Source organism: Profundicola chukchiensis, assembly GCF_029664245.1.
GTDB classification, from domain to species: domain Bacteria; phylum Bacteroidota; class Bacteroidia; order Flavobacteriales; family Weeksellaceae; genus Profundicola; species Profundicola chukchiensis.
Map to the genome: position 1 here is coordinate 346,030 of NZ_JANAIE010000003.1, position 57,671 is coordinate 403,700.

The 57,671-nt window shown below is 33.7% G+C and carries 53 protein-coding genes and 1 tRNA gene (2 of these 54 only partly in view); 33 read left to right on the forward strand and 21 right to left on the reverse strand.

What is annotated here, in order from left to right; genetic code table 11:
• From NLM59_RS06015 to NLM59_RS06045, 7 genes are all read left to right on the forward strand, one after another.
• Positions 1–295: the end of a hypothetical protein gene (locus tag NLM59_RS06015; protein ID WP_304416849.1), read on the forward strand. 737 nt of this gene lie to the left of the window's left edge; only the last 295 of its 1,032 coding nucleotides appear in the window; the start codon falls outside the window, past its left edge; its stop codon occupies positions 293–295.
• Positions 295–1,299, forward strand: coding sequence for a vWA domain-containing protein (locus tag NLM59_RS06020; RefSeq protein WP_304416850.1), 1,005 nt, complete (start codon positions 295–297; stop codon positions 1,297–1,299). The genes NLM59_RS06015 and NLM59_RS06020 overlap by 1 nt, the downstream gene beginning before the upstream one ends.
• Complete coding sequence (locus tag NLM59_RS06025) at positions 1,296–2,312, forward strand: VWA domain-containing protein (RefSeq protein WP_304416851.1); 1,017 nt, start codon at positions 1,296–1,298, stop codon at positions 2,310–2,312. Before NLM59_RS06020 ends, NLM59_RS06025 begins: the two co-directional genes overlap by 4 nt.
• Before the next feature lie 45 nt (positions 2,313–2,357).
• Positions 2,358–3,005, forward strand: coding sequence for a tetratricopeptide repeat protein (locus tag NLM59_RS06030; protein ID WP_304416852.1), 648 nt, complete (start codon positions 2,358–2,360; stop codon positions 3,003–3,005).
• A complete protein-coding gene (locus NLM59_RS06035; protein WP_304416853.1) occupies positions 3,002–3,538 on the forward strand; it encodes a hypothetical protein in 537 nt (178 codons plus the stop codon). The genes NLM59_RS06030 and NLM59_RS06035 overlap by 4 nt, the downstream gene beginning before the upstream one ends.
• 3 nt (positions 3,539–3,541) lie before the next feature.
• Positions 3,542–5,308, forward strand: coding sequence for a BatD family protein (locus NLM59_RS06040; RefSeq protein ID WP_304416854.1), 1,767 nt, complete (start codon positions 3,542–3,544; stop codon positions 5,306–5,308).
• A gap of 70 nt (positions 5,309–5,378) precedes the next feature.
• The gene (locus NLM59_RS06045) at positions 5,379–6,014 is read left to right on the forward strand and encodes a MarC family protein (protein ID WP_304416855.1); all 636 of its coding nucleotides are present in this window, start codon (positions 5,379–5,381) and stop codon (positions 6,012–6,014) included.
• A gap of 1,196 nt (positions 6,015–7,210) precedes the next feature.
• On the opposite strand, the gene NLM59_RS06050 is transcribed toward NLM59_RS06045, so the two are convergent.
• A complete protein-coding gene (locus NLM59_RS06050; protein WP_304416856.1) occupies positions 7,211–7,618 on the reverse strand; it encodes a hypothetical protein in 408 nt (135 codons plus the stop codon).
• A 244-nt stretch (positions 7,619–7,862) separates the two neighbouring features.
• On the opposite strand from NLM59_RS06050, the gene NLM59_RS06055 reads away from it, so the two are divergent.
• The 4 genes from NLM59_RS06055 (at position 7,863) to NLM59_RS06070 (ending at position 12,043) form a co-directional block, all read left to right on the forward strand.
• Positions 7,863–8,267, forward strand: coding sequence for a hypothetical protein (locus NLM59_RS06055; RefSeq protein ID WP_304416857.1), 405 nt, complete (start codon positions 7,863–7,865; stop codon positions 8,265–8,267).
• Positions 8,268–8,365: 98 nt separating this feature from the next.
• Positions 8,366–8,773 carry a hypothetical protein gene (locus tag NLM59_RS06060; RefSeq protein ID WP_304416858.1) on the forward strand — a complete coding sequence of 136 codons (408 nt, stop codon included), beginning with the start codon at positions 8,366–8,368 and terminating at the stop codon, positions 8,771–8,773.
• A 1,531-nt stretch (positions 8,774–10,304) separates the two neighbouring features.
• Complete coding sequence (locus tag NLM59_RS06065; protein ID WP_304416859.1) at positions 10,305–11,198, forward strand: hypothetical protein; 894 nt, start codon at positions 10,305–10,307, stop codon at positions 11,196–11,198.
• Between the two features lie 5 nt (positions 11,199–11,203).
• On the forward strand, positions 11,204–12,043 hold the full coding sequence (locus tag NLM59_RS06070; RefSeq protein WP_304416860.1) for a hypothetical protein: 840 nt from the start codon (positions 11,204–11,206) through the stop codon (positions 12,041–12,043).
• Positions 12,044–12,934: 891 nt separating this feature from the next.
• Here NLM59_RS06070 and NLM59_RS06075 read toward each other — a convergent pair.
• On the reverse strand, positions 12,935–13,558 hold the full coding sequence (locus tag NLM59_RS06075) for a DUF4339 domain-containing protein (protein WP_304416861.1): 624 nt from the start codon (positions 13,556–13,558) through the stop codon (positions 12,935–12,937).
• Positions 13,559–14,064: 506 nt separating this feature from the next.
• Positions 14,065–14,137 (reverse strand) — tRNA-Phe (locus NLM59_RS06080).
• A 63-nt stretch (positions 14,138–14,200) separates the two neighbouring features.
• On the opposite strand from NLM59_RS06080, the gene folB reads away from it, so the two are divergent.
• Complete coding sequence (folB, locus tag NLM59_RS06085; protein ID WP_304416862.1) at positions 14,201–14,557, forward strand: dihydroneopterin aldolase; 357 nt, start codon at positions 14,201–14,203, stop codon at positions 14,555–14,557.
• A gap of 150 nt (positions 14,558–14,707) precedes the next feature.
• On the forward strand, positions 14,708–15,286 hold the full coding sequence (locus tag NLM59_RS06090) for a Maf family nucleotide pyrophosphatase (RefSeq protein ID WP_304416863.1): 579 nt from the start codon (positions 14,708–14,710) through the stop codon (positions 15,284–15,286).
• Here NLM59_RS06090 and NLM59_RS06095 read toward each other — a convergent pair.
• From NLM59_RS06095 to NLM59_RS06105, 3 genes are read right to left on the reverse strand one after another with little or no spacing between them, the layout of a single operon-like run.
• Positions 15,283–17,085 (reverse strand): lysophospholipid acyltransferase family protein, encoded by a 1,803-nt coding sequence (locus NLM59_RS06095; RefSeq protein WP_304416864.1) that lies wholly within the window; start codon positions 17,083–17,085, stop codon positions 15,283–15,285. The two genes, NLM59_RS06090 and NLM59_RS06095, sit on opposite strands and share 4 nt — an antisense overlap.
• Positions 17,082–18,332, reverse strand: coding sequence for an aspartate kinase (locus tag NLM59_RS06100; protein WP_304416865.1), 1,251 nt, complete (start codon positions 18,330–18,332; stop codon positions 17,082–17,084). Before NLM59_RS06100 ends, NLM59_RS06095 begins: the two co-directional genes overlap by 4 nt.
• A complete protein-coding gene (locus NLM59_RS06105; RefSeq protein WP_304416866.1) occupies positions 18,319–18,858 on the reverse strand; it encodes a gamma carbonic anhydrase family protein in 540 nt (179 codons plus the stop codon). Before NLM59_RS06105 ends, NLM59_RS06100 begins: the two co-directional genes overlap by 14 nt.
• Before the next feature lie 65 nt (positions 18,859–18,923).
• Between NLM59_RS06105 and NLM59_RS06110 the strand changes: the two genes are divergently transcribed.
• Entirely contained in the window at positions 18,924–19,802 is an 879-nt protein-coding gene (locus NLM59_RS06110; protein WP_304416867.1) for a NifU family protein, read from the forward strand.
• Positions 19,803–19,887: 85 nt separating this feature from the next.
• Here the strand turns inward: NLM59_RS06110 and NLM59_RS06115 are convergent, their stop codons facing one another.
• From NLM59_RS06115 to ybeY, 5 genes are all read right to left on the reverse strand, one after another.
• Positions 19,888–20,577 (reverse strand): OmpA family protein, encoded by a 690-nt coding sequence (locus NLM59_RS06115; RefSeq protein WP_304416868.1) that lies wholly within the window; start codon positions 20,575–20,577, stop codon positions 19,888–19,890.
• Positions 20,578–20,593: 16 nt separating this feature from the next.
• On the reverse strand, positions 20,594–21,067 hold the full coding sequence (locus NLM59_RS06120) for a lipocalin family protein (RefSeq protein WP_304416869.1): 474 nt from the start codon (positions 21,065–21,067) through the stop codon (positions 20,594–20,596).
• A gap of 110 nt (positions 21,068–21,177) precedes the next feature.
• The gene (locus NLM59_RS06125; protein ID WP_304416870.1) at positions 21,178–22,017 is read right to left on the reverse strand and encodes a class I SAM-dependent methyltransferase; all 840 of its coding nucleotides are present in this window, start codon (positions 22,015–22,017) and stop codon (positions 21,178–21,180) included.
• A 25-nt stretch (positions 22,018–22,042) separates the two neighbouring features.
• Entirely contained in the window at positions 22,043–23,911 is a 1,869-nt protein-coding gene (gene mnmG / locus NLM59_RS06130) for a tRNA uridine-5-carboxymethylaminomethyl(34) synthesis enzyme MnmG (RefSeq protein ID WP_304416871.1), read from the reverse strand.
• A 105-nt stretch (positions 23,912–24,016) separates the two neighbouring features.
• Complete coding sequence (gene ybeY / locus NLM59_RS06135; RefSeq protein ID WP_304416872.1) at positions 24,017–24,442, reverse strand: rRNA maturation RNase YbeY; 426 nt, start codon at positions 24,440–24,442, stop codon at positions 24,017–24,019.
• A gap of 101 nt (positions 24,443–24,543) precedes the next feature.
• Here ybeY and NLM59_RS06140 point away from each other — a divergent pair, with 101 nt between their 5' ends.
• The 3 genes from NLM59_RS06140 (at position 24,544) to NLM59_RS06150 (ending at position 27,225) form a co-directional block, all read left to right on the forward strand.
• Positions 24,544–26,055 (forward strand): FMN-binding glutamate synthase family protein, encoded by a 1,512-nt coding sequence (locus NLM59_RS06140; protein WP_304416873.1) that lies wholly within the window; start codon positions 24,544–24,546, stop codon positions 26,053–26,055.
• A gap of 138 nt (positions 26,056–26,193) precedes the next feature.
• The gene (locus tag NLM59_RS06145) at positions 26,194–26,679 is read left to right on the forward strand and encodes a hypothetical protein (protein ID WP_304416874.1); all 486 of its coding nucleotides are present in this window, start codon (positions 26,194–26,196) and stop codon (positions 26,677–26,679) included.
• A 42-nt stretch (positions 26,680–26,721) separates the two neighbouring features.
• Positions 26,722–27,225, forward strand: coding sequence for a hypothetical protein (locus NLM59_RS06150; RefSeq protein WP_304416875.1), 504 nt, complete (start codon positions 26,722–26,724; stop codon positions 27,223–27,225).
• Between the two features lie 2 nt (positions 27,226–27,227).
• On the opposite strand, the gene NLM59_RS06155 is transcribed toward NLM59_RS06150, so the two are convergent.
• Positions 27,228–27,932 carry a tRNA1(Val) (adenine(37)-N6)-methyltransferase gene (locus NLM59_RS06155; protein ID WP_304416876.1) on the reverse strand — a complete coding sequence of 235 codons (705 nt, stop codon included), beginning with the start codon at positions 27,930–27,932 and terminating at the stop codon, positions 27,228–27,230.
• Positions 27,933–28,077: 145 nt separating this feature from the next.
• Here NLM59_RS06155 and NLM59_RS06160 point away from each other — a divergent pair, with 145 nt between their 5' ends.
• Positions 28,078–29,325, forward strand: a complete 1,248-nt coding sequence (locus tag NLM59_RS06160; RefSeq protein WP_304416877.1) for a cystathionine gamma-synthase family protein — start codon at positions 28,078–28,080, stop codon at positions 29,323–29,325.
• A 58-nt stretch (positions 29,326–29,383) separates the two neighbouring features.
• Here NLM59_RS06160 and NLM59_RS06165 read toward each other — a convergent pair whose 3' ends face one another.
• The 4 genes from NLM59_RS06165 to NLM59_RS06180 form a co-directional block, all read right to left on the reverse strand.
• Positions 29,384–30,127 (reverse strand): ABC transporter substrate-binding protein, encoded by a 744-nt coding sequence (locus NLM59_RS06165; protein WP_304416878.1) that lies wholly within the window; start codon positions 30,125–30,127, stop codon positions 29,384–29,386.
• A 10-nt stretch (positions 30,128–30,137) separates the two neighbouring features.
• On the reverse strand, positions 30,138–30,491 hold the full coding sequence (locus NLM59_RS06170) for an NTF2-like N-terminal transpeptidase domain-containing protein (protein WP_304416879.1): 354 nt from the start codon (positions 30,489–30,491) through the stop codon (positions 30,138–30,140).
• A gap of 83 nt (positions 30,492–30,574) precedes the next feature.
• Positions 30,575–31,429 carry a lysylphosphatidylglycerol synthase transmembrane domain-containing protein gene (locus NLM59_RS06175; protein ID WP_304416880.1) on the reverse strand — a complete coding sequence of 285 codons (855 nt, stop codon included), beginning with the start codon at positions 31,427–31,429 and terminating at the stop codon, positions 30,575–30,577.
• Complete coding sequence (locus NLM59_RS06180; RefSeq protein ID WP_304416936.1) at positions 31,410–32,372, reverse strand: glycosyltransferase family 2 protein; 963 nt, start codon at positions 32,370–32,372, stop codon at positions 31,410–31,412. The genes NLM59_RS06175 and NLM59_RS06180 overlap by 20 nt, the downstream gene beginning before the upstream one ends.
• A gap of 51 nt (positions 32,373–32,423) precedes the next feature.
• On the opposite strand from NLM59_RS06180, the gene NLM59_RS06185 reads away from it, so the two are divergent.
• The 8 genes from NLM59_RS06185 to glmS all read left to right on the forward strand — a co-directional run bounded on the left by NLM59_RS06185 (position 32,424) and on the right by glmS (position 44,423).
• Positions 32,424–34,013 carry an ArnT family glycosyltransferase gene (locus NLM59_RS06185; protein WP_304416881.1) on the forward strand — a complete coding sequence of 530 codons (1,590 nt, stop codon included), beginning with the start codon at positions 32,424–32,426 and terminating at the stop codon, positions 34,011–34,013.
• Between the two features lie 38 nt (positions 34,014–34,051).
• The gene (locus NLM59_RS06190; protein WP_304416882.1) at positions 34,052–34,495 is read left to right on the forward strand and encodes a GNAT family N-acetyltransferase; all 444 of its coding nucleotides are present in this window, start codon (positions 34,052–34,054) and stop codon (positions 34,493–34,495) included.
• 124 nt (positions 34,496–34,619) lie between these two features.
• The gene (locus tag NLM59_RS06195; RefSeq protein WP_304416883.1) at positions 34,620–35,960 is read left to right on the forward strand and encodes a UDP-N-acetylmuramate--L-alanine ligase; all 1,341 of its coding nucleotides are present in this window, start codon (positions 34,620–34,622) and stop codon (positions 35,958–35,960) included.
• Positions 35,961–36,141: 181 nt separating this feature from the next.
• A complete protein-coding gene (locus NLM59_RS06200) occupies positions 36,142–36,621 on the forward strand; it encodes a GbsR/MarR family transcriptional regulator (protein WP_304416884.1) in 480 nt (159 codons plus the stop codon).
• 8 nt (positions 36,622–36,629) lie between these two features.
• Positions 36,630–37,808, forward strand: a complete 1,179-nt coding sequence (locus tag NLM59_RS06205) for an efflux RND transporter periplasmic adaptor subunit (RefSeq protein WP_304416885.1) — start codon at positions 36,630–36,632, stop codon at positions 37,806–37,808.
• Between the two features lie 33 nt (positions 37,809–37,841).
• Complete coding sequence (locus NLM59_RS06210; protein ID WP_304416886.1) at positions 37,842–41,009, forward strand: efflux RND transporter permease subunit; 3,168 nt, start codon at positions 37,842–37,844, stop codon at positions 41,007–41,009.
• Positions 40,999–42,405: a TolC family protein gene (locus NLM59_RS06215; protein WP_304416887.1), complete on the forward strand. Its 1,407-nt coding sequence runs from the start codon at positions 40,999–41,001 to the stop codon at positions 42,403–42,405. Before NLM59_RS06210 ends, NLM59_RS06215 begins: the two co-directional genes overlap by 11 nt.
• Positions 42,406–42,584: 179 nt before the next feature.
• Positions 42,585–44,423: a glutamine--fructose-6-phosphate transaminase (isomerizing) gene (gene glmS / locus NLM59_RS06220; RefSeq protein WP_304416888.1), complete on the forward strand. Its 1,839-nt coding sequence runs from the start codon at positions 42,585–42,587 to the stop codon at positions 44,421–44,423.
• Positions 44,424–44,497: 74 nt separating this feature from the next.
• On the opposite strand, the gene NLM59_RS06225 is transcribed toward glmS, so the two are convergent.
• Entirely contained in the window at positions 44,498–45,511 is a 1,014-nt protein-coding gene (locus tag NLM59_RS06225) for a quinone-dependent dihydroorotate dehydrogenase (RefSeq protein ID WP_304416889.1), read from the reverse strand.
• Between the two features lie 231 nt (positions 45,512–45,742).
• Here NLM59_RS06225 and NLM59_RS06230 point away from each other — a divergent pair, with 231 nt between their 5' ends.
• A complete protein-coding gene (locus NLM59_RS06230) occupies positions 45,743–47,431 on the forward strand; it encodes an AAA family ATPase (protein WP_304416890.1) in 1,689 nt (562 codons plus the stop codon).
• A 65-nt stretch (positions 47,432–47,496) separates the two neighbouring features.
• Here NLM59_RS06230 and pyrF read toward each other — a convergent pair whose 3' ends face one another.
• From pyrF to NLM59_RS06245, 3 genes are all read right to left on the reverse strand, one after another.
• A complete protein-coding gene (gene pyrF, locus NLM59_RS06235; protein ID WP_304416891.1) occupies positions 47,497–48,846 on the reverse strand; it encodes an orotidine-5'-phosphate decarboxylase in 1,350 nt (449 codons plus the stop codon).
• A gap of 254 nt (positions 48,847–49,100) precedes the next feature.
• Positions 49,101–49,658 (reverse strand): nitroreductase family protein, encoded by a 558-nt coding sequence (locus NLM59_RS06240; protein ID WP_304416892.1) that lies wholly within the window; start codon positions 49,656–49,658, stop codon positions 49,101–49,103.
• Between the two features lie 283 nt (positions 49,659–49,941).
• On the reverse strand, positions 49,942–50,922 hold the full coding sequence (locus tag NLM59_RS06245) for a long-chain-fatty-acid--protein ligase (RefSeq protein WP_304416893.1): 981 nt from the start codon (positions 50,920–50,922) through the stop codon (positions 49,942–49,944).
• Between the two features lie 175 nt (positions 50,923–51,097).
• Between NLM59_RS06245 and NLM59_RS06250 the strand changes: the two genes are divergently transcribed.
• From NLM59_RS06250 to purB, 3 genes are read left to right on the forward strand one after another with little or no spacing between them, the layout of a single operon-like run.
• Positions 51,098–52,384: an adenylosuccinate synthase gene (locus tag NLM59_RS06250; RefSeq protein ID WP_304416894.1), complete on the forward strand. Its 1,287-nt coding sequence runs from the start codon at positions 51,098–51,100 to the stop codon at positions 52,382–52,384.
• Positions 52,385–52,427: 43 nt separating this feature from the next.
• Entirely contained in the window at positions 52,428–52,811 is a 384-nt protein-coding gene (locus NLM59_RS06255) for a four helix bundle protein (RefSeq protein WP_304416895.1), read from the forward strand.
• A 54-nt stretch (positions 52,812–52,865) separates the two neighbouring features.
• Positions 52,866–54,296, forward strand: a complete 1,431-nt coding sequence (purB, locus tag NLM59_RS06260) for an adenylosuccinate lyase (protein ID WP_304416896.1) — start codon at positions 52,866–52,868, stop codon at positions 54,294–54,296.
• Between the two features lie 88 nt (positions 54,297–54,384).
• On the opposite strand, the gene NLM59_RS06265 is transcribed toward purB, so the two are convergent.
• Complete coding sequence (locus NLM59_RS06265) at positions 54,385–54,762, reverse strand: DUF3060 domain-containing protein (protein ID WP_304416897.1); 378 nt, start codon at positions 54,760–54,762, stop codon at positions 54,385–54,387.
• A 504-nt stretch (positions 54,763–55,266) separates the two neighbouring features.
• On the opposite strand from NLM59_RS06265, the gene NLM59_RS06270 reads away from it, so the two are divergent.
• From NLM59_RS06270 to NLM59_RS06280, 3 genes are all read left to right on the forward strand, one after another.
• Entirely contained in the window at positions 55,267–55,494 is a 228-nt protein-coding gene (locus tag NLM59_RS06270) for a hypothetical protein (protein ID WP_304416898.1), read from the forward strand.
• Positions 55,495–55,552: 58 nt separating this feature from the next.
• The gene (locus tag NLM59_RS06275; protein WP_304416899.1) at positions 55,553–56,311 is read left to right on the forward strand and encodes a GLPGLI family protein; all 759 of its coding nucleotides are present in this window, start codon (positions 55,553–55,555) and stop codon (positions 56,309–56,311) included.
• 167 nt (positions 56,312–56,478) lie between these two features.
• Positions 56,479–57,671: the 5' portion of a TonB-dependent receptor gene (locus NLM59_RS06280; protein WP_304416900.1), read on the forward strand. Its footprint extends 1,474 nt past the window's final position; 1,193 of the gene's 2,667 nt are visible here — the first part of the coding sequence; it begins with the start codon at positions 56,479–56,481; the stop codon falls past the right edge of the window.

A 57,671-nucleotide genomic window follows, 5' to 3' on the forward strand; every position in this document is an offset into this window, starting at 1 on the left:
TAGCAGGAGATTTGATTTCCCAGCAATGGCTTTATTAAGTGGTGATTTGCCTCCTTACATGAAAAATAAGGAATTACTTACCGAAATCGAAGCAGAACAATTATCAGCTTTTTTAAAGGATTCAGACTTAGCTAAATTTGGAAGAACGATTCCAGCTGAAGAAAAACATAAATATTATAGAAATTGGATTGAGGAAATTATTCAGAAAACTAGACCGATTTTAGAAGAAGATATTCCGCAGCATATGCAGGATGAAGTAGAACAAGAAAAACTCAGAAAATTAGATAATCGATAATGGGAAATTTTGAGTTTTCGAATCCGTGGTTTTTATTACTTCTGTTGCTCATACCGCTTTTAATTTTAGGGCGATTGGCATTCAGGAATCAGGTATCTGAACCCATGAAAATGCCTTCTATCAAAGCATTTGGTAAAACAGAAACTTGGTATAGCTATATTCCTACTTTGCTCTATATGTTACGAATTACCGCATTGGTATTCTTGATTATTGCTATGGCTAGACCTAGAAAAGTAGATGTAAGTACCAAAGTTCGTTCAGATGAAGGAATCGATATTATGATGGTAGTCGATATTTCGCTAAGTATGTTGGCAAGAGACTTAAAACCGACTAGATTGGATGCTTTACAGGATGTTGCAGAGGAATTTGTTAGCAAAAGGCCAGCAGATAGAATTGGAATGGTGGTTTATTCAGGAGAAGCAGTTTCTAAAGTGCCATTGACTTCTGATAGAGCGATTATGATCGACGAAATTAGAAATCTAAATTTAGATGAATTAGAACCCGGAACAGCCATTGGTATTGGTTTAGCAACAGCTGTAAATCATTTAGAGCATAGCAAAGCCAAGAGTAAGGTAATTATTCTCATGTCAGACGGGGGAGAAAGCCCGGTAGATTATAGCAACAACAAAGTCTATATTAGTCCAGAAGATGCGGCACAAATAGCTGCCGATAGAAACATTAAGGTGTATACCATAGGAATCGGAACCAATGGATTTATTCCTTTACCAAGAGGTTATGAACATTATCCACAACGAGCTTTTCAATTAGACGAGCCTTTGTTACAATATATTGCTAATACGGCTAATGGTCTATATTTCCGTGCTACGGATAACCAAAAATTAGATGAGATTTATGCTGAAATCAATGAGTTAGAAAAGAGTGAAGTCAACGAAATTAAATACTATAATTACACTGAATATTATAGAACATTTCTTTTCTATGCCTTATTCTTTATATTATTAGATACCGTTTTAAGAACCTTGATATTTAGACAGATAGCATGATAAGTAGTCATTGGGATAAACCAAATTATATTATTTTTATGCTGGCGGTATTTATCGTCATGTTCTTGCTATATCGTTTACATAAGTGGCGTGTTCAGGTGAGAGAGATGTATGCTGATACAAGTTTACAAGAGGCTGTATTCAGTCAAAAAAGTGTTTCTTGGTTAAATCTTAAGAATATTTTCTTACTACTTTCATTGGTATTTTTGGTGATTGCTTTAATGGGACCACTTTGGGGAGAAGAAGAACAAACCCTTAAACGAGAAGGAATTGATATAGTTTTTGCCTTGGATTTATCGAATTCTATGAATGCAGAAGATATTGCACCTAGTAGATTAGAAAAAGCCAAAAAATTCATTATTGATTATGTTGAGACATTAGGAGGAGATAGAGTAGGATTAGTCATTTTTGCAGGAGAGGCTTATGCAGTATCACCTTTAACAACCGATTATATGGCCATTAATTCCTTTGTGGCAGGTTTAGATACTAATCTCTTATGGAATCAAGGAACGAATATTTCAGCTTCAATTAGAACCAGTTTAGAGGTTCTTGGGACAGGACAAGATACAAGCAAGGCTATAATTCTTATTTCAGATGGAGAAGACCACGAAGAGGGAATTAAAGATCAGATTGCAAATGCTAAGAAAAATAGAACAGAAATTTTTGCTTTAGGGATTGGTGAATCGGTTCCAGTTCCTATTCCTATGCGAACGGCGGACGGTTTTGACGCAGGATATAAAGAAGATGATAATGGATCTACGGTTTTAACTTCATTTCATGGCGAGAATTTGAGGAATATCGCCGAACTTTCTGGTGGAAGTTACATCAAGGTAGAAAGTCTTGAATCCACGATTAAAAAGTTACAAAACGGTATTAATAGTTTAGAAAAGAAGTCTCAACAAGAAGTACTTACATTTAATAAAAAGCACCAATATCAGTGGTTTTTGGGAATTTCAATTTTATTTTTCTTTATCTATACTTTAACACCAGATAAAAGAATTCTTAACACTTAAAGCCTTATTTTTGTGGGGAATATGAAACTCTGCTTTAGTCAATCTTTGATATTGCTGTGTGTTACCCTCTTTTTTGGAGGTAGCCAGGAAAGTTATGCCCAAACATTAGAAGAGAAAGAGTGGATTGCTGAGGGTAATAAGTATTACTTGCAAAAGGAATTTGACAAGGCTAGAGTAGAGTACAGCAAGGTTTTAGCTACTTCTCCTGCATCTTATAAGGCAAATTTTAATTTAGGAAATGCTTATTTTGAATTAAAGAATTATAAGAATGCTGTAACTCATTTTGAAAAGGCAACTAAGGCAAGTCCAGATAAGCTAGAAAAAGCTAATGCATTTCATAACTTGGGAAATAGCTTATTACAGCAGCATGAATACAAAAAAGCCATTGAGTCTTATAAGGATGCTTTAAGAAATAATCCTAAGGACAACGAAACCAGGTATAACTTGGTATTGGCAAAGAAATTGCTTAATAATCAGGATAAACAACAAAATCCACCGGATTTACCCAAACCTTCTGAATACGCAAAGCAAATGAAATCTAAGGCAGATTTCGAGGCTGAACAGGGTAAATTCGAAGCAGCTAGAAATCTGATGCTAGAAGCTATGCAAAAGGATTCAACGGTAATGCATTATCAATCCTATATTGACAAATTAACCGAAATTGTTGTGCTAGATACGATTAAACTAAAATGAGAACCTTAATTATTTTGTTGATGATTTTTTCTTCTATGGCTGTTTATGGACAGAACGTAGATGATTTTTTTGTGCCTTCAGCAAATTATTATCTACAAGATAAAACCGAAGATGCTCTAGATAAGGTGAATCAAGGATTAGAAGCGCATCCTAATAACAAAAAGCTTTTAGAGCTTAAGAAAAAGATAGAGGAGCAAAAAGAACGCGACAAGGAAAGAGGCAAAAACAACGAGGGAAAGGAGCAAGATGACAATGCTAAACAAAACCCAGAAGAAAATAATAGCCAACAAGATTCTCCACAAGATGATGGTAGAAATAGGGGAGAAGATGGAACAGGAAGTAGTCAAGAAGACCCTATGAATGCAGATGGAGAAGAGCCCTCAGAGAATATAAAAGATCAAGGTGAACGCTTACAGAAAGAGCGTTATGATAATATTTTGAAAGCGCTAGAAAATCAAGAACAAGATACCCAAAGGCGTTTGATGATGGGAAACTCAAAGTCTAAATTGGGTCGTAAACAAAAGGATTGGTAATACATGCAATTAAATAAAAGTATATTTTTATTGATTTTGTTGGCGGGGACCTTTGTCTCGGCTCAGATTTCCTTTAAAGCTGTTCCTGATAAGACTTCTGCTAGGATAGGAGAGAGAATACAGCTTAGTTTTATTATTACTACAAGTCAAGATTTAGACTTCGAACAAGTCACTTTCCCAAGTTTTGCTGGTTTTCAAATGATTGGACGTAATGTTGGTCAAAACTTTAGCTATACCAATGGTAGAATGACCAAGCAATACATGGAAACTGTGATTTTAGTACCACAAAAGAAAGGTAAAATCACGATTAGTGGGGGTTACGTCATGGTAGATGGTAAAAAATATCAATCTAACTCGGTTACTTTTAATATTTCAGAAGCTGCTCCCAAAACAAAAGTACAGGATAGTCAACTCGTTTTTATGGAAGTAATTCTAGATAAAAACAAGGTTTATCCAAATGAGAATATTAATGCAGAGATTAAGTTATATGCTAAATCTTTTGATGCATTAAGACGTAGATCTGATTTGGAAGTTCCAGGAATGTCTGATTTTCAAGTAAGGGAAGTTTCCAAGAATAAGGATCGTGATTTTGAGCAGGAAATGATTAATAATCAGGTTTATATCTCGGAGAGTATTGCCGAATATCAATTAACACCTAAAAGTACAGGTGAATTAGTTATTCCCGCTTTTGCACTTCGAGTAGCTATCCCAATTGATATGTTCGATGAGCGAGTGGTACAAGTTAGGACCAATCATAGATCGATTCATGTGGTAGATTTTCCAGCCAATGCACCATCTATTTTTAAAGGAGCTGTGGGTGATTTTAGATTACTTACTCATTTAGATAAAAATGATGTGAATACCAAAGAATCAGTTAATTATGAGATTGAATTAATTGGTGAAGGTAATTTTTCAAGTATAATTCTACCAAAAATTGATGTACCTAAAGATTTAGAGGTTTATCCATCTAAAACAAGAAATTCTTTTCAAACCACCTCCTCTGGAGAAAAAGGAAAGATTGTAGATCGCTATGTAATGGTTCCTCAGTATGGAGGAAGTTTTAAAATTCCTGAAATCGAGTTTTGTTATTTTAATCCAAAAACGGAAAAATACATCACTATTACTTCAGATGCTCAAGAGTTAAATGTAAAAGGTGAAACTAAACAAGAAACTCAAACCAAAACAGAAATAGCCAAGGCAGATTCGATTAAACAAGATTCAGCAAAGTCGATGAAGAGCATATTACCAGAGATTCCTTCGGAGATTACCAATATTTTTAAAAAGCCTAAGAATGATTTAAGCGTCGATAAGCAAGAATCTTCTAGTAATAGTAGTTGGTGGTATGCAGGTCTAGGACTTCCCTTAATCGCGGGATTAGTTTGGTTCTTTGTGTTTAGAAAGCCTAAAGAGGATAACGAAGATGAATTAGACATGGCAGAATTTAATGCTTCTGCTTTAAAATCTAAGCTTAAATCGGATTTAAAAGATTTAAAATTGGCTCAACAAAGTCATGATAAGGATTCATTCTTGAGAAAAGCCAATGAAATTTTAAATGATATTGTAGTTAAAAAGGCTGGTGAACATAAATTGTATGATGTAATCGAGGCTAAGAATATACTTTCAAATCAAGTCTCGAACGACTATGCCTCTCGCTGGGAGAAATTTTATAATGATATTCAATCCATGTCCTATGGAATGGCAACAAATGGTCTTGATTTAGAAGGAAAATACGTTGTGATAGAGGATTTGGTTAAGGAATCATTAAAATAATAAAGTTTGTGTGGTTTAAGATTTAATTATTCTTAATTTTGCGCGCCTTAATTGAGAAAAAATAAACTTTATGAATCTATTTAATATGCTTCCATTGGTTTCGCCTGTCGCTGGTAGTTGGACTCCCAACTTCGATTTCGAGCAAATTTTATCTGCCTTTTTGGTATTATTTGCTGTTATTGATATTGTAGGTAGTATTCCATTGATTGTAAGTTTGCGTCATAGAGCTGGAACGATTCAATCAGAAAAAGCTTCATTGGTTGCTGGGGCCTTATTAATTGCCTTTTTATTCGTTGGAGAGCGTATGCTTAGCTTATTAGGAATAGATGTTTATTCGTTCGCTGTGGCAGGTGCTTTGGTTTTATTTTTCTTAGCAATTGAAATGATTTTAGGCATTGAGATTCATAAAATAGAAGAACCAAAAACGGTATCAATTGTTCCGATTGCTTTTCCATTAGTGGCAGGAGCAGGATCATTAACTACCGTTCTATCGATTAGAGCTGAGTTTAGGGTAGAAAATATCATTATAGCCATCATATTGAATATGATTGTGGTTTACTTGGTATTGAAGTTTGCCGACAAATTAGAGAAAATACTATCTCCGGGCGTTTTAAACGTACTTAAAAAAGTATTTGGTATCATCTTGTTAGCCATCGCTATTAAGTTATTCTCAGCCAACTTAAATCTTTTAATTAACATTTTGTAGAATAAAGTTTCAGTCAAATAATTATCTTTGAATCATGAAAGGTTTATTTTATATATTAATATTAGTATTTGTAGTCGCTAGCGCCGTTAGCGTGTATAACTTAGATTTCCAAGAGCCATTGTGGTCAGAAGTGAATAACTACCAATGGATGACAATTGCAGCATCAGTCTGTGGATTGTTATTGAGCGCAATCTTCCTTAGATATCAAGCGCTAAAAGAAAATTTAGACAACAAATAGAATTAGAATTAAAGCACCGGATTTCTTTTTAAACAAGAGATTCGGTGTTTTTATATGCTAGAGAGTTAAATAGTTACTTATAGATACTCTTGATTAAAAATGATCAGTCAAGGTTACATCGATTATTACCTCTTAATTTCGAATTGATTTGTATCTTTATAATATAAATTAATTCAAAGAAAAGGACACAAGAGACTTGTACATAAGGGGCAATAAGGTTTTTATTAAAAGAAACGATTGGATATAAATCTAGCTTTATTAATCTTGAGTTTTTATTTAGTCGAGGCAAGCTAGCTAAAAGATCAACAGAAATTAAAGTTCATCCATTTAACCTTGATTTTGAAATATATAGTGGAAGGATACGAAGAAAGTTTAGATATAAATGCGCGCAAGATGAATCAAAATGATATCATCTACTTTGAAAGAACAGAGGGTGTATAATTAATTAAAACTAGAAAATGCAAGTGGGAACTAGTTTCTAGTTATATAGCGAGACGTAGCTTTTTTATAAATAAGATTCTTAGCGGTGTTATGATCGCGACATTCTGCATTTAAATGGTTACAAAACAGCGAAAGAGTTTTCTAAATATATTCGTATTTGAAGTTTGGAACGAGCAAAATTATTAGTTGATACTGACAATTTCAAAAAGGCATTTAATTAATTTGGATGATTAATTTAAATTTTAATACCGGTTTTGTATTACTTACTCCAATTTGATATAATTGAACACATTATACAATTCCATTATTTTAGAATATTGATTATGAATTACATACCTCAAAGTATTTAAAAAAATTTACGAGCACATTCACTAGCATTATAAATTGAAATATGAATTTTTATAATTAAATATTATATCAGATGAGAATGGACTTGTTATTATTTACTAGTTGGATGAGTAAAAGGTTTATTCTATTAATAAAATAAACGATATCAGCGACCATTATTCAAATGAAATTAATAAATGGGTAAACCATCTATTTTCATTAAAGGAATTAAATATGGACAATATCTATCCCATGTTTTTTTATCAACTCTTTTATAAATGGAATTATATAATTCAAACCATTTATCATGTTTATAGGTACGGGAATAATAATCACCATCGATAGAGAATTGTCTTAAAGTGGTCTCATCGGTGAAAAGCATTAAGATTTTCTCTAGATTTTGATGTTTTAATTCCTGGGTCTTTGGCTCAAATCCAACTTTATGAATAATTCTAACTATTTCTTCACCAGAGTAGTTTTTGCTAATCCCTGAAGGGTTATTATTATAATAATTATCCCAAGTTGGATCAATATCTGGAAATTGACCTAGGACAAAGTTAGAACTTAATAGAAGTAATAGATATAAATAGATTCTCATAACTTTCGAGTTTTATATGTTTAAACATTTTTATTTTCAATTGGAATTTAATGTTTAATTAAAGATAAGCCATATACAAAAATAGAACATTTAGAGCATATTTGTGTCTGACAAAAATTAAACTTATCCACAATTTGACCTGTGTATGTTGATTTTATTAATCAATAAATTTAACAAAATCTTATCAATTTTATTGAAAATAATATTTATTGTCTTAACTTTATGTGGAAAATAATTGATTTTTATGGGTAAGTTTTTATTTATTTTGTTGCTCACATTGTTTTCTACAATAATTGAAGCTCAAACTTTTAAATTAAAAGCTTTAGAATACTCCTCTAGAGATTTTGATAATGGTATTTGGTCTGATTGGTCAAAAGAAATAAAACTCAATTTTCTGGTCACAATAAATTTTGATGACCATAAAATAAAAGTATTTAATAGATACAATCCCGAGGAATTTGATATTGTGAGATATTATGAAATAGTAAAGGTAGAGGGACATGATGTTTTAGAACTTGAAGTTGTGGATAGCAAAGGTTATGATTGTGGTATTAAATTAATTTTCTCCAAAAAAACGGATGAGGCTTGGGTAACCATGTATGTGATGTATGGAAATTTTGATTATATGTTATATATGGAACCTAGTTAACTACTATAGAGTTTTAGAATTCAATATTATAAATTAAATTTAAAATACTGTTAAACAATTTAATATTCATCAAATCAATCTTTTTAAAATCAATTAAAATGTATAAGAAAATATTAATATATGTTTTATTATTTGCTTCAATTTTAACTTCTGCTCAAGTTGTTAAATTTAGAGCAAAATTATCTTCTACAAGAGATTATAATTCGGGTTCTTGGGGAGAGTTTACGGAAGAAAGGATATCGAACGATCTTATAGTATTAGACTTTGATAAAGCCAAAGTAACGATTTATATGAGAGAGAATATTGAGGATTTTGATATTATCAAAGAATATAAAACAGAAATATCGTCGGATGGAACGCATATTAATACTTATAAGGCTGTGGATAAAGAGGGATTGAAATGTACAATTTTATTTGCCTATTACCCAGATAATGTTAAACTTGGAATGGGATTGTTTGTCCGATATGGAAACTTTGAATATAGTTATTATGGAGACTATAATTGAATAAAGATTATTGTTGTTAAAACCAATTTGCGTTCAAAAAATTGAGATTAATTAGAAGTATCGTGTTTTAATTTATATTTACCTATAAGTCAGCTTTTTATGTCAACAATCTATATATATAATTTTTGTATTAATATAACTGTCTATTCTTCATTATAAAACTTAATCTTACTTATTTATTAAGATAGTTCGATATTCTTTGAGTTCGTGAATTTCTTGTTGTTTGATTTCAATAATATTGTTAGCTTTTTGATACACAGTTTAAATAAAACTATTTATTATTCCTTGATCAGTTGTATTATGTATTATAATACTCCCCTAAATTCGGAACATGAGTTAAGGATTAAAAAAAGTATTAATTATAGCTAAAAAGAAATAGAGCGGAAAAGAAGAAAATTCACCGTAGCTTTTAAGACAAAAGTAGTGATTGAAGCATTAAAAGAGTGAGAGACGCTCCAGGAGTTATCAATACGATTTTGAACTTCAACCTAATCAAATTTCTCAGTGGAAACGTGCATTTTTAAACAATGCAGATAAAGCTTTTGATAAGAAACAACCAGATGAGGAGCATGTTGACATAAACAAGTTATACCAAAAAATTGGAGAACTTGAAGTGGAACGAGACTTTTTAATAAAATAGCTTTCGGAAAACAGGACTGTGAAAGAACGTGAATATCTTATCGAAAAGGATACTACGTACTTGAGTGTTCGAAAGCAAAGTGAACTCTTGGAAGTTAATTGAAGTAATTACTAGTCAACATTGGATAGAAACTTTGTAAGAAAAACAAATCAAAATCAGTATGGATGGTGGTCTAGCCCCTTAAACAATCGGTCAGGATTATAAATCAAAATTACTTTTACTTAAACCCTGCGGAAAATGGATTGGATTTATACCAAGGAATTCAACTATATATCAACACATATTATCACAGAAGACACCAAGGAATAGCCAGACAAAAACCAATAGAAAAATACCAACAAGCAGGATGGCTCGCGTTTCCAACATTTCAACACTATATGAAAAAACCCTTAGGGGGGCGTATATTGAAATAATGAAAACTCTCTCTTTTGTAAACAAAAAAATTTCTATCCTTATAACACTATTGGTCTGACATATGGGAATTACTATCATGTAAAGGAACTTGAAAGCCTTTGAGTCCTTTGAAATTTAACCTCTTCAAGAACTGTTTCCTTATTTGGTTTTAATAAAGCACCAAATCTACTTAATACCAAGATCGGTAAGATGGGTTCTCGATAATTACCTCTTACATAGACATCACTCAGAACATCATATGCAATTCCCTAAATAAAAGAAATAAGTTTGAAATGTACAGCGTGATTCATAATTTAAATAACTTATTCACTTTGAAGATATATAATTCTATATAATAAAAACATTGTAATTATATGTTCACAATAAATTATCTGTTATAGCCAATTCTAAAATCCTTAAAGGAATATTAATAATAAGTTAAAATAATTATGATAACACAAGTAATATTTATAGTTTTATCATAAAAGTTTTTGAGTTATGGAATCTATGGTAGTCGTATTGATAGTAGCATCAATAGTATTTTTTTTAATGGCCGAATTTTTCGGGAGAGCGAAGCATATTGGTAGGTGGTGGTCATTTTTCCTTCTATTGTCTGGATTTTTTCCAGGATTAATTGCACTTATAGCAAGTCCATCTGCCAAAAATCAACCAACAAAGGGTGGAAATGGTTATAAAGTTTGGGGCATAATACTGTTAATATTTGGAGGATTAAACTTTTTTATGCTTATTGGTTCAGAAGGTCAAATGGGACAAGCATTTGTTGCATTTTTGATGACAGGTTTTTATCTGATTCAGTTGTCACAAGGTAAAGTTGTTAATTATGATCCTAAATTCTACTTTGAATCTACTTCTAAAAGTATAGAATCAAGATCGCAATATAATACTTCTACCTCGCCTCCTCCATTTCTAGGTGAAAATAATGTTTTAAATGGTGGAGAATCAATTTCTAGTTCTTATAAAGATTTAGAATTATTATTTAATAAAGGCGTTATAACCAAATATGAATACGAACAGAAAATTAAATCTTTAAAGGAGTCAAATCTTATGGATGAAGTTCAAAAAACTAATGAATTCAAAAGCTTAACAAGATTATATAACAATAAACTGCTTGAAGATTATGAATACCAGAATAAACTAGAAGTACTTAAAAATAAGATGAGAGCAAATAACATAGAGTCAAAAAGTACCATTCATAAAAAGTATAAGATAGACGGAGATGAATACGAGATTAAAGACATTTTAAACAAATTCAGAATAGGAAATTACTTTTTGTCTAAAAGTGATTATATAGAAATTGATAATACAAGAAAACAATTGAGAGATATTCCTGAATTAATGGAAGCGCTAAAAGAATATTTACCCCCAAATTAAATTAAATGAAATATTTTTTAAGAAATAATGAAAAGGAGTTTCTATCTATTTCATTGCAAGAACTTAAACAGCTTACTAAAAATAAAGATTTAAATGATTTATACTATTGGCATCAAGGAATGGCAGATTGGGAAAAATTCGACGGTTCTAATTTGCAAACCAAAATAGCTAAAGATCGGAGATCTACAACTTTATTAACATTTATTACAAGTGTTGTAATATTTGCTATCATTGGTGTGATCATGGTTTCAATTAATTATAATAATGATGATTCGAGTTATACCTCAACTTCTGAAGAGGTTGTAGTCGAGACAGATGAGGATATAATTTTAGAAGATTATGAGAGTCAAAGTAAAAATATAAACGAGTCAAGCATTAATTCGAATAGTATAAATGAAATTAATAATGATAAAGAAAGTCAGGGTTTAAAGGATGTTTTTGCAGGGAAAAATAATTATAATTACGATGATATTAACTATGAACCCGTAAAAAACTTTAAGTATGTTTATATTGTATTCGACGTAAGCATTCCAAAAGAACTTGGATATAATGAAGGGATGTATGACTCTTCATTAGGTATTAATATAAAAGGAACCTATTATCCAATCTATGAAGACTCTCAGCTTATATCGGATGTATTAGAAATAGAAGATTACTCAGAGGACTTAAAACACAGATTATTTGATAGTTTTGAAAGTCAGAATATAGAGCCATCTGGATTCCCATCATTAAGGGCTTCAAACTCACAAGGAATATTTGAATATAGAGCTAAGGTGTTACAAAGAAACATATATGTTTTCGATTCTTATTCAGAAGCGAGTAAACATAGACGTAAGAAACTATAATCTTTAAATAAAGTTATATCTAAGTAAACTTCTATTATCCTTTTAAACTATATCGTGATTCTAATAGTATTTTCAATCTTTCTGCTAGTAATCATTTCAAAGCAACTAGGGAATTATTCTAGTGAAAAAGAACCCAATATCTCTAGAGGGTAGTTCTAGTGTAACAGAGTCAAAGAAAAAGCCCTCAAATTAAATTGTTTGGGAACATAAACCATTGAAGATAGAGGAGAATACTCCAAAATGAAATAAAGAAGCTTCTAACGTTTCTTCAAAGTTAGAAGTCTTAGCAATTGAACCTTTAAAATTAATAGAACCCTTATCTGAAAAGAATGTAAAATAGATAGATCAATTATTTGAAGATTGGGAGCAAATCCTTAAACATCAAAGTGCTTTTGACTACGTTACTAATATTGAATGTGAAGAACAAGATAGGATGTATGATTTATATACACAAGAGCTTTATCCTATGACGACAAGTTCTAAATCTATTATTGATTTTAACTTCAATAATTACAGAATCAAGGATTATCTAGTAAATTATAAATTAACTAACTGCCTGCAAGGTAGTGGTTATTCTTATGATTTTATTTTTATAACATCTTCAAACGGTTAATTAAAAATTAATTCACAACGTACAAATAAATTAAAACAGCATTTCTTTAACTATGTTAAAAATAATTTCGGTGAAGATGTATACTATATACAAGAAAAAAGGTTATATCGTCACCAAATCCTTTAAAATAAACTCAATAGATAATAATGGTTTCTGTAGTGGTGGATTCTATTTATCTCAGGAGGGTGCAAATTGTTGCTCTCAATATAGATTAGATTTTACTTATGACATAAAAACTGATAATTTGGAAGTCTTTAATGTAAAGAATAATCCTATTCTCAAGTTTTATTGTTGTAAAACAGAAATATAAAAGGTAAAAGAAATATATTAGATAGTAAAGAAGCTAAAATAAAGTTTTTTGAAATTTCAAATCCATCCTTACGCTCTTTTGAAGAAAGATAAGCGTTGCTGAAAATAGCTTTATAAGGTCTAAATAACACGGTGTGATTATTTCTATAATTAATATTTTCATTATTGTCAGCGGATGTTGAATGCATATAAGTCTTCCATCTTGAAACCCATTTACCAGAACTACTTCTAACATGAGAATCTGATAAAGGTCGAACCCCCCCATATCCTTTAGGAGTAGTGAGTTGAGATTTATACGATTCATATTGATATAACTCTAACTGTGAACTGAATATACCTAAAGCAAAACTAAATATTAAATAGACAATTAGAGTTTTGCTAATGAGCGCAAGTGAGCTACTTTTTTTATTTTGTTTTAAATTCTTAGATTTTTTAAATATAAACTGTAATTCATGCAAAGTTTTAGCTTGAACCCAATCATCTAAACCTGCACGCCAAACATAATCTTCAGGCTTTAAGTTTTTCATTCTTAGTCCTTCTAAGGTAAATGGACCCTCTTCAATGCCATTAATTATTATGTAATATTTTTTCATGGTCAGTATAATTTTAGCAAGTAAATTCGAAAATACTTAAAATTTTTAACTTAAATATTAAATAGCTAGTTAGTAGTTTAAGTCCTTATTAATAAGATATAAATTAAATAATGTATTTAAATATTATTAAGTACGTTTATCTTATTCATTTTTATGAATTAAATTTAAAGATAAAAAAATAAGAAGGTATACAATTTACCATATACATCCATCGAGATAGTATGCTAGTTTTTAAATATGCGCCCTACTAAATTATAGACTAAATCAGCAACAAATGATCTGGCATTTATTGAGTGGATGTAGGAATAATTTTAAACTAAAAAGGTGTTAACAAAATATTCAATACTTATCTTTGTTGACTATGTAAGCAAAGATTTTTAGAACTATCACAATAATTTTTGTGAGCTTTATGCAACAATTTATAGAAATAAAATTCATGTTACACTCTGATAGAAAAAATAAAACCTTAAAATGCTGTGTTACAAGCAAATTAAGGTTTTTTGTAGTGGTACCTCCAGGAATCGAACCAGGGACACAAGGATTTTCAGTCCTTTGCTCTACCAACTGAGCTAAGGTACCGCTCTAAAATTGGAATGCAAATATAACACTTATTTTATATCAACAAAACAAAAATCAAAAAAAATGCAAAAAATTATAATTGAGAACATCCAAATTTACACCAATCATGGTTGTATGGACGAGGAAGGAAAGATTGGTTCGGAGTATAGTGTGAGTTTAGAAATTCATGCAGATCTAATGAAATCAGCTGATACAGACGATTTAGATGATACTGTAGACTATGTTCACTTGAATCAAATCGTACATAAGGAAATGAATATTCGTGCGAAACTTTTAGAAACCGTAGCTGTTAAAATTTTAAATAGAATAGGAGAGGAGATACCACAAGTTAAGTTTGCTGAGGTTAAAATCTCTAAAATTAACCCTCCAATGGGCGGAAATGTGGAGAAAGTAAGTGTGATTTTTAATCAAACTTATTAATTCAATAAGTTATTTAAAAGTAAACAACCCCATCGAAGCGCGATGGGGTTGTAAATTCTAACACATGAGGACGAATACAATTTAGTGTTTGCATTCGTTTTGAATAATTCAAACAGTATGCCAATACTAATTTTCATTAAGTAAATTTCTATGATAAAAGACAAGTTTCAGAACAATCAAATCATACTAGCTTCTAAATCTCCAAGGCGAAAAGAGCTCTTAGAGCGTCTTGACCTAGATTTTATAACAATTAGCCTAGAGACCGATGAAAGTTATTCAGAGGAGCTTAAAAAGCATGAAATAACTGAGTTTTTATGCCATAAAAAGAAACAAGCTTACCACAATTGGCAGGAAAATCAGATTTTAATTACTTCTGACACCATTGTATGGTATAAAAATAAGGCTTTTGAGAAACCAAAGAGTCGCGAAGAAGCTATAGAAATGCTGCAAACTTTATCCGGACAAACCCATGAGGTTATTACATCCGTTGGAATCTTTTCAACTCAAAAAGAATTGGTTTTAAGTGATATTACCCAAGTCACTTTTGGTGAGCTGGATCAGCAAGAAATAGAATATTATGTTGATACCTACCAGCCATATGATAAAGCCGGTAGTTATGGGATTCAAGAGTGGATTGGTTATATAGGAATTACCAAAATAGAAGGCTCATATTTTAATGTAATGGGACTTCCTGTACAAAAGTTATATCAAGCCTTGAAGGATTTTTAAGACTTAAGTTTTGCTTTAATTTCTTGCTCTAATTCATCCATCACAGGTTTGATCGTACCTTCTGGAATATCACTAATTCTAATGTACATCAATCCATCGATAGCATCATTGAATTTAGGATCAACATTGAATCCAATTAATTTTGCATTCTGTTTAATATACTTTTTAATTAAAACAGGCAATCTTAAAGCATTAGGTTCTAATTCCTCAATCAGCTTATCGAACTTGTTTAAGTCTGCTTTGGCTTCGTCGAAAATAAATTCTTTGTCTAAATCCTTAATTTTAGGTTTAAATTCCTTTTTCGCACGGATAAACTGAGCCACATACGGATCATAATAGTGAGATCGCATAAACTCAATCATCAAAACCTTACTAAAGTTACTAAATTGGTTGCTGATACTAACACCGCCTACAATGTATTTATGTTCTGGATTTCTCAAGGAAACATGAATAATCCCTCGCCATAACAAGAAAAGAGGCCAAGGCTTTTGTTGATATTCTTTGGTTACAAACGCTCTTCCCATTTCTATACAACGAGAGAAAAAAGGTTGGATTTCTTTTTCGAAAGTGAATAACTCATTGACATAAAATCCTTTAATGCCATATTTCTGATAAATCTCCTTTCCTAAGCCCATTCTATACGCACCTGCAAGTTTTTTATTCTTGTGATCCCAAAGCAATAGATGACGATAATATTGGTCATATTTATCCGTGTCGGTAGATTTACCTGTTCCTTCTCCCACCGCCCTAAAGGTAATCTCGCGTAGCCTTCCGATTTCGCGCATCACATTTGGAATCTTTTTATATGGCGCAAAATAAACCTCATAATCATTGTTCGTAAACAAATGATGATCGGTATCGCGCATATTCTCAATGTCCTTGTCGATAAGATTAAGAGGCGTTTCTGTGATGATTTTCCTAGCGCGTTTCATTCGATTTGGAATACTCTTAACAAGGGTTAGCGGAATCGACTTAGGTGAATCATACGTAGCGTCTAATACATAAGTCTTTCTTCTAAGGAACTCTGCTAATTTTTTTGTGTTTTCAAACTCCTTTAAATCCTTTACAGAAATAGGCTTTCCAATGCGTAGTTTAATAGGTTTTAACCTTGTTCTCAAGAGTTCTCTAACTAACATAGAAGTCTGTAAATCAGGATGTAATTTACCAATTCTATAAAACCATTCGCTATTTCTAGCTTTAAAATATATAGGAACTACCGGAACTTCAGCTTTTTGAATCATCTTAAGAATAGGCTCTTGCCATTCTCTGTCGGTAATATAATGTTCTTGATCTCTTTGAGAAACTTCTCCAGCAGGAAACACACCTAATGGATGTCCATTCTTGACATGTTTGTAGGCGTTTTTCATTCCCAAGAGACTATTTTTAATTTCTTTTCGGGTTTCGAATGGATTAACAGGAAAAATTCGTGGCTTTAAGGGATCAATTCTATGTAACATAAAATTGGCGATGATTTTAAAGTCAGGTCGAAGTTCTGAAATAATCTTCAACATGATAATTCCATCTAATCCTCCAAGTGGATGATTGGCCACAATAATAAAAGGTCCAGTTTTGGGAATACGATTTAAATCATCCTCATTCACATCATATTGAATACCTAAATCCTCTAAGATTTTAGCTTCAAATTCGGGTGATTCATATGATTGATTACGTGCATAGAGAGCATTTAAGTCATTTAATCCTAATAGATTATGCAAACCATAGCTCATAGCCTTACCTAAAAAACTAAACTTCTTTAAGCCCGTATTTTCAAAAATTTCATTGGGACTAATTAAACTCATTCATCCTGTTTTATCACTAGTTGCAATGTATTTACGCCAGCCTGCTTAATGATGGTCTTATCTGTATTAGGTATAAAACTCAAACTATTTTGATCTGCATGACGAATGGTGTACAAAGAACAACCTTGATACAAAGTTACTTTAAATCTTTTCTTAATCACCTCTATCGCCTTGTCTAAGGTATTAAATTTGTCTTCTAAGCATAAAGATAAACTAATCGCAGAAATCTGAATTAAGTTCACTTTTAATTGATTTTCTGTCAATGTATCGAAAACATCACGCAGGACAGATTCGTCTATAAAAGCAAAATCATGTGTACTTATGGTTAAAGCCGTTTGATTTTTCTTAACAATAAAACATGGAATATAAGGGTCTAAAGCTTGACCATTTTTAATTTCTGTCCCCTGTAGTTCTGGATGTTCAAATGACTTTACAAACAATGGAATTTTTTTTCGTTGTAAAGGTTGAAGCGTTTTTGGATGAATTACCGATGCACCATAATAAGCCAACTCAATCGCCTCCTCATAGGAAATATGCATCAATTGAGAAGCATTCTCAAAATATCGTGGATCAGCATTTAACACCCCTGGAACATCCTTCCAGATGGTTAAACTATAGGCATCTAAACAGTAAGCTATAATAGCGCCAGAATAATCAGAACCTTCTCTACCTAAGGTAGTTGTGAAATAATTTTCATTAGAACCAATAAAACCTTGGGTTATATAAAGTTGATCTCTTTTTAATTTTTGCAGATTATCACAAGTGGTTTCCCAATCTACTTTTGCCTCACGATAAGAACTATCGGTTTTAATATAATCTCTTACATCAATCCAATCGTTGGTCAGATTTTCTTGGTTTAAATAAGCGCTTAAAATCTGAGAAGAAAGTAATTCGCCATAACTTATGATTTGATCGTATACATAATCATAATTGGGAGATTTATTTTTTAATAGAAAATCTTCAATTTGAAAAAAATATTCATCTATGGTAGCGAAGACAGGATTATTTTGGTCCAATAAATCTTGAGCAATTTCAGTATGAAAAGCTTTAATTTCTTCGAGCTTTTGAGTCTGTTGTTTATCCTTAAAATATAGGTTTAAAACCTCTTCAAACGCGTTTGTACTCTTGCCCATAGCAGAAACCACGACCAAGGTTTGTTTTTCTCCAGTTTGTTGCAATACCTTTAAAACATTCCTTACGCCAGCGGCATCTTTCACAGAAGCTCCACCAAATTTATATACTTTCATCCGCTTGATTTTCGTCTTTATACCAACTACTATATTTTACATAATTTTTGGCAATTCTCTCTATTTCCCCTTCACGTAAATGTTGTGGAACATCTTTCACCTTCTTTGCTGGTACACCTGCCCACAATTCTCCTTCTTTTATGTGCGTTCCTTGTGTTACAACTGCACCCGCAGCTACAAGAGCATAAGATTCAACAACACAATTATCCATTACGATAGCTCCCATTCCAATCAAAACATTATCATGAATCGTACAACCATGTACAATAGCATTATGTCCTACAGATACATTATTACCTAGCGTGATTGGATATTTTTCATAAGTACAATGTACCATAGCATTATCTTGAATATTCACTCGATTTCCCAGCCTTATTCCATTGACATCACCTCGAAGTACCGCATTATACCAAATGCTGCATTCTTCGCCCATTTCTACATTTCCAATTATAACTGCAGTTTCGGCAATAAACGTATCTTTTCCTATAATAGGTTTTTTACCAAGTAGTTCTTTGATCAAAGCCATGTTAATTCTGTTTCTTATTATAAAAGTATGGCAATTTAGAGTAAATTTGTAATCTAAATAAAAATATGCGAGTTTATATAGAGCAAACGTCACAAAAACATATTTTAAAATTTGTTTGTGATGAGATTATTACCCCTGGAAGTTTTGAATTAACCAAGTCTAGCGATTTAGTAAATTCTAAATTAGCTCAGCAATTGTTTCAATTTCCGTTTGTAGAGAAAGTTTTTATTACGGCTAATTTTGTAGCTATTCAGAAATCTGATATGGTGGAATGGGAACATGTTGCCCAGTCTCTTAAAGAAATCGTGAATGAGCATCTAGAAAAAGATAGTATTGTACTTAAGGAGATTAAAAAAGAACCTTATACATTATATGCTGAGATGACTCCTAATCCACGCGTGATGAAGTTTGTTTCTAATCAAACGATATCTGAAGCAATGGTTGAGGTGAAAAGTAAAGAAGAAGCAGTTAAGGTTCCTTTGGCACTAAGTTTATTTAATCGTTTTGATTTTATCGACGAAGTTTTCTTATCAGAGAATTATGTTTCAATTACTAGATCAGAAGAAACCGATTGGCAGTTTTTAGCACTTGAGGTAAGACAATTCATATTAGAATACCTACAATCAGGAGAAAGCATTGTTGATGCCGATTATGTACCTGTTGAGACTAGGGTAGAGGAGGAGCAAGAACAAAGATTCTATAATGATACGGAAAAAGAAATTCAACGTATCTTAAAGGAATATATCCAACCAGCAGTAGCTAAAGACGGTGGTAATATTGCTTTGGTTGAATTTAATGAGCAAACTAAGACGGCTACCATGTTATTACAAGGAGCTTGTAGTGGATGTCCATCTTCTACAATTACGCTTAAGAATGGCATTGAAACCATCTTAAAAGACATGTTACCAAACGTGGTAGAACATGTAGAAGCAGTGAATGGATAATAAGAGATATTTATAATTTATCTTAAATAAAAAAAGGAGCTGATATATCAGCTCCTTTTGTGTTTTATATAGTTGTTATGAACCATTATTGTGCTTGCTGAGCCTCTTGCTCTGCTTGCTCAATCATTTGCTCATTTGCCGTAATTGCAAACTCTACACGTCTGTTTCCAGCTCTACCTTCAGCAGTTTCGTTAGAGTATCTAGGCTCTAATTTACCAGCTCCTTCATATACAATTCTATCACTAGAAATACCTCTAGCTGTTAAATAATCAGATACTGATTTAGCTCTTTTTAACGAAAGTGGTTGGTTAAATTCTTGAGATCCAACGTTATCTGTATGACCAACAATTAATATGTCAGTTAATGGATACTCATTGAAGATTTCAATCACTCTGTCTAAATTTTCCTTTGCACTTGCAGTTAAGCTTGATTTATTATACTCAAATCTAACTTCAGAGTTCTCATCTAAAATTACCTGAATACCTTCTTCGCTTCTTACAACTTCTGCGCCTGGCATTACTTCCTCAATCTTTTTCGCTTGATCGTCCATTTTCTTACCGATAATAGCTCCTGCAGTACCACCTACGGCACCACCAACGATTGCTCCTAATGCTCTGTTATTCTTACCAATTAAAGCACCTAAACCAGCACCCGCAACAGCTCCAATAGCTGCTCCTCTTTGTGATTTATTAGTGTTTTGTACTGTCTCACAACTGCTTAACATTAAGCCAATTATGATGAAAACTGATAGAATTTTTAAATTTAAATTTCTCATATTATTTTAATTTTTTTTATTGTTTGCTAAAGTAATAGTGAATAGACATTTTTCCTCCCTCGAAAGGTACTTCATGCATTAAATGTGCTTGTGAATCATCAACTGAAATCACCTTCATTTTATATCCAGAAACTACATCTTTAGCCTTTACGCCTTCGTCAACTCTTTTAAACATAAAATAGGTATCTGCTCCATCTTCTTCCATGAACCATTTAAATTCATTCTCATTCGTTGGGCATCCTGTACCATCTAATATGTATGAACCTTTATTGTTGTTCGCTACAAAGTTCCAAGAACTACCTTCAAAGCATTCAACCGAGCTGTGGTGAAATAAATTAGTGATAACCACACTTTCTCCTTGATCGCTTACGATTTGATCTAATGTCCAATCTCCTCTGAATGACATTTGAGTTTCTCTTTCTACCTTAGTAGTAGAACAGCTGCTAAACATTAAAGCAATGAACAGCGTTAAAATTCCTATTTTTTTCATAATTACTTGTTTAAAATGACCTCTTTATTTTAATTTTAAGCAAATAAAAAGAAATCCCTTAGTATTTCGACGTATTCAAAAATAAAAGCGCTTAAAACGTCTAAAAACGACTATTTAAGTCTCAATTGATAAATTAACGACGAATATTGACCGTTTTGCATAGCTTTTAAATTAGAAACTAATCCAATACCAAAAGCTTTAAATAGTCCTAGTGAACTTCCTTTATATTTCTCTGATAAAAGACTCGCGTAGAACGAATCAAATTTCATGGGATGTATACTTTCTATAACCATGCCAAATTCGTCGGCGATTTTAGAAAAAGAAGTTTGATTGAAGTGCCATAGGTGGCGAGGTACATCATATGCCGCCCAATATTCTTCATAATATTGAGCATCGAAAGATTCATAATTTGGAACGGCAATGAATAGTTTTCCGTTCGGGTTTAAGGCATTTTTAAGTCGAGCTAATTCTTCGAATAAATTGGGAATATGTTCCAAAACATGCCATAATGTGATGACATCAAATTTTTGATCATCTAAAAATTCAGAGTTGGAGTAGAAGTTATTTTCATCTTTTTCAGATGCAATTTTAAACGCCACTGGGTTTGGTTCAAACCCAATGGCATTTAAATTTTGTGTGTTCAGGTAGCGAACAAATTCTCCGGTTCCGCATCCATAATCTAAAACTTTTGTTCCTTGAGTAGCCTTTTTTATGAGCTTATGTTTATGTTTTAAATTATAACTTTTAACCCAATAATAGAGTTGATTAATTAATCCTTTTGAGTTATCAGAATGCGAAATATAATCTTCGCTCTCATAATATTTAGAGAGTTGATCGCTCGGAGGAAATGGAAAAGTCTTTAATAAACCAGGGTATTTATCCACTGGTTTTAATTGAAATTTCTCATTCGAAACGAGATAATCCTCGTAGAATTTATTCACTTGTTTCACGTGGAACAATAGATTTAAATTTAGATTATCTACCTAAATGAATTAATAAAATGCTCACATCAGAAGGCGAAACTCCACTAATTCTTGAAGCTTGTGCAATGGTTGCTGGTTGAATTTTTTCTAGTTTTTGCTGAGCTTCTTTTGAGATATTATGCAGTTGAGAATAGTCAAAATTATCTGGAATTTTCACGTATTCTAATCGGCTTAATTTGTCTGCATTGTTTTTCTCCTTGTTGATATAACCTTCGTATTTAATTAAAATTTCTGCTTGTTCAAATGCTTCTTTATCGTCAGCAGTTGATTCTAAATATTCAGAAAATGATGGAACATTTCTTAATTCATCCAATGAAATTTCTGGACGTTTTACGATGGTATTCATCTTCATTCCTTGAGAAATTGGTTTACCACCTTTCTCTTCAATCACAGAATTTACATCCTCAGGAGAGATAGAATTATTAGTAATAAAGTCGATTAAATCATGTGTTCTTTTATGCTTAATATCTAATCGATGCATACGCTCATTTTTAGCTAATCCTATCGCATGGGCAATAGGTGTTAGTCTTTCGTCGGCATTATCTTGTCTTAAAAGAATTCTGAACTCAGCTCTAGATGTAAACATTCTATAAGGTTCTTCTGTGCCTTTTGTAATTAAATCATCAATCAATACTCCTATATAAGCGTCATTTCTTTGAAGAATAAATGGGTCTTTTTCATTGTTCTTAAGATGTGCATTGATACCCGCCATCAATCCTTGACAAGCTGCTTCTTCATAACCAGTGGTACCATTAATTTGACCTGCGAAATAAAGGTTCTCTACCAATTTCGTTTCAAGCGTATGCTTTAACTGGGTAGGAGGGAAGTAGTCGTATTCTATGGCATAACCAGGTCTGAAAATCTTAGCTTTTTCAAATCCAGGAATTGTTCTTAATGCTTTCGCTTGTATGTCTTCTGGTAAAGAAGTTGAGAATCCATTCACATAAATTTCTACTGTATCCCAACCTTCTGGCTCAACAAATATTTGGTGTCTATCTCGCTCAGCGAAGCGATTAATTTTATCTTCAATCGATGGGCAGTATCTTGGCCCAACACTTTTAATTCTACCATTAAACATAGGAGATCTATCAAAACCTTCTCTCAAGATATCGTGTACATCTTGATTGGTATAGGTCATATGACAATCTCTTTGTTGGGTTAATTTAGGAGTATTTAAATAAGAGAATTTTTCTGGTTTTTCATCTCCTGGTTGAACAATCATTTTAGAATAATCTAAGGATCTACCATCTACTCTCGGAGGTGTTCCTGTTTTCATTCTGCCAGATTCGAAACCTAAATTCACAAGTTGTTCGGTAATTCCTGTAGCTGCTTTTTCGCCCATTCTTCCACCGCCAAGTTGTTTGTCACCGACATGAATTAGTCCGTTTAAAAAGGTGCCATTCGTTAATATTACACTCTTACATTTAATCTCCAAACCTAAGCTTGTTTTGACTCCAACCACCTTGTTGTTTTCAACCAAAAGACCGGTAACCATATCTTGATAGAAGTCTACATTTTGAGTTTCTTCTAACATGGTTCTCCATTTCTCTGAGAATCTCATTCTATCAGATTGTGCTCTTGGACTCCACATTGCTGGACCTTTAGAAAGGTTCAACATTTTAAATTGAATCATCGTGTGGTCGGTAATAATACCAGAGTAACCACCAAGTGCATCAATCTCTCGAACAATCTGTCCTTTTGCAATTCCACCCATAGCAGGATTGCAAGACATTTGTCCCAGTACTTGAAGATTCATTGTAACTAATAAAGTAGAAGATCCAAGATTCGCAGCGGCGGCAGCAGCTTCGCAGCCAGCATGTCCACCACCTACGACAATAACATCATATTCTTGTAAAAACATAAATCACATTTAGATGTTCCACGTGGAACATTGCGCTGCAAAGTTATGATTTTTTGAAGGAAAATTATCTTAAGAGATGTTAAGGTAGGGATGGAGTAGATCGAATTATTCTTCGCTATCGTGATAAAGGAAATCGATGCTTTCGTCTTCTTTTTGTCTCATGATTTTTTGTTCCTCTTCAGTGTGGTCATTATAACCCAATAGATGTAGAAAACCATGAATAATTACTCGAGCTAATTCCTTGTCGAAAGTTGTGTCATATTCAAAAGCATGATCAGAGACTCTATCAATACTTATAAATATGTCACCATTTATTTCGCTCTCATCAGAATAATCAAATGTGATAATATCTGTAAAGTAATCATGTTGCAAATGATTTCTGTTGATTTCTAATAGGTATTCATCATCGCAAAAAATTACGTTAACATTCCCTATTTTTGCTTGCTCTTTATCGATGCATGCATAGATCCAATCTCGATAAAAATCTTGATCTTGTAGCTCGAATTCAGTCTCTGTAAAAAAGTAAACCATATGCTTATTTCTTAAGCTAAAATATTAAAAACATTTTTAGTATTCAAAAGATTGTGATATTTATAAAACTTGATTAATTTTACTCGCAAATATTATAGTAAATGAAAAACGTAACGCGCTTTATTGCCTTTGTAGTCATTTTATTTGTTGTTTTGATTGCTCTATTGAAGTTTCCAAAGGAAGGTGCAATAGGGATTGTAGCATTATTGGCTTTAGGATTGGTTGGTATTGGGATATGGGATTTGACCCAAACTAAGCATACCATCTTAAGAAACTTTCCAGTAATTGGACATATGAGATATCTTTTAGAAGGTATTGGTCCAGAAATTAGACAGTACTTTATGGAAAGTGATACCGATGGTAAACCTTTAAACCGTAACCAAAGATCTTATATTTATTCTCGTGCAAAATTACAGCACACGAAACATCCGTTCGGGACTGAGCACGATTTACAAAGAGAACAAATTGAGTGGGCAGCTCACTCTATGTTCCCAGCTAAAGTTTTAAATACACCTCCAAGAGTTAGAGTAGGTGGTAAAGATTGTTTACAACCATATGAGTCGAGTATTTTTAATATCTCTGCAATGAGTTATGGTTCGTTAAGTAAGAATGCAATTATTGCTTTGAATAAAGGTGCGGCTGAAGGAGGTTTTTCTCACAATACAGGTGAGGGTAGTGTTTCTCCTTATCATTTACAAGGTGGTGATTTGGTTTACCAAATTGGTACTGGTTATTTTGGCTGTAGAGCATTAGACGGAAACTTCGATCCAGAGAAATATAAAGTTACTGCTGCTATTCCAGAAGTTAAGATGATTGAATTAAAATTATCTCAAGGAGCTAAACCTGGACATGGTGGGATTTTACCAGCAGCTAAAAACAACGAAGAAATTGCTGCGATCCGTGGTGTTATTCCTCATACAGAAATTGATTCTCCAAATGCGCATAGAGCGTTTAATACGCCTAAAGGTTTAATTGAATTCATTAAAACCTTAAGAGACTTATCAGGTGGTAAGCCAGTAGGTTTTAAATTATGTGTTGGTAGTAAAGATGAGTTTATCGATATCTGTGAAGCAATGGTTGAAACTGGAATTACTCCAGACTTTATTACCGTAGATGGTGCAGAAGGTGGAACAGGTGCTGCTCCAATTATTTTCTCAGACCACGTAGGTATGCCTTATGAAAATGCATTAATCTTTGTTGTAGATACTTTACGTAAATACAAATTAGAAGATGAGATTAAAATTATCGCTGCAGGTAAATTAATCGATGGATTCTCTGTTTTCAAAGCATTATGTTTAGGTGCAGATATCGTTAATACGGCTCGCGGAATGATGTTAGCTTTAGGATGTATCCAAGCCTTAGAGTGTGATAAAAATACATGTCCTACAGGTGTTGCTACAGACAAACCACACTTAGTAAGAGGTCTAGTTGTAGAAGATAAATACAAACGAGTTGCTAACTATCATAGAGAAACTGTAAAGGATTTCTTAGAGTTATTTGCAGCTGCTGGATGTACAGATTTAAGTCAATTGAACAGATCTTATATCTTCAAACAAATGAATAATCAAGTGGTAGGTTTCCAAGAAAGATACCCTGACGTTTGTGCGATTTAAGTTAAAAACTAAAATAAATTTTATTGAAAAAGAACACCGTTAAGGTGTTCTTTTTTTATGTATTGAAATGAGATAGCTTTTAAATTAAGAATCTTAAAATAAACTTAATATAATTACGTTTTAAAAGAAAGCCTTTGAATGAGGAATATCTATTATCTATTTTTATTACTTGTGATTTCTTCATGCGAATTAAAAGAAAATCCTTTTGATTTCGATGAAAAGGAAATAGATACTCCTGTGATTGCAATGGACCCTTTTCAGGTGGAACCCGATTTTAATATTAGCTCTTTTGCGACAGTTCCCAACATTGAGGGAAGACCAACTTGCTACTTTTCCTTAACCAAAAATGCCTTTGTAAATCAACAATATATTTATGCTGGAATCAACTTCAATAAACAAAGTTTTATGCAATTGAATGGTGATTGGGTAGAGTTCTCTTGCCAGGTTTCGGAGGTGAAAGATAGTTTACATATTCGCACAACTAATACAAATTTAGAATTGCAAATAGAGGCTAAGAAAGATTCTGCTACCTTTAATAAAATACAATATAAAGGTGAGATTCTCATTTTAAAAGATGGCAAAGAGCATTTTGCTAGCAGCGTTTATGGTGAATGTGATTGCTAAATATTGGCATGATATTTCTAACAATAAAACTAAACTAATAATATGTTAAGTTTAAGATTCCTACTCCCGTTTATTATCTTTTTACAAACTACAGACTGTAAAGATTCAGACCAACCTATACAAGATACAATGCCAGAAATAGAACAAAATGAAGTGGAACAAACTTCTCAAGAAAACTTCGAAAGTGTTGTAATGGAATATTACGGAGGAATGCGTGGCGAGAGACAAGTAATGATTATCACCAAGGATGATATTTCATATAGTTATAAAGATTTGAATACTGAGAAACCTTTAATTCATAAGGAGGCTACACCAACAGAAGTTTGGGCAGAATTAAATCAAGGTTTCAATTTAAATGAATTTAGAAACCTCAAAAGTGGTAGTTCTAAAGTTGTCTTCGATGGAATGGATTACATCTTTACGGTGAAAGGTGGATTTGGTGAATTAAAAGTTACAAATCCTCTAGATCATGATATCGAAATGAAGAATTTCTTTGAGAATTTAAAAAATATAATGCAAGAATTTCACGCTCAAAAGGAAGAATAAATCTAAAACTTTAGATAAAAATCTTTAGTTAGGTTAATATATTCTTGCGTATAAATATGTCTTTCCACTTCAATGATTAATTCATCTGGAGTGGATTTTTTTTGTTCACGTCCAAATGCAATTAAACTTCTTTTTAATGGTGCGTTTTCATTTCCTCTCACGCGAGTTATTTTATGAGGGAACAAATTATTTCTTTCTGCTAACTCACAAATATTAATTTCTTCTTTGTAAGGAACGATAACCGAAAAAATTCCATCGGGTGAAAGTAGGCTATTCACTTTTTCCATTAAATCTGAGAATTCTAGGCTAGATGTGTTGCGAGCTAAATTTCTTTTATTATTCGGCGCAAAAGTTTTTTCGGTATAGAATGGAGGGTTTGAAACGATTAAATCGAAATACGACGAAAAAAACAGCGTTTTTATATCCGATTTAAGGCATTTTAAACGATTAGCCCAGGGGCTATTATCAAAATTAAATTTGCTTTCCTTAAAAGCGTCTAAATCAATTTCGACAGCAGTTATCTGTGCATTTTGAGTTCGCTGTGCAAGCATTAATGATATCACACCCGTTCCAGCTCCAATATCTAATATTTTTTCTGTCTTATTTTGGATGGGCGTCCACGCACCTAATAAGACGGCATCGGTTCCAACTTTAGCGGCAGCTTTTTTTTGGGTGACTTGAAATTGTTTAAACTTGAATGTGGACATGCTTGCAAATATACGTCGCTTGTTAAATTTAAATATCCATTCTTCTTTGGAATCAGATGAATCTAGCTTTTTAACTTAGAAAAGCAATTTTATTATTTTGAACTGGAAATAAATTGACTAAATTTAACATCTTAAATTCACAATTATGGAACACAAATTCTATCCAGAGAGTAAAATGATGAGCCACGGATACAATCCGCAGTGGTCAGAAGGAGCTATAAAATGTCCAATTTTCCAAACTTCAACTTTTGTTTTTAAATCAGCAGAAGAGGGAAAAGCATTTTTTGAGTTAGCCTATGGTAAAAGAGATCCAGAACCAAATGAGGTTCCGGGATTAATTTATTCAAGGTTAAACAATCCAGATTTACAGATTCTAGAAGAGCGTTTGTGTTTATGGGATAAGGCAGAACAAGCTGCTGTTTTCGAAAGTGGAATGTCTGCTATCACAACTGTTTTATTGGAGTTTTTAAGACCAGGAGACTTATTGCTTTATAGCCGCCCAGTCTATGGTGGAACAGATCACTTTATTAATGAAGTTCTTCCGCAATTTAATGTAGAAGTTGTAGAATTCTACGCAGGTCAGTCTCAAGAAGAAATTCAAGCAAATATCGATAAAACAGGAAAAGCTGATAGATTAAAACTTATTCTTTGCGAAACTCCAGCGAATCCTACTAATGCACAAATAGATTTTGAGGTATGTACAGCTATTAAAGAGCATTATAGTACAGAAGAAAATCCTGTGTATATGGCGGTAGATAATACTTATATGGGACCACTTTGGCAACATCCATTAGAGCATGGCGCTGATTTAGTGATGTATTCTGCAACAAAATATATTGGTGGACATTCAGATTTAATCGCGGGTGCTGTATTAGGTTCAAATGAGCTTATGGCACGAATTAAAGGCCTTAGAACTTTCTTAGGTAACATGGCAAGCCCAAATACAGGTTGGTTGCTTATGCGAAGCCTAGAGACCTTAAAAGTACGTATGGAGGCTCAACAAGCGAATGCTATTAAGATTGCTGATTTCTTGAAGAATCACGACAAGGTAGAGAAGGTATATTATTTAGGTCATTTAGAAGAAGGAACAAAAGATTACGAAATTTTCAAAAGACAATGTTCTGGACCAGGAGCAATGGTTGCTTTTGATGTGAAAGGTGGTGAAAAAGAAGCATTTAAGGTGTTGAATAGTTTAAAACTCATTCAATTAGCTGTTAGTTTAGGCTCAACTGAAAGTTTAGCTCAACATCCAAAAACAATGACGCACGCTGGTGTTCCAGAGGAGGATTTAGAAAGATTGAGCATTACAGATAAATTAATCAGATTATCTGCAGGTGTAGAAAATCATGAAGATTTAATTTGGGATTTAGATCAGGCGTTGGCTCAGATTTAATTTCTGAATTTTTAGGATAAAGAATGAGGAGATGCAAATGTATCTCCTCTTTTTGTTTTTAAATACCCTTGTTTAATGCTTTAATTTTTTTTCTTAAATCTTTAAAATAAGCAGGAGCTAACCTCATTCGGCTACCATACCAACTAAACATTTCACCATCCACTAAAACACATTTAGCATTGGGAAATAATTTGTTGATCTCCTCTATATGCTTCTCCTGAAAAGGATAAGGTTCGGAGGAAAGAAATATATAATCTGGATTTAAGTTCGAATCCTTTGTGATTTCTGGGTATCGCGATTCCTCTTCACATACATTTTTAAAGCCAGACAATTGAATCATTTCATGAATAAAAGTATCTTTTCCAATACTCATATAAGGATCTTTCCAAATGAAATATAAGACACTAGAAGGTTCAAAAATGGTTTCAAGTTCCCCAAAATTCTCATTAATTTCTTCTACAATTAACTCAGCTTGTGCGTATGTATGCGTTCTTTTACCGATTTGAAGAATCATTTCGTTGTTCTCCTCCAAAGTTGCCACATCGGTGATTAAAACATCACAATGCTTTTGTAATTCTTCTACTTCAGATTTTAAGTTTTCTTCTCTATTGGCGATAATTAGACTTGGTTTTGCTGCAATTATTTTATCAATATGAAGTCCTTTCGTTCCTCCAAATTGGGGAATTTCTTTCACTTCAGGCATCGGATGAATACAAAACTTCGTTCTACCGATGAGTTGATCTTTTAAGCCTAAATCAAACAATAATTCAGTAATAGAAGGTACGAGTGATATGATTTTCATAGCCAAAAATTTAAAGGTCGGTTAAATCAACTTTCCATTGATTATTCTCTTTTACTAACTTAATTCTTTTCTCAAAATTCTCACCAACATCATTCGAAATCACATATAGACAGGTGACTGCCTCATTTGAATTATCTAAATCAGCACAAGCTTTTACTTCAACCTTTACTGGTGGAATTTCGCTGGTTTGTTGGTTAATAATGGAATATAATACTCCTTGAGAATCTTCTGTAACTAAAGACATTGCTGTTTCAAATTGAGAAGAATTCATGGCTTCGAGAAATTCCTGAGCTACATTCTTAGGTGAAGAACAAGAATAGATAAGTAAGCTTAAACAGCCTATAAAAAGAGATTTTTTCAACATTTAATACATCATTGAAAAATTAAAGATAGCTTTTCTCAATGAAAATCCTATTAAATTGCAATAGGGAAAAGACGAAAATTAACTTAAAATTTAATTCGCTTAAACAAGTAAATCGCCCCGAATAATGAAGTAACCAAAGTAATGAAAGAGAACATAAGTGCTACACCCGCAGAAACATCTGGATTAAAGTTAAGATAACTTGCAGAATAGTAGAAAACAGTTTCTCTAATTCCGATTCCGGCGAATGAAACTACTGACAACACACTGGAAACCAAAAATATAAGTATGTAAGTGAAAATATTAGCTTCCGGATGAATGGCTAATAAACTAAATACAATAGTTCCTATTTGAAAGGCTTGAATAACAAAAGAGTAAAGTAGGGTTGGGTAAAAAACTGATTTAAATCTAGGGAAAAGTAATCCTAAAATATAAGGTCCTACCAATGCGCCAATTAATCCAATGGAGAAAATAACGGCCTTAATCCAAAATTCAATGTCTAGAGGGATAAACACGATGCCCAAGCAAATTAGGATGCAAATCGCGCAAAGTCCTATAAAACGATCAAAAAACACGGCTGAAGTGATAGTCTTAACTGGCTGATCAAAATGTTTGTTGAGCGCAATTACTTTATAAGCATCGCCACCAACACCTCCAGGAATAAAAAAGTTATAGAACATTCCCAAAAGATAGAGGCGTAAATTATTGATAAAAGAAAGTTGAATTTCTGCTTTTTTAAAGTATAAATCTACGCGTAATACCGATAAAACCTGAGAAATTAAAAAGGAAATAAAACCAACAAATAATAAAAATTTGTTCGCGATTCTCCATTCTTCAGCCAATAAATCCCAATCGATTTTGGTGAAGACAAAATACAATAAACCCAAGCTTACCAGGATTTTGATTGTCGTAAATAGAGGTTTACGCCACGACTTTTTCACCCTTTGTGATTTTTCGGATTCTATATGGACGCATATCTTGAGATTCGTAGTATGTTTTCATTAATAAATCCACTACAATTCCCATGGTAATTAATTGAACTCCAGCTAGTAATAATACAACGCCAACAATTAATAATGGACGAGTTCCTATGTCTTCGCCTAAAAAGAATTTAACAATGAACAACCAAGCCATAATCAATCCGCCTAAACTCAACGAGATTAAACCTGCATTTCCGAATAAGTGAATCGGACGTTGCATATATTTTCTCATGAAAATAATTAAGGTTAAATCATTGATTACCTTGAATGTACGACCCAAACCATATTTAGATTGTCCGAATTGTCTAGCATGGTGACGAACTGGAACTTGCGCAATTCTAGCTCCATTTAAATAAGCTAAAAGATTAATAAAACGGTGCATTTCACCATAAAGATTTAAATCTTTTGCAGTTTCTTTAGTGAAGACTTTTAGCGCACAACCATTGTCCTTAATGTCCATTTTGGTGGCTTTACGGACCATGAAATTGGCGATTTTAGACGGAATAGTTCTAACAAAATTATCCTTTCTTTTCTGACGAATTCCTGTAACTACATCAAAATCTCCTTCCTCTAATTTATTGATCATCATTGGAATATCAAGCGGATCATTTTGCAAATCCCCATCTAAGGTAATGATGTAATCTCCAATAGCTTGGTCGATTCCGGCCGCTAAAGCCAACGACTGACCATAATTTCTTTTAAGTTCTATAAAAACTAAATTATCGTCTTTGATTTGCTTAGCTCTAATGCGTGTTTCGTCGGTAGAACCATCATCAACTAAAATCAATTCGTATTGATAGTCCACCAGAGCTTCTGCAACTTTCTGTGATAATAACTGCACATTATCTTCTTCATTATACACCGGAATCACAATGGATAAAAATGGATTTGCTATCTGATTCATCAAGGAAATTGTATTTTAGCTTTGAATAATTTGGTGCAAAGATAGACTATTATGATGAATACCATGAAAACCAATAAGGAGGCTGTGATCGTTTTTTTGGTGGCTAGTTTTCTTTGCTTTTCAAATATTTGGGGGTATCCGATCACGATTTTAGATGAGGCCAAAAACTCCGAAGCCGCACGAGAAATGCTATTAAACAGGCATTTAGTTCCCACTTTTAATGAGATTTTGCGTACAGACAAACCTTTGCTGCATTATTTATTTATGCAATTAGGTTATATAATTTTTGGTGTAAATGAACTAGGAGCAAGGTTTTTTGGAGCTTTTTTCGGTGCAGGATTTATGACTTATTTTTATCTGTTTTTAAGACAACATTCGAGTATAAATAAGGCAAGAATAGGGACTTTTGTACTGATGAGTTCTTTTTTCTGGATTCAAGAGTTTCATTTGGCCGTTCCTGATCCCTATTTCATCGTAATTTTATGTAGCTCTTGGTTGTGTTTTTATAATTACTACGCTAACAATTCATCGAAAATCAATCTTTGGTTATTTTATGTCTTAATCGGTTTGGCCACTTTGGCTAAAGGACCTGTAGCAATTGGTTTATCTGGTTTGATTGTGCTTTTATTTCTAATTTTTAAGAAAGAATTAAACTGGAATCTTTTTACCAAATATCAAGTAATCTTAGGAGGAATCTTGGTTTTACTAATATCTGTACCCTGGTTTGTTTGGGTTCATTACGAAACGGCAGGAGCCTATACCGATGGTTTTTTCTTACATCATAATATCAAAAGATTTCAGGAAGTGAACAGTGGACATGGCGGAATCTTTTTAATTACTTGGGCATTTGTTTTACTGGGATTATTCCCGTTTGGAGCATTTATTCCACAAGGTTTATGGCACGGTTGGAAGTTCAGAAAACGAAATGATTTAATTGCTTTTTCTTTAGTTATATCCGTGGTGGTAATCGGGTTTTTCAGTATTTCTTCAACCAAATTACCTAATTATACACTTCCTGCAATTCCATTTATAACAATTTTAGTGGCTTCCTTTTTCGATGAGGTTTTCAACTTTAAAACTCTAAAAACATGGTCGAACTATCTTTCTTTAGGATTAATTGCCTTGGTGAGTATCGCAATTCCAGTGGCTATTTTTATCTTGTTTCAACATAATTTAATTCAACACTTACAAATTACTTTAACGCTTATTGCGACCGTCATTGTGCTTGTTGGACTTTACTTTATGTGGAAGTATTTAATGAAAAATAATCTTCAGAAATTAATTCTAAGCATCGGTGTTTTATGGATGACATTAGGCCTGATTATATTTTATTTAATCTATCCAAATTTAGCCCAAATAGAACCTGCAATTCAAGCGCAGAAAGTGATTGAAAATCAAAAGGTAGTTGTTTTTGATAACTACGATCCAGCTTTTAATATGAATTATCAACTGGTTTATCAAGTGTTTCACGAGGAACAAGAGTTATTAAATTTTATAGAAAATAATCCGGAGGTTTTAGTGTTAACAAAGAATCGTTCCATCGATAACAAAAGCATTTTTAAATCATCTTTTGATGTTGTTTATGATGAACCATCTGTTTTTGAGAATTACAGAACAATCATTTTAAAAAAGAAAGATTAAAACTGAATAAATTTTATATTTGAATTTAAATCAAGACTATGATCACTTGGCATTTTAAGAAATTTGAAGACCTAACCACAACCGAATTGTATAATATCATTCAGTTGCGAATAGAGGTTTTTGTAATTGAACAAAATGCTCCTTATCAAGATTGTGATGGTAAAGATTTCGAGAGCTTGCATATGTATGGAACTATTGGCGACAAAGTAGTGGCTTATGCAAGAGGAATTCCTGCTGGTATTACATACGACGAACCTTGTCTAGGACGCGTGGTAACATCTCCTGAATATCGAGGTAAAAAATATGGTGCTCATGTGGTAATGTTAGCCTTAGAAGCTATGAAAACCAATTTTAAGACTTCGAATTGTAGAATTTCTGCTCAATTGTATTTACAAGAGTTTTATGAATCTTATGGATTTGTTCGTGTTTCAGATGTTTATTTAGAAGATGGACTTCCACACGTTGAAATGCTAAGAGATTAGTTAATATTCTTCTTTTGAACTGCAAATTACTGTGGTTTCTTTCTCTTTCTTACCAAAAAAACTAACTTTGTTTGATGTGTTTAGATGATTGAAATAAACACATTATTTAACTTAAAAATAGTATATGAAAGTTCATTTTATAGCCATAGGAGGTAGCGCAATGCATAATCTTGCAATTGCTTTAAAATTAAAAGGATATCAAGTAACTGGATCAGACGATGCTTTGTTTGAGCCTTCTAAATCTCGTTTGGATCAACATGGACTTTTACCTGCTGAACTTGGTTGGTATCCAGAGAAAATAACTGAGGATTTAGACGCAGTTATCTTGGGAATGCACGCCCACGCCGACAATCCTGAAATGCTAAAAGCACAGGAATTAGGACTTAAAATTTATTCTTATCCAGAATATCTATACGAACAAGCTAAAGACAAAACTCGTGTTGTAATTGGTGGTTCGCATGGAAAAACTACGATTACATCTATGATTCTTCATGTTTTGCATTACTATGATCGTGAAGAAGATTATATGGTTGGAGCTCAATTAGAAGGCTTTGATGTCATGGTTAAATTGAGCGAAGACAGTGATTTTATGATTATGGAAGGCGATGAATACCTTTCGTCGACCTTAGATAGAAGACCTAAATTCTTATTATATCAACCTAATATTGCTTTATTAAGCGGAATTGCTTGGGATCATATCAATGTTTTCCCAACTTTTGAAAACTATGTAGAGCAGTTTGATGCTTTTGTAAATAGTATCACCAATGGAGGTGTTGTCGTTTATAATCAGGAGGATATCGAGGTAATGAAAGTGGTTCAAAGATCGCAGAATCCTATTCGTAAGATTCCTTACAAAACGCCTGCACACGAAATTATAGACGGAATTACGTATTTAGAAACTGCCGATGGACCAATTCCTTTAGAGATTTTTGGTAAGCATAACTTATCTAATTTAGAAGGTGCAAGATTGATTTGTAATCAATTGGGTATCATGGATGAAGATTTCTACGAAGCGATTCAAACTTTTAAAGGAGCTTCTAAACGTTTAGAGTTAGTAAAACGTGAAAAAGATTATGTGGTTTATAAAGATTATGCGCATTCTCCTTCTAAAGTTAGTTCTACAACGGCTGCCGTTAAAGAACAATATCCAAATAAGGAATTAGTAGCATGTTTAGAGTTGCATACTTATTCATCTTTAAATCCAGAATTCTTAGAACAATATAAAAATGCTTTAGACAAAGCCGATGTTAAAATCGTGAATTATTCAGAAGAGGCTTTACGCATTAAGCGTCGTGATCCTATCGATCCTTCTTTCATTAAAGAGGCCTTCGGTGATGATAGTATAATCGTCTTTACAGAACCAGAAAAATTACATCAACATATCGCAGGTTTAGACAAATCCAATCGTGTCTTTCTGATGATGAGTAGTGGAAATTATGGTGGTTTAGACCTTAAAAGCATTTAAATTCCTTTTTAAAATAAAGAATTAAAGCCTGAAATCTTAGATTTTGGGCTTTATTTGTATTTGTAAATAGCTATAAATCAGGTTTAAATAAGTTTTTATCATAATTAAATGTTAAAAACATATTAAATATTTAATTAGTTCGGTAATTACCGAACCAAGTGTCTTATATTTGCACCCGATTATGGATATTAAGAAATTAGATGAATCGTTGTTTCAGGATATGAGCTCCCATTATATGGAGCTTTATCACTTTCCTCCTTTGACGGCAAACATATTCACCTATCTCATGTTTGATTTTGAGCAAAAGGGAATTACGTTTGAGCAAATTTTGGAGGCATCCTGTGCTAGTAAGAGTTCGGTTTCAAATGCACTGAACGTGTTACAGCAAAGTAATTACGTAGAAGTTATCAGTAAACTCGGTGAGCGCAAGCGTTATTATCGAGTTAACAAATCTATTTTTAAGATTCAATTTCAAGATAGCATCTCAAAGTTGAAGCGTAATTATAGTATTTTAGAGAGGTTTGCAGAAAAACGTCGCGAAGCCTTGGATTTAGAAGACGAACAATTAGAGAAAATCAATCTTCATTTAGATTTACAAAAGAAGACGATTGGATTGTTTGAAGAAACTTTAGTAAAAATTAATCAAATTAAAAATAAATAATTGAATATATGAGAAATGCATTCTTTTTATGTGCTATGACTCTGTTCTTCTTAAGTTGTAAGAATGAACAGCCAGGTGGTATGCAACAACAAGCAAAACCATATCCGGTGCTAGAGGTAGCGGAAAGAGACGTGGTGGGGTACCAAGAATTCCCGACACAAATACAAGGTGTGAACAATAACGAGGTTCGCGCAAAAATTCAAGGATATATAACCCAAGTTTTAGTAGACGAAGGGCAAGTTGTTCGTAAAGGCCAAGTATTATTTCGTTTAGAAACGAATACTTTAAACCAATCTGCAACGGCTGCTAAAGCAGGAATCCAAGCTTCTCAAGCAACTATTGAAGCGGCAAAAGCAAGAGTAAATGCGGCAAAAGTTGAGGTAAATAGATTAAAACCTCTAGTAGAAAGAAATATTATTTCTTCTGTTCAATTAGAAACAGCTAATGCTAACTTAATGAATGCTCAAAGTCAATTGGCACAAGCGCAAGCGGGATACAGCCAATCTAGTGCATCTTATCAAGAAGTTCAGGCTAATATTGGATATTCTGTGATTAGATCTCCTATTTCTGGTACAGTAGGAAAAATCAACCAAAGAGAAGGTAGTTTAGTCGGTCCTACAAGTCCATTGCCTATTACTACAGTTTCTCAGACGAATCAAGTTTATGCTTATTTCGCCATGAACGAGAGTCAATATCTTGATTTCTTGGATCAAACAGAAGGTAAAACAGCTGATGATAAATTAAAAAATACACCAGATGTAGATTTAATTTTGGCTAATGGAATGAAATACGAAAAAACGGGTCGCATTGAGGCAGTAACAGGTCAAATCGATCCAAATTCGGGTACTGTACAGTTTAGAGCTTCTTTTGATAATGAAAACAAAATGTTGAGCAATGGAAACAGTGGTACAATCCGTATTCCTCAACAATACAAAAATGCTATGGTGGTTCCAGAGCAGTCTACATTTGAGCAACAAGGTTTAGTTTATGTTTATAAAGTTGTAAATGATACGGTTGTATCTACCAAAGTAGACGTAGCTGCTAGATTAGAAAACATGGCTTTAATTTCAGGTGGACTTAAGAAAGGAGATAAGATTGTAGCGAAAGGAGTTGGAATCTTAAGAAATGGTGCTGCCATTGTTCCTCAGCCAGTTAAGTTTGATAGTATTGTTCCAAAAGCAAATTAATTAAAGAATTAATAAGCTTTAAAAAAGAAAATTATGATTAAAACATTTATAGAAAGACCTGTATTGTCTACAGTTATTTCCATTATTATCGTCCTTTTGGGGATATTGGGAATCATGACATTACCGGTTACAACCTATCCAGATATTGCACCACCAACGGTTCAGATTAGAGCCAACTATCCAGGTGCAAACGCTGAAACGGTTCTTCGTTCGGTAATTATTCCGATTGAGGAGCAAGTGAACGGGGTTGAGGGGATGACTTATATTTCTTCTACTGCAAGTAACAACGGTTCGGCATCTATTACAGTTTATTTTGAACAAGATATTGACCCAGATTTAGCGGCGGTAAACGTTCAAAACCGTGTGGCAAGAGCTAACGCGATTCTACCAAGTGAGGTTACTCAGAGTGGTATTACTACACAGAAACAACAGTCGAGTTCACTGATGTTTATGACCTTCTATTCAGAGAATGACGATTTCGATGCTAGTTATCTTCAAAACTACTTAGACATTAATGTTGTTCCAGAGTTGAAAAGGATTAATGGTGTAGGTGAGGCGCAGGTTTATGGTTCTAAGACTTACTCTATGAGAGTATGGTTGAACCCAGAAAAAATGGCGGCTTATGGAATCGTTCCTTCGGATGTTTCAGCAGCGATTAATAGCCAGAGTTTGGAGGCTGCAGCTGGTTCTGTGGGAGAAAATAGTAATCAATCTTTTGAGTACGTAATTCGTTATTCAGGAAAGTTTGATGAGGTAGAACAATACAAAAACATTGTAATTAAGTCGATTGGTAATGGTCAGTTTTTAAGATTAAAAGACGTTGCTAATATCGAATTAGGGTCGCTTGCTTATACAGCTGGTTCTGCCTTTAATGGTAACCCTGCGGTGAGTATGGGTATTAGCCAAACACCAGGTTCGAACGCACAAGAGATTATTGACAATATTAAATCTTACTTAGAAACTTCGGTTTCACCTAACTTGCCAGAAGGAATCAACTATCAAATTAACTATGATACCAACGAATTCCTTGAGGCATCGATTCAAAAAGTAATCACGACTTTATTAGAAGCCTTCGTGTTGGTGTTCTTGGTGGTTTATATCTTCTTACAAGACTTTAAATCTACCTTAATTCCTGCGATTGCAGTACCGGTTTCGATTATTGGTACATTCTTCTTCTTGAATTTATTTGGTTATACCATCAACTTATTGACATTATTCGCATTGATTCTCGCCATTGGTATTGTGGTCGATGACGCGATTGTTGTGGTGGAAGCCGTGCACGCTAAACTTGAGCATACCACGCATAATGCTAAAAATGCGACCATAGAAGCGATGCACGAGATTACAGGTGCGATTATTACGATTACGATTGTAATGGCGGCGGTATTCGTTCCGGTGACCTTCATTACAGGACCAACGGGAGTTTTCTACGAACAGTTTGGTATTACCCTAATGATTGCGATTGCGATTTCAGCTGTTAACGCATTAACTTTAAGTCCAGCTTTGTGTGCGGTATTCTTAAAACCAACTCAATACAGCAAGGAATACGAAGAGAAAAACTGGTTACAGAAATTCTTCCATAAGTTCAACATTGCTTTCAACGCAGGAACAAGAAGATATGCTAAAACCTTTACTTTCTTTATTCGTCATAGATGGGTAACTATTTTAATGTTAATCTTAGCGGGTGTTACTATTTACTTTGCTAATGCTAATATGCAAACAGGTTTCGTACCTAACGAAGATAGAGGTATTGTGATGTTCAACGTAGACTTACCATCGAGTGCAACGCGTGAGCGTACAGAAATCGCGATGAAAGAGTTTACCGAAAAAGCAAATCAATTACCAGGTGTACACAGTGTTACAGCGATTTCAGGATTTAGTATTATGAATGGTTCGGGTGGTAACTACGGATTCGGTTTCGTTAAGTTAGATCCATTCGATGAAAGAAATACAGATGAAACTCAAATTAACGCGATTGTAGGAAGATTGTTTGGTGTGGGTGCTACGGTAGCCGATGCGAATATGATTTTCTTTACGCCTCCAAGTATTCAAGGATTTGGTGCGAGTTCAGGGGTTGAATTCTCGTTAATTGATAAATCAGGTGGAGACTTAGAAAACCTAGATGAGGTAGCTAAAAACTTTAGTTATGCCTTGAGTCAACGTCCAGAAATGCAGTATGCACAAACTTCGTTTAACATTAATTTCCCTCAGTATGAAATGGATATTAACGTTCCAAGAGCTATGGAAGCAGGTGTATCTGTAAACAGTATTTTGAGTGCAATGCAAGGTTATATCGGAGGTTTATACTCGGCTAACTTTAGTAAATATGGTAAACAATATCGTGTGATGATTCAGGCGAATCCAGACGATCGTAATGATATTGGAAGTATCAACAACTTATACGTCAGAACCAACACCGGTGAAATGACACCTATTTCTCAATTCGTTGAGATGAAACGTGTATATGGTCCACAAACGGTAAATAGGTTTAACTTATTCCAATCTGCTGGATTCAACGGGGCTACCAACCCTGGATATTCAACGGGTGACGCGATTAATGTTGTGAACGAAGTGGCTAGTCAAGTATTACCAAATCAATTCGACATTATGTACTCAGGTTTAACACGTGAGGAGGTGAGTTCAGGATCTCAAGCATCTATCATTTTTGTATTGAGTTTGATTTTCGTTTACTTCTTATTATCAGCACAATATGAAAGTTATATTGTTCCGTTTAGTGTGATTTTATCATTGCCATTTGGAGTGATGGGAGCTTATTTAGGACAATGGGCATTTGGATTAGAGAACAACATTTATTTCCAAATTGCATTAATTATGTTGATCGGACTACTAGCCAAGAACGCGATTCTGATTGTAGAGTTCGCGCTTCAAAGACGTAGAATGGGTAAGAGTATTTCATTAGCTGCTATTGATGCTGCGAAAGCTCGTTTAAGACCTATTTTAATGACTTCTTTCGCGTTTATCTTTGGTATGTTACCATTGGTGTTCGCATCGGGTACAGGTGCTGTAGGAAACCGTTCTATTGCAACGGGTGCGGCTTCTGGATTGTTAATCGGAACTATATTCGGAGTGATTGTAATTCCAGTATTATTCGTGATTTTCCAGAAAATACAAGAGAGAATCGTTCCTATTAAGTTCGATTTATATGAAGAACAAATGAAAAAACAAGAGAATGAACAATAATTGGATAAAATATAGTTTCATCGCGTTTGCTGCTCTATTCTTACAGTCTTGTCTTTCTGTGCAAGAGTATAAAAGAGCAGAGGATATTGAAAAAGAAGCTTATTATAGAACAGATCGTCTTCCTCAGGATAGCGTTTCGATAGCAGATTTCAGCTATACCGAGATTTTTAAAGACAGTTTATTGCAGAAATACATAAGTCAAGGTTTGGAAAACAACCTTGACATTAGAATAGCTTTACAAAATATTGCTACTTCTGAAGCTTATGTAAGACAGTCTAAAGCTGCTTATTTACCGACGTTGAGCGGAGGTCCTAATGTAAGTTGGGGAACACCATCTTTAAACTCTCAGCAAGGTATGATGCTAGACGAGAGAAAATGGTCTACGCAGTATGGTCTTGGAATTAATTCAAGCTGGGAGGCTGATATTTGGGGTAAATTAAAGAGTGCAGAAAAAGCGCAATATGCTATGTACTTACAATCTGTAGCTGGTCATCAGGCGGTTAAATCAAGAATTGTTAGTGGAATTGCTTCTTTATATTTCCAATTATTGGCATTAGATGAGCAACACAGAACAACTTCTGAAAGCATTAAACTTCAATTAGAAAGTTTAGAAACGACTAAGGCCTTAAAAGAAGCTGGTCAGGTAACGGAAGTGGCTGTTCAGCAAACAGATGCATTGGCATTAAACTACCAAGCGAGGTTAGTTGAAATTGAAAATTCAATTAAAATTGTTGAAAATCAGTTGTCTTATTTAATGGGTGAAACGCCTCAAGCCATCAAGAGAACGAATATAGAAAGTCAATTTATTCCATCTGAATTAAAAACAGGATTTGCGGTAGATTTACTAAGAAATCGTCCAGATGTTATGGCAGCAGAGTATGCGTTAATTTCATCATTTGAACAAACGCAAGTGGCTAGATTGAGCATGTATCCTTCTTTAAATTTATCTTTAGGAGCAGGTTTACAAGCATTAGAAATTGAGGATTTCTTCTCAGCGAGTTCATTCTTTGCTAATATTATGGGAGGTTTAACGCAACCAATATTCCAACAAAGAAGATTAAAAACTCAAAAAGAGGTGAGTGAAATTGCTCAAGAAAGAGCTTTATTAGACTTCAAGAAATCTTTATTATCAGCAAGTAACGAAGTTTCTAATGCTTTACAGATTTACGGAAGTCAAGATGAAATCATAGCTTTAAAAACCAAAGAATACGAGAATTATAGCCGTGCAACGGAATACTCTCAAGAGTTACTAAACTATGGTATGGCGAATTATCTAGAAGTAATTACAGCACAACAAAGTGCCTTGAATGCTAAGTTAGCAGAAATCAATGCTAAGTACACAAAATTAACTGCAATGGTTGATTTGTATAGCGCTCTAGGTGGAGGTTGGAAATAAAAATACCATTTTTCTATTTTATAATTTTTAATTTGAATCCCTAGTGCTTTACTAGGGATTTTTTTTGTATTAAACTTTAAAATTTTATGAATCCTGCAAAGTTTTTGACAATCTATCAGAAGATATTGTATTTTTGAATTCCATTCAATTAATACTTAACAATCTAAACCAAGAAAAATATGTCAGGAATTATAGGTTACATAGGAAAAGGAGAGGCTTTTCCGGTTTTATTACATGGATTAAATCGTTTCGAATTTCGTGGGTATGATAGCGTGGGAACAGGAACCATCTCAAATGGTGAGTTTGAATTTCATAAACACGCAGGAAAATTAAAAGATCTAAAAGAAAAATTAGGTGATAATACGCCAAAAGGGCACATAGGTATTGCGCACTCTAGATGGGCAACACACGGAATTTCGAATCAACTAAATTCGCATCCACATGTTTCTAATTCTGGTAGACTAGCCATTGTACATAAAGGGATTGTTGAGAACTATGCGAGTTTAAAAGAAAAATTAGTTGAAGAAGGATATAAATTTCATACTGAAACAGATACAGAAGTTTTAATCAACTGGATTGAGCATATTCAAAAAGAAGGTGATTTAAATCTTCTAGAAGCAATTCAAGTTGCCATGAATCAAGTGGTTGGAGCTTATTCTTTAATCGTTATCGATAAAGAAGAAAATGCTATGTATGCTGTAAGAAAAGGAGCTCAGTTGGTGATTGGAGTTGATAAAGATGCCTATGTAGTAGCAACCGATTCTGCACCGTTGAGTACGCTTACCGATGAGGTAATTTACATGGAAGAGAAAGATGTTTATCGTTTAGCACATGGAGAAGAAATCAAGGTTCTAAACTTAGATAATATCACCAAAACTCCAATAATTGAAAAGTTAGAAGAAGCCTTAGAGACCATTGAAAAAGATGGTTATGATCACTTCATGTTGAAAGAGATCTACGAACAACCTCAAATGATTATTGATTCATTCCGTGGACGAATGAATGCTAGTGAAGGTTGGGTACGTTTAGGTGGTGTAAATGAGTATAGAAATAAGCTAAATAAAACCAAAAGAATGATCTTTGGTGCTTGTGGTACTTCTTGGCATGCTGCTTTGGTTGGAGAGTATTTAATCGAGGAATTAGCTCGAATTCCAGTGGAAGTGGAGTACGCGTCTGAGTTCCGTTACAGAAACCCAATTATTGATGGTGATGATGTATTTGTTGCGATTTCACAATCTGGGGAAACAGCCGATACGATTGCTGCAATAGAGTTGGCGAAAGAAAATCAAGCTTTAATTTATGGTATTTGTAACTCAGTAGGTTCTACAATTTCTAAAATGTCTCATGCTGGATCTTATACGCATGCAGGTCAAGAGATAGGAATTGCATCTACCAAGGCCTTTACCACTCAGGTTGTTATTTTAACTTTAATGGCATTGCAATTAGCAGATTATAAAGGTAATTTATCTAAAACTCAGTTAAATGCAACATTGTTTGAGTTAGAGCAAATTCCAGAAAAGATTAGAAAAATTTTAAAACTAGATGATGAGATTAAAGCGATTGCAAAAGAATATCACCAAGCGAATAATTTCTTATTCTTAGGTCGTGGTGCTTGTTATCCTATTGCTTTAGAGGGAGCTTTAAAATTAAAAGAGATTTCTTATATCCATGCAGAGGGCTATCCAGCAGCTGAAATGAAACACGGACCTATTGCATTGATTGATGAAAATATGCCTGTTGTAGTGGTAGCAAATAATGATTCTGCTTACGAGAAAATCGTATCTAATATTCAAGAAGTGAAAGCGCGTAAAGGAAAAGTTATTGCTATTGTGAATGAAGGAGATACAGTGATTAAGGGAATTGCAGATCACGTGATTGAAATACCAGCGACTTTAGAGATTTTCGCTCCTTTAGTTTCAGTGGTTCCATTGCAATTATTAGCTTACCATATTGCTGTTTGGAGAGGTGCAGATGTGGATAATCCAAGAAACTTAACTAAATCAGTTACAGTAGAATAAAATAAATTAATAAAAATAAAAAAGCCTTCTTGCATGCGTAAGAAGGCTTTTTTTTGACTGTATATTTTTAAACTTTAAAGTCCTTTACAAATATTCTTCACGATGCCGGGTCCTTCGTAGATAAACCCAGTATAAACCTGAAGTAAACTTGCACCAGCTTCTAATTTTTCTTTAGCATCCTCTGCATTGAAAATTCCTCCCACACCAATGATAATCAACTTACCCTTTGATTGCGTATGAAGATATTTTATCACTTCTGTACTTCGTTGAGTTAAAGGTTTTCCACTAACCCCACCTGCTTCTGAAACGACTTTAGGATCTCCCATTAAGCCCTCTCTAGCAATAGTAGTATTGGTAGCAACAATTCCATTTAGGTTTAAATTCAAAGCAATTTCTATAATATCATCTAATTGACTTTGGCTTAAGTCTGGAGCGATTTTAAGCAATATAGGACGAGCTTTACCTAATTCTGTGTTGATGAGTTGCAAACGAGATAATAATCGTTGTAGTGGCTCTTTTTCTTGTAGTTCGCGCAAGTTGGGAGTGTTGGGGCTGCTTACATTTACCACAAAATAATCTACATAATCGTACAATTTACGAAAGCAATATTCATAATCATCTATGGCTCTTTCGTTCGGTGTAGTTTTATTTTTCCCAATATTTCCGCCTACAATAATGTCTGATTTTCTCTTTTTCAATCTTTCTACCGCAGCATCAACTCCCTCATTATTAAATCCCATACGATTGATTAATGCTTCATCGCTAGGAAGTCTAAATAAGCGTGGTTTATCATTCCCAGCTTGTGGTTTCGGGGTTAAGGTTCCGATTTCTACATAGCCAAAACCTAATTTAGCTAAATCATCTATATACTTGGCATCCTTGTCAAACCCAGCAGCAAGTCCAATCGGGTTTTTAAATTTTAAACCCCATAATTCTCTGTTCAATGATTTTTTATCAAACGAAAATTGACTTTTAATAATAGGACTGAAAAGAAAAGAACTTCCCCAAGTGTGGAGTTTATTCATGACCCAATGATGCGCTTCTTCTGGATCTTTTTTAAACAATAATTTCTTGATGAGTGGATACATAGCCTGAAAGAGTCAAAAATACAAATCTAGGTTGATATCTGCATCCTAAATTTCAATATCCTTTTAATTCTTTGATTCGGTTATTTTCCTTATTTTAGAAATCTCAAATTTTGAACAGTTTTAATTTTATTTTAAAGTAGAAAAGGCTTTGCAAATAGATTAAAATTTATGTTTATTAGATTTAAACTTCACCTTAAAAATTAGCATAAAACTTATAAATTACCCTAAAATATGACCCAAGAAAAAGCACTGGCTATATTGAAATCAGGACGGAATGTTTTCCTTACAGGTTCGGCAGGAACCGGGAAAACCTATGTCTTAAATCAATATATCAAATACCTACAAGAAAGGAGAGTGCCAGTGGCTATTACGGCCAGTACAGGGATTGCGGCCACGCATATGAACGGAATGACGATTCATGCTTGGTCTGGTATTGGTGTTCGGGATCATATGACGCTACGTCATTTGCAGACTTTAAAGACTAAAAAGTACATGCAAAATAAGATGGATGAGGTGGCGGTTCTTATTATCGATGAGATCTCTATGTTACATCTTAAGCAGTTCTCTATGGTAGATGAGGTTTTGCAATATTTCAAAGGGAATAATCTGCCTTTTGGGGGAATTCAAGTGGTTTTTTCTGGAGATTTTTATCAGTTGCCTCCCATTGGTGAGCATCACGAAACTTCTAAAGACAAGTTCTGTTTTATGTCTAATTCTTGGGTGAGAGCCAATTTGCATGTTTGTTATTTAACCAAGCAGTTTCGTCAGACAGAAAACGAGTTAAATTTTGTATTGAATGAAATAAGAAATGGCGAAATGAGCCAATCTGTAGTGCAATTGCTTGAGGAAAAAGTGCAAGAAAGTATGTACGAGGATGAGGAGATTTTCCCTCAATTATATACTCACAATGCTGATGTGGATAGAATTAACGAATTTAAAATCAAAGAATTAGATTCTAAGCCTAAGAAATTTAAAGGTAAAGCATCTGGTAACAAAGTTCTATGCGAAACCATGGTGAAAAGTATTCTTGCGCCAGAATTATTAGAGTTGAAGATAGGAGCGGAGGTGATGTTTGTTAGAAATAATTGGGAAGAAGGTTATTTCAATGGAACATTAGGAACGGTGAGGGAATTCAGCGAAAATGGTTTTCCTTTGGTTGAAACCCGCGATGGAGATTGGATTGAGGCCAAATCCGAAACTTGGAAGGTAGATGATGAACAGGGCAAAACCTTGGCTTCGTTTACTCAGATTCCATTGCGTTTGGCTTGGGCGATTACAGTTCATAAAAGTCAGGGTATGACCTTAGATGCCGCCACTATTGATTTAAGAAAAACCTTTGAAAAAGGACAAGGTTATGTGGCTTTATCGCGACTAAGAGACATGAAGGGGCTGCGACTAAAAGGCGTAAATCCTATGGTGATGCAATTAGATGAATTGGCTCGAAAGGCAGATAAACGTTTTATGGAATTATCCCAAGAGATTGATTTTAACCTTCATACATCTGATTTAGAGAAAGACTTTGATTCGTTTGTGGTGAGAAATGGAGGAACGATTGATAAACGAGAGATTAAAAAGGTTAAAGAGAAAAAGAAGTTAAAAGCTTCTAATAAATCCAAAGTTCCTACACATTTAATTACCAAAGAGCTTTTAGACGAAGGCATGAATTTAAAGGAAATTGCCGAAGAAAGAGGATATGTTGAGAGCACGATTTTAGGACATTTCTTTAAAATTAAATTAGAATTCCCTGAAACAGATTTTTCTGTATTAAAGCCAGAAGATGAGGTGATTAAGCGTGTTCAAGAGGCTCTAGATAAATCAGATGAGGATAAAGAAAACACTTCGCTGAAATATCTTTATGAAGCCAATAATGCCGAAATAACCTATGATAAAATCAGGCGGGCTTTATTGTTCATTAAATAAACGTGTATAAAAAAAATCCCAATCGATTTAATCAATTGGGATCTTATATTTTTAAATCTTAAGGCTTAAGAAAGGCTGTCTTCATATGCTTTCCAACCTTGCTGGCGATATTCTTCGGTAGCTGCAACGGGATCATTGGCTTTATAAATTCCGCGTCCTACAATCATAAAGTCCGTTAGGTACTCAGAGAATACCTTCTTAGGCGTGTTGTATTGTTGTCCTTTGCTATCGCCTTTTTTGTCTATGTTAACGCCAGGCGTCAATAACAATAAATCATCTGGAACTTGTCTTTGAGCTACTACTGCGAATACATCCGCTGATTTTTGAGCAATATTTAATGCTTTAGAAACATAATAATCATCGGTTAAAGCACCTGCAGAAGACATTTCTACAATGGCTACAACACCAGTTGGTTCAAAAACGTCAAAGCTTTTTTCTCCAGCAATAGGGTGTGCTGTTACCATATCAACCCAATCTGCAAAACGGTAAACACCTTGTTTGAACTGTAATTCTTGGGTATTTCCAATATCAGCGAATTTTCTATCCTCAAATAATAAGAAGTCCTTTTCTCTTGCAATAGTTCTTAGTTCAGTGACTAAATCCCAACTAAAATCAGTGATGATATCTGAATGTAATTTTAAGGCAACAATTTTATCTCCAATTCCTTTAGCTAAATTGATTAACTCTAGGGAACTCACAACATCTGCCGAGGCAATTAAGTTAGATTTTTTACGTAACGCAATGTCAATCATGTTTTTACCTACAGGATGCTGAACTTCTTTATCTTGTAGAGGGGTTCTTTTTCTGCTAGGAGCTTGTGGAGGCATACTTAAGAAATCCTTGATTTTCTTTACTTCTCCTTCATCCAATCTTTTGTATTTGAATAAAATATCAATTACCTCGTTAATGGTAAATAAGGTATGAACATTATATCCTTTTTCTTCTAATCGCTGAATACCACCTTGTTCTCTGTCTAATACAACAACCAAATCGGTAACAACTAAACCTTCTTTTTCAACTTCGTCGATGGTTTCTACCAAACTTTTACCGCTGGTAATTACGTCCTCTACCAACAAACAATTTTGTCCATCGTGAAAAACACCTTCCAACATGCGTTTTGTTCCATAGCCTTTGTTTTCCTTTCTTTTAATGATCAAAGGAATCCCACTTTCTAAGGACATTGTGGTCGCCATAGGCAAAGCGGCATAAGGAACGCCACAAATCAGTTCAAGTTTTGAATTATCAACCAATTGCAATAAATTGTTTGACAATGTTTTTAATAATTGTGGGCTAGATGCTAGCGGTCTTAAATCCACATAAAAAGGAGATTCAATACCACTTTTAAGGGTGAAACTTCCAAATTTAATAATTCCGAGTTCGTAGGCTTTTAATAAAAAATCTTCGCGTGCTTGCATGTTGTTGAATTAAATTGTCATGATGAAAATAAAAATCTTTCTGCTGACAAATTTTGTGCAAAGTTAAGGCAATTCATCCTCTTTTGCTATGATATTTAATTCAATTTTTAAATAAACAAAATAGGTCACCAAACCTTTGAGTGGTGACCTGTTTGTATGAGATTTACATCACAATTCTAATGAGAATCATTAAATAGACGATAATTTAGAAGTATAACATCTTTCTACCTTCTACCCTAGACTTTCTACTAAAATCAATTTCTAAAAACAACAAAATCCTTCCAATCATGTTCCTTCACAGGGAATTCTTGATCTGTTTTTCCTAAGTAGAAAAGTCCTAAGCAATTTTCGTTTTCCTCCAACGATAAATAATCGTCTAAATGTCTCACTAAGCCGGGCGTACTCCAATAACCACCCATTCCCAATTCGGTTGCTTTCAACCATAAATTCTGAACCGACATGGCAATTGCAGCATGCTCTTCCCACTCCGGAACGGATTGTGAAATGTGATGCACAATACAAATCATAACTTGAGATTGATCAACTTTTTCTTGAATAGATTTCATTTTATTCTCAATAAATTTTTCAGGATCTGTGGTTTCTTTATAAACAGAAGCCAATTTTTCACCCAAGGCATTTTTAGCTTCGCCTGTAAAAACATGAAAACGCCAAGGTCTTGTTTTCTTATGATTCGGTGCAAAAGCCGTAACGGATAATAAGGCTTCTAACTCTTCCTGCGTAATCTTTTCTTGGTTATAATCTTTTGGATACGTGCTTTTTCTGGATTTTATGATGTTATCTAATGAGTTCATTTTTTATTTAATTTAATAAAGTTGAAATATACGGAAAATTGGAGCAGTCAGCTGAGTAGAAAGTCAGAAGTAGAAAGAGGTTTTTACAGTTCCCAGTTCACGGTTCGCAGTTCAGGATTTTTCGTTGCAAAGCTGACTTGCCAAAAAGATTTATACTTAGTCCAAAATCTCTTTCCAACGCTAGACCCTGAATCAAGTTCAGGGTGACGCTTCGTGTCCAATTTTTTCGTTTAAGCAATTTTTAATCAACTTTAAGCTACAATTAAACTACTTTAAACAACCTTTAATCCACCACCATCAAATTACAACCTCGTAAATCTGAATGATCTAATCGCCCAAGAATTTCTAATTGATTTTCTGAATGAAATCGTCCTAAATCGTCGGTCGCAATAAAACTACAAGAGTTTATATTAGCAAAATCAATCACGTTGATTCCACCCGACATTCTTGGATCAACATATGAAAGTGGATCTTCCTTGTCTCGTAATAAAATTTTCATCCAAGGTGGCGTTTCAAAAAGACCATTTTTTCTGGCGTAAGCTTGTGACAGTAATTCGGTCATGCCATATTCCGATTGAATTTGCTCAACTTGAAATTCATCCTTCAAGAAAGCATGTAATTCTGGACGAGTTAGTTCTGCTCGCCTTCCTTTCATACCGCCCGTTTCCATAATGATTAGGTCAGATAGATCTTGTGGATGTTGTTCTGCAAAGTCCATTAAGGCAAATGAAACTCCAATGAGAATAAGTTTTTTGTCTTTTGGAGCATTTTTGATGTCTTCGGCCAACTGTTGATGATCGTAGAGATAATAAGATTTATTTTCTTGACCGGTTTTCTGCATCCAAATATCTGCCATTTCAATCAAAGAAGAACCTTTTCTTTCGGCATATGCAGGTAGAAGTGGAAAAACAATATAATCCTTGAAATCACCATAAAAGTATTCAAAACTCGCATCCAATTGTTGATGATAGATGCTTAAATCAGTAATATGATGATAGCTCGTAAGCGTTCCGGTAGTGCCCGAACTGCTAAAAGTTTTCTCAATATCTCCTTTACTTGAGACAACCTTAAACTCTTTGAAAAAAGAAATAGGAATAAAAGGAATTTCTTCTATACTAGCGATAGAATCAACTTTTGTCCCTAAATGAGAAAGAAATTTTTTGTACACCGAATTGTGTTCCGCTTGAAATCTAAAAATCTCTAAAGCTTTTGTTGTAAACTCGGCAGGAGTAAAATTTCTAAATAAATCTTTGGCATCAAACATTCGGCAAAGATATAGATTTAGTTTGCTGATATATATACTTCAAATTAAAATGGAACATAGGATGGATAGGAGTAAGGATAATTTGTTGAAAATGCCCTTGTAAATAATAGTGTATAGAGGATATAATTTTTATCTTTGAACACGTTTAAATACGTTAATAATTCAATCCAATTTTATGTCAACATTCGTAGTAGTAGGTCTCCAGTGGGGCGACGAAGGAAAAGGAAAAATCACCGATGTTTTATCTGCAAAATCAGATTATGTTGTTCGCTTCCAGGGAGGTAACAATGCTGGACACACTGTTTATGTAGGAAAAGACAAATTCGTTTTACACTTATTGCCATCTGGCGTTTTACAATGTAAAGGGAAATGTATTTTAGGAAACGGTGTCGTGATCGATCCAAAAGCATTTTTAGAAGAAACACAAGCTTTAGAAGAAAAAGGTCAATCTACAGACCACGTTTTTATTAGTCGTCGTGCGCATATCATTATGCCTTACCACATTTTATACGATACCTACCGCGAAGAAGCTGCAGGAACAGATAAAATTGGAACAACGAAACGCGGTATCGGTCCTTGTTATGAGGATAAAGTGGCTCGTGTAGGTATTAGAGCTATCGATCTATTAAATCCAGAAGTTTTAAAAGAAAAATTAAAAATCAACATCGAGATTAAAAATGCAATTTTTGAGAAATTGTATAACAAGCCTCCTATGGATTTTGATGAAATTTATCAACAATGCTTGGAGTACGGCGATATCTTAAAGGATAGAATTATTTATACCGAAAGAGAATTAAATGATGCTATCGACGAAGGTAAAAATGTTTTATTCGAAGGAGCACAGGCTTTAATGCTAGATATTGATTTTGGTACGTATCCATTCGTTACCTCTTCATCTCCTTCTACAGGTGGTGTTTGTATCGGTGCGGGAGTTCCACCTAATAAATTACAACACTTGATTGGTGTAGCAAAAGCTTACTGTACACGTGTTGGTAATGGTCCGTTCGTAACTGAGTTAGACGATGAGGTTGGCGAAAGAATTAGAACCATTGGTCATGAATTTGGAGCAACAACAGGTCGCCCAAGAAGAAGTGGTTGGTTGGATTTAGTCGCTTTACGCCATGCTTGTATGATCAACGGAATTACGCATTTAGTGATTACTAAATTAGATGTTTTGAGCGGTTTCGATAAAATTAAAGTTTGTACAGCTTACAAAACAGAGGACAATCAAGAAATCGATTACTTCACATCATCAACAACAAAACTAGACTTATACGAGCCTGTATATGCAGAAGTTGATGGTTGGCAAGAAGATATTACTAAGATTAACTCGTTTGACGAATTACCAGAAAACGCACAGAAATATATCAAGTTTATCGAAGACTATTTAGGCATCGAGGTTTATTTAGTATCAGTAGGACCAGATAGAAGCCAAAATATTATTAGAAAGGAATTGTTCTAAGTGATGTAGTTTAAAAGTTGGTTAATCAGTTTAAAATAGTTTAATGTCAAAAATTAAACATTTTGAGGATTTAGAAACTTGGCAATTAGCAAGAGAGTTGTCATTATCTATATATCGATTAACCAAAACATTTCCGAACGAATTTGAATTGGTTTCTCAGATGAGAAGGTCGGCTCTTTCTGTTATGGACAACATAGCAGAGGGATTCGAAAGAGGAGGAAAGACAGAGTATATACAGTTTCTATATTTGGCAAAAGGTTCTTGTGGTGAATTGCGTTCTCAGCTTTATTCGGCATTAGATAGGGAACACTTGAGTCAGGAAGATTTTGAGCAATATCGTAAAAGATGCATTAAAATTTCTGTCAAATTGAGCAATATGATAACTCAATTAAAGAACTCACCTCATTCGGGAGATAAATTCAAATAAAACAATTTTAAACCATCATTAAGCAATTTTTAAATAAATTTAAACTACTTCAATATGAGTAATAAATACGAAAACCCCTTAGTATCTAGATATGCGAGTGCAGAAATGCTTTTTAACTTTTCTCCGGATAAGAAATTCGGGACTTGGAGAGAGCTTTGGATTGCTTTAGCAGAAATTCAAAAAGACTTAGGTTTAGATATTTCTCAAGAACAAATAGACGAACTTAAAGCGAATGTAGACAACATCGATTATGAGGTTGCTGCTAAGTACGAAAAAGAATTCCGTCATGATGTAATGGCTCACGTACATACCTACGGAGACGTTGCGCCAAAAGCAAAAGCAATCATTCACTTAGGTGCTACTTCTGCATTTGTGGGTGACAACACAGACTTAATCCAGTTGAGAGACGGGATGCAATTGGTGAAGAAAAAGCTAATCAACGTAATGGCTGGTTTGGCCAAATTCGCCAAAGAATATAAAGACCTTCCAACTTTAGGATTCACACATTACCAACCAGCGCAGTTAACAACGGTAGGTAAGCGTGCAACGCTTTGGTTACAAAGTGTTTTAATGGATTTTGAGGAATTAGAATTTAGATTAGAAACCTTAAGATTCCGTGGCGTTAAAGGAACAACTGGAACTGCAGCAAGTTTCAAGGAGTTATTTAATGGAGATTATACCAAAGTTAAAGACTTAGACAGAAGACTTTCAGAGCGTTTTGGATTCAAAAATGTATTTGGCGTAACAGGTCAAACATACGATAGAAAAGTGGACGCTGAGGTGATGGCATTGCTTTCAAACATTGCACAATCTGCACATAAATTCTCAAACGATATCCGTTTGTTACAGAATTTAAAAGAGATCGAAGAGCCATTCGAGAAAAACCAAATCGGTTCATCTGCCATGGCTTACAAGCGAAATCCAATGCGTTGCGAGCGAATCGGAGCTTTGGCTAAATTCGTAATGACGATCGGTCGTGGATCTGATTTAGTAGCAGCTACACAATGGTTTGAGAGAACCTTAGATGACTCTGCTAACAAGCGTTTAACGATTCCTCAGGCATTTTTAGCCATTGATTCTATCCTTGGAATCTGGGTGAATGTTTTAGACGGTTTAGTAGTTTACGAAAAGATGATTGCTAAGCATATCAACGACGAATTACCATTCATGGCAACTGAATACATGATTATGGAAGGCGTTAAAAATGGAGGAGACCGTCAGGAATTACACGAAATCATCCGTGTTCACTCAATGGAAGCAGCGAAACAAGTTAAAATAGAAGGTAAGCCAAACGATTTGGTAGAGCGTATTTTAGCTGATGATAGCTTCCCGATAGACAAAGTAAAAATGCAAGAAGTTATGGACCCAATGAACTTCATTGGTTTCGCTCCAATCCAAACAGAGGAGTTTTTAGCAAACGAGATTCAACCTATTCTTGACCAAAATCAAGACTTAATCGGAATGGATTTTAAACTAAAAGTATAAAACACATTCAGTTTTAAATAAATAAGAAAAGCCTTGGAAGGATTTCCAAGGCTTTTTCTTTTCAGTCAATTGGTAGTATTAAAGTTAATTAAGAATCAATTTTCTGCACAGCGCTACCGTCGCTCACTTTAGTTTCTGGCTCGCCTTTTCTATAATAAACATAGCTCTTACTTCCCTGAATATCAATCTTCTCGCTACTATCCACTACAACTTGGCAACCATCACCTTCCACAATCACTTCACTTGCATCTCCAGCACCATGAACCACTATATTATTTCCCTTTACAATCAGTTTTTCACCATTTAGAGAGACGCTTTCCTCCTTGTTGTCACCTTCAATCACAATGCTTCCATCTGGCTGCGCAACTACCTCTACGGCTTCTTTTTCAACTTTCTTCATCTCATCTTGTGCGAAGCCCATAACACCTAATCCTACTAAACTTACTGATAACAATAATTTTTTCATTTCTTCTGTTTTTATGAATTAATAATTCAAAGGTGGGCATCCTAAAACTTAATTTCTGCTAAAGAATTGTGAATTAACTTGAGTTCAACAGAAATCGCTAATAAAGACTAAATCTTACCAAAAACTTAGCATTTCTTATCTAATAATTAAGAAAACTATTCGTTTCTGCGTGAAATTGGGCCAAAATGAGGTAAATGTAATAAGATGTATTTGGGCGGTTTAACGGGCTATCCGCTGTATCTAATTTGTAGATTGCTACAAAATAAACGACGAAAAAGGAGTTTGCACTCAGGTGCTCCACTCTTTTTCGCCGTATTTTGTTTTAGCAATCCACGGCATTAGATGCCGCTTCTATCCCTACCACGTTAGAAACTAATTTATTAATAACTTTTCTTGTATTTAACAAAATAAATTTGGATTTAGATTTTAGATTTTTGTTTTCATAATAACAATTTAAATTATATTTTTAAGAAAAATCTTTTATTTGGAGCATTATTTATGCTCATGGGAACGCTTGCATTTGCTAAGTCTATTTCAGAAAATAATGTCCATGATGTAAAACAGGAAACAATTTGGATGGAAGTAGTTGGAGATTGCGTAGTTACAGTTTATGGAGTGGATAGGTTTGGTAATAGAACTGGAACTAAACATACATTCGTATTCGCCGATGTTGAATCACAAGAAGAATGTGATCGTTTGGCTAGAAATCTGAAAAGAATTTTGTCAACATAACAACTTGTAATTTCTAAAATTTCTTCTAATTTTTGGATAATCATAATAGTAAAATTATATGAAAGCAATAATTATCTATTTACTTGGTAGTATTAGTTTGATAGCTCAAAGTTTTGATTTATTAGCTACCTACACACTTGAACTAAATACTGATTTTCCTAATTCTCACACGACATCATTATTTATAAATTCGAACGAAAATATTTCTTATTATATTTTAGATTTCGGAGGAATTAAAGAGAATGAGTTTAATGAAGACTCCAATGAAATTATTGTGAGATCCAAAAACACTGACAATCTATTGATTTATAATAAACTAAATGAATTTATTATCTCCCAAGAGTTAACTTTTAATGATTCCTTTTGGGTGAAAGAAAGTCTTAGTTTTGATTGGGAGATCAGCAATGAAACCAAAGAATCTGATGGCTATGTAATGCAGAAAGCAACTACAACTTTTAGAGGAAGAGACTACATCGCTTGGTTTACCAAAGAAATTCCTATTCCTATGGGGCCTTATAAATTTTATGGTTTGCCAGGTTTAATATTAGAAATTTATGATACAGATAATATTTATCATTGGACGATTACAAAAATTGAAGAAAACAAAACAATAGCTTCAAATAATTTATATCCTGAGCATCATGATTTTCTAAGCATGAAACAGTTCGTAGAAAAAAAAGAGAATTCTGATAACCAAATCGATGCTAGCATTATCAGTAGGTTGCCCAAAGGTGCAAATTTAAAAAGTGTTAAGTCCAGCACTATGCCTGTGGAACGAAAGGGAATTGAAATCAAATTTGAGTGGGAGGAAGATTAAAAGCTTTAATCTTAAATACTTAGAAGATGTTTCTTTTATATTATATAGAAGAGAAATCTTTCTTTAATGAAAAAAATACCAAATCATTTATTGTAGGAAAAATGTCAATGAATTGAATATGCTTAATTATAGAAAATTAGTGCCGTGTGATCTACCAAATTTGATTAATGAAACAATTTAGTCAAGTGGTCCTTAGTATGAAACACGTTTATTTAATTTTATTCTTCTGCATTATTGCTCAAACAGCCAACGCTCAAATTTCAGGCAATATCTATAGTTCTGAGCAGATTCCTGTGGGACAGGTAATTGTTAAACTACAAAAAGACAAAAACATTTTGTCCTATGCCACAAGTAACAAGGCAGGAGAATATACTTTACCCATTAAAGAAACTGGAAATTTCGATCTTATCTTTTCTTCTTTGCGCTATGAGGAGGTAATGATTCCCATCACAATAGACAAGTTAGATGCAGAAATTACACAAGACATAACTTTGTTTTCTAAAGAAATAATACTCCTCAACGAAACTATCGCAATTGCCAAAAAGCCTATCACCGCCAAAAAAGACACTATTGTATATGACGCAGCCTTCTTCTTAAACGGTAATGAACAGGTGGTAGAGGATTTGTTGAAAAAACTTCCAGGGCTCACCGTGGACGAAAATGGGACCATAAAAGTTGGAGAACAAGAAGTAGAGAAGGTAATGATAGAAAATGATGATTTCTTTGAAAAAGGTTATAAAATCGTTACTAAAAACATGCCTGTCCATCCCATAGACAAAGTGGAGCTCATTCAACGATATTCTAACAACAAACACCTAAAAGGGATAGAGAAAAGCGATAAAGTGGCGCTGAACCTTAAGCTAAAAGATGACGCCAAAAACCAATGGTTTGGCAATGCAGAATTGGGAATTGATGTGAGCAGTTTAGATTATTATAAACTCAGCGGCAATCTAATGAGTTTTGGCAAGAAGAATAAATACTATTTTCTTACACATTTAAACAACATTGGAAAAGATGCAACGGGCGGATTAAGCCATCTCATCAACCCCAATAGCAGAGGAAATAACTTTGTAGGAGATGGTTTTGGCACAGAACAATATATTCACAAACAAGGAATGAGATTAGGTTTTAAAGACGAGAGAACCAAAATCAATAACGAAGAGCTCATATCATTAAACGCAATTTTTAATCCCAATGAGAAATTGAAAATTAAACCCATAATTTTCTTTAATTCCGACGAAAATACTTTTGTTAGACAACAAGTACAATCCTATCATCTGCCAGGTCAAGAAGATTTTACAAACTTCGAAGATTATAGTTTGCGTAATGCTTTTCAAAATATTTTTGCTAAAGTTGATGT

Excerpts from the sequence above, each read along its gene's own strand:
- NLM59_RS06020 (WP_304416850.1), top strand. The coding sequence starts at position 295 with ATGGGAAATTTTGAGTTTTCGAATCCGTGGTTTTTATTACTTCTGTTG.
- NLM59_RS06025 (WP_304416851.1), top strand. The coding sequence starts at position 1,296 with ATGATAAGTAGTCATTGGGATAAACCAAATTATATTATTTTTATGCTG.
- NLM59_RS06035 (WP_304416853.1), top strand. The coding sequence starts at position 3,002 with ATGAGAACCTTAATTATTTTGTTGATGATTTTTTCTTCTATGGCTGTT.
- NLM59_RS06040 (WP_304416854.1), top strand. The coding sequence starts at position 3,542 with ATGCAATTAAATAAAAGTATATTTTTATTGATTTTGTTGGCGGGGACC.
- NLM59_RS06045 (WP_304416855.1), top strand. The coding sequence starts at position 5,379 with ATGAATCTATTTAATATGCTTCCATTGGTTTCGCCTGTCGCTGGTAGT.
- NLM59_RS06050 (WP_304416856.1), bottom strand. The coding sequence starts at position 7,618 with ATGAGAATCTATTTATATCTATTACTTCTATTAAGTTCTAACTTTGTC.
- NLM59_RS06055 (WP_304416857.1), top strand. The coding sequence starts at position 7,863 with ATGGGTAAGTTTTTATTTATTTTGTTGCTCACATTGTTTTCTACAATA.
- NLM59_RS06060 (WP_304416858.1), top strand. The coding sequence starts at position 8,366 with ATGTATAAGAAAATATTAATATATGTTTTATTATTTGCTTCAATTTTA.
- NLM59_RS06065 (WP_304416859.1), top strand. The coding sequence starts at position 10,305 with ATGGAATCTATGGTAGTCGTATTGATAGTAGCATCAATAGTATTTTTT.
- NLM59_RS06070 (WP_304416860.1), top strand. The coding sequence starts at position 11,204 with ATGAAATATTTTTTAAGAAATAATGAAAAGGAGTTTCTATCTATTTCA.
- NLM59_RS06075 (WP_304416861.1), bottom strand. The coding sequence starts at position 13,558 with ATGAAAAAATATTACATAATAATTAATGGCATTGAAGAGGGTCCATTT.
- folB (WP_304416862.1), top strand. The coding sequence starts at position 14,201 with ATGCAAAAAATTATAATTGAGAACATCCAAATTTACACCAATCATGGT.
- NLM59_RS06090 (WP_304416863.1), top strand. The coding sequence starts at position 14,708 with ATGATAAAAGACAAGTTTCAGAACAATCAAATCATACTAGCTTCTAAA.
- NLM59_RS06095 (WP_304416864.1), bottom strand. The coding sequence starts at position 17,085 with ATGAGTTTAATTAGTCCCAATGAAATTTTTGAAAATACGGGCTTAAAG.
- NLM59_RS06100 (WP_304416865.1), bottom strand. The coding sequence starts at position 18,332 with ATGAAAGTATATAAATTTGGTGGAGCTTCTGTGAAAGATGCCGCTGGC.
- NLM59_RS06105 (WP_304416866.1), bottom strand. The coding sequence starts at position 18,858 with ATGGCTTTGATCAAAGAACTACTTGGTAAAAAACCTATTATAGGAAAA.
- NLM59_RS06110 (WP_304416867.1), top strand. The coding sequence starts at position 18,924 with ATGCGAGTTTATATAGAGCAAACGTCACAAAAACATATTTTAAAATTT.
- NLM59_RS06115 (WP_304416868.1), bottom strand. The coding sequence starts at position 20,577 with ATGAGAAATTTAAATTTAAAAATTCTATCAGTTTTCATCATAATTGGC.
- NLM59_RS06120 (WP_304416869.1), bottom strand. The coding sequence starts at position 21,067 with ATGAAAAAAATAGGAATTTTAACGCTGTTCATTGCTTTAATGTTTAGC.
- mnmG (WP_304416871.1), bottom strand. The coding sequence starts at position 23,911 with ATGTTTTTACAAGAATATGATGTTATTGTCGTAGGTGGTGGACATGCT.
- ybeY (WP_304416872.1), bottom strand. The coding sequence starts at position 24,442 with ATGGTTTACTTTTTTACAGAGACTGAATTCGAGCTACAAGATCAAGAT.
- NLM59_RS06140 (WP_304416873.1), top strand. The coding sequence starts at position 24,544 with ATGAAAAACGTAACGCGCTTTATTGCCTTTGTAGTCATTTTATTTGTT.
- NLM59_RS06145 (WP_304416874.1), top strand. The coding sequence starts at position 26,194 with ATGAGGAATATCTATTATCTATTTTTATTACTTGTGATTTCTTCATGC.
- NLM59_RS06150 (WP_304416875.1), top strand. The coding sequence starts at position 26,722 with ATGTTAAGTTTAAGATTCCTACTCCCGTTTATTATCTTTTTACAAACT.
- NLM59_RS06155 (WP_304416876.1), bottom strand. The coding sequence starts at position 27,932 with ATGTCCACATTCAAGTTTAAACAATTTCAAGTCACCCAAAAAAAAGCT.
- NLM59_RS06160 (WP_304416877.1), top strand. The coding sequence starts at position 28,078 with ATGGAACACAAATTCTATCCAGAGAGTAAAATGATGAGCCACGGATAC.
- NLM59_RS06165 (WP_304416878.1), bottom strand. The coding sequence starts at position 30,127 with ATGAAAATCATATCACTCGTACCTTCTATTACTGAATTATTGTTTGAT.
- NLM59_RS06170 (WP_304416879.1), bottom strand. The coding sequence starts at position 30,491 with ATGTTGAAAAAATCTCTTTTTATAGGCTGTTTAAGCTTACTTATCTAT.
- NLM59_RS06180 (WP_304416936.1), bottom strand. The coding sequence starts at position 32,372 with ATGAATCAGATAGCAAATCCATTTTTATCCATTGTGATTCCGGTGTAT.
- NLM59_RS06185 (WP_304416881.1), top strand. The coding sequence starts at position 32,424 with ATGATGAATACCATGAAAACCAATAAGGAGGCTGTGATCGTTTTTTTG.
- NLM59_RS06190 (WP_304416882.1), top strand. The coding sequence starts at position 34,052 with ATGATCACTTGGCATTTTAAGAAATTTGAAGACCTAACCACAACCGAA.
- NLM59_RS06195 (WP_304416883.1), top strand. The coding sequence starts at position 34,620 with ATGAAAGTTCATTTTATAGCCATAGGAGGTAGCGCAATGCATAATCTT.
- NLM59_RS06200 (WP_304416884.1), top strand. The coding sequence starts at position 36,142 with ATGGATATTAAGAAATTAGATGAATCGTTGTTTCAGGATATGAGCTCC.
- NLM59_RS06205 (WP_304416885.1), top strand. The coding sequence starts at position 36,630 with ATGAGAAATGCATTCTTTTTATGTGCTATGACTCTGTTCTTCTTAAGT.
- NLM59_RS06210 (WP_304416886.1), top strand. The coding sequence starts at position 37,842 with ATGATTAAAACATTTATAGAAAGACCTGTATTGTCTACAGTTATTTCC.
- NLM59_RS06215 (WP_304416887.1), top strand. The coding sequence starts at position 40,999 with ATGAACAATAATTGGATAAAATATAGTTTCATCGCGTTTGCTGCTCTA.
- glmS (WP_304416888.1), top strand. The coding sequence starts at position 42,585 with ATGTCAGGAATTATAGGTTACATAGGAAAAGGAGAGGCTTTTCCGGTT.
- NLM59_RS06225 (WP_304416889.1), bottom strand. The coding sequence starts at position 45,511 with ATGTATCCACTCATCAAGAAATTATTGTTTAAAAAAGATCCAGAAGAA.
- NLM59_RS06230 (WP_304416890.1), top strand. The coding sequence starts at position 45,743 with ATGACCCAAGAAAAAGCACTGGCTATATTGAAATCAGGACGGAATGTT.
- pyrF (WP_304416891.1), bottom strand. The coding sequence starts at position 48,846 with ATGCAAGCACGCGAAGATTTTTTATTAAAAGCCTACGAACTCGGAATT.
- NLM59_RS06240 (WP_304416892.1), bottom strand. The coding sequence starts at position 49,658 with ATGAACTCATTAGATAACATCATAAAATCCAGAAAAAGCACGTATCCA.
- NLM59_RS06245 (WP_304416893.1), bottom strand. The coding sequence starts at position 50,922 with ATGTTTGATGCCAAAGATTTATTTAGAAATTTTACTCCTGCCGAGTTT.
- NLM59_RS06250 (WP_304416894.1), top strand. The coding sequence starts at position 51,098 with ATGTCAACATTCGTAGTAGTAGGTCTCCAGTGGGGCGACGAAGGAAAA.
- NLM59_RS06255 (WP_304416895.1), top strand. The coding sequence starts at position 52,428 with ATGTCAAAAATTAAACATTTTGAGGATTTAGAAACTTGGCAATTAGCA.
- purB (WP_304416896.1), top strand. The coding sequence starts at position 52,866 with ATGAGTAATAAATACGAAAACCCCTTAGTATCTAGATATGCGAGTGCA.
- NLM59_RS06265 (WP_304416897.1), bottom strand. The coding sequence starts at position 54,762 with ATGAAAAAATTATTGTTATCAGTAAGTTTAGTAGGATTAGGTGTTATG.
- NLM59_RS06270 (WP_304416898.1), top strand. The coding sequence starts at position 55,267 with ATGGGAACGCTTGCATTTGCTAAGTCTATTTCAGAAAATAATGTCCAT.
- NLM59_RS06275 (WP_304416899.1), top strand. The coding sequence starts at position 55,553 with ATGAAAGCAATAATTATCTATTTACTTGGTAGTATTAGTTTGATAGCT.